The sequence below is a fragment of the Mycobacterium sp. 236(2023) genome (assembly GCF_029623955.1).
Classification (GTDB): domain Bacteria; phylum Actinomycetota; class Actinomycetes; order Mycobacteriales; family Mycobacteriaceae; genus Mycobacterium.
The window spans coordinates 286,600-343,367 of record NZ_JARSBP010000006.1 but is presented as its reverse complement, the minus strand read 5'-3'; the positions used below and the strand labels follow the sequence as shown (position 1 = coordinate 343,367).

Below are 56,768 nucleotides of genomic sequence, written 5' to 3'. Positions count from 1 at the left end.
CGTGCTCGGCGGCTGTTGTTGGCTGGCACCACAAGATCATCGACGGCGAGCGTGCGCGAATGTACGCACACGAGCGGCGTGTCGCGGAGCAGACACGCCCGCTCGCGGTGCGGGTCAGGCGGTGCGGGTCAGGCGGTGTCGAACTCGCGGGCCCGCAGCGACCGCTCCACCCCGGCGCGACCCTCAAGCACCAGCCGACGCAACGCCGGCGGCACCCCAGGATCGGACAGGAAGGTATCTGCCGCCTGGAGAGCGTCCTGGCTGATCTCCCACGACGGGTACAGCCCGATGACGACGGTCTGCGCGACCTCGCTCGAACGTCGTTCCCACACACCGGAGATCGAGGCGAAGTAGCGGTCCCGGAACGGCGCGAGCACCTCACCCTGTCCGGGCTGGACGAAGCCGCCGATGATCGCGCGGGCGGTGATGTTGGCCAGCGTGTCGTCCTCGACGACCTGCTCCCACGCGGCGTTCTTGACCCCCGCCTGCGGACGAGCCGCCGCCGCTGCCGCTGCCTGGCGCCGACCCGCCGCGGTGCGGTCGTTCTCCGCCTCGGCGTCGATGAACGGCGAGGCGGGGTCCTCGGCGTCGATGACGCCCGCGCGGGCGAGCGCGGTGACGATCCGCCAGCGCAGATCCGTGTCGATGACCAGACCGCTGAGGTTCACCGCGGCGGGCTCGTTGTCCAGCAACGTCGACAGCACCGCGACGTGGTTCGGCGAGAGCACCGACGTGCAGACCGCGTTGACGAATGCCAGCTGGTGATCCGACCCGGGCTGGGACTCGCGTGCGAGGTCGAGCAGTGCGTCGACGAATGCGGGCCAACCGTTTTCGGCCGCCCACTGCGGGTCGGCGTAAGACCCGAGAGCGGTCTGTGCCTGCAGCACCAGCCGTTGCGCGACACCGACTTCGGATTCGGCGTGCAAACCGCCGATGACCAGCGCGACGAAGTCGCGGGCGCGCAGTTCGGCGTCGCGCGTCATCTCCCATGCCGCCGACCACGCCAAGGTGCGGGGGAGTGGCTCGGCGATGTCGGCGATCCGGGTCAGCACCGTCTGCAGCGATTCGGGGTCCAGCCGCAACGAGCAGTAGGTCAGGTCGTCGTCGTTGACGAGGATGAACTTGCCTCGTGAAATACCCTGCAGTGCAGGAACTTCCGTGGTGGATCCGTCGACGTCGAGTTCCTCGCGATGGACGCGGACCAACTTGCCCGACCCGTCGTCGTCATAAACTCCGACAGCCAGCCGGTGCACGCGGGTCTCACCCTCGCCGGGCTTGGCGCCGCCCTGGTCGATCGCAAACCGCGTGAACTTGCCGTCGCCGTCGACATCGAAATCCGGCCGCAGCGTGTTCAGGCCCGTCGTCTTGAGCCACTGGCGGCCCCACCCGGACAGGTCGCGTCCCGACGACTTCTCCAGTGCGCCAAGCAGATCGCCGAAGGTGGCGTTGCCGAAGGCGTGGTCGCGAAAGTAGTCGCGCAGTCCGGCGAGAAACGCCTCCAAGCCGACGTAGGCGACCAACTGCTTGAGGACGCTCGCGCCCTTGGCGTAGGTGATGCCATCGAAGTTGACCTCCACGGCGTGCAGGTCGGGGATGTCGGCGGCGACCGGGTGCGTGGACGGCAGCTGGTCCTGCCGGTAGGCCCACGACTTCTCGACGTTGGCGAACGTCGTCCACGCCTGCGTGTACTCGGTGGCCTCGGCCTGGCACAGCACCGACGCGAATGTCGCGAAGGATTCGTTGAGCCACAGGTCATCCCACCACTGCATGGTGACCAGATCGCCGAACCACATGTGCGCCATCTCGTGCAGCACGGTCTCGGCGCGCCGCTCGTAGGACGCGCGAGTGACCTTCGACCGGAACACATAGTCTTCCAGGAACGTCACCGCGCCGGCGTTCTCCATCGCGCCTGCGTTGAACTCGGGAACGAACAACTGGTCGTACTTGCCGAACGCATACGGCGTGCCGAAGTTGTTGTGGTAGAAGCCGAATCCCTGCTTGGTCTCAGTGAACAGACGCTCCTCGTCCATATATTCGGCCAGCGACTTGCGGCAGAAAATGCCGAGCGGAATATCGCCGTGATCGTCGGAGTACACGTCATCCCAGCGGGCGTACGGACCCGCGATCAGTGCCACCAGGTACGTACTCATCCGCGGGGTGGCCTTGAAGGTGTGCCGCTTGGCGGGGCCGCCCTGTTCGAGGAGGCGGTAGAGGTGGCCCTCGACGACCCGCGGTGACAGCTTCAGTTCCTCGGCGATCTCGTTGACCGGCTTGCCGGCCTCCGACAGCGTGGCGATCCTGTTTTCGGGCTCGGCGATCGGCAGCCAGCCGTCCTCGACGCTGACCGTGGCGCCGTTGGAGATGACCTCCCAGTGCGCCGGCGCGGTTACCGTGATGTCGAATGCCGCTTTCAGATCGGGCTGATCGAAACAGGCGAACATCCGCTTGGCGTCGGCGGTTTCGAACTGCGAGTAGAGGTACACCTCGTCGTCGACGGGGTCGACGAACCGGTGCAGGCCCTCTCCGGTGTTGGAGTACAGGCAGTCGGCGTCGACGACCAGAATGTTGTGCGCCGCCAGACCCCGCAGCGCGATGCCGGTCGACTCGTCGTACCCGGATACGTCGATGTCGGTGCCGTTGAGCGTGGCACTGCGCACCGTGTCGGCGGCGAGGTCGATGTAGGTGTCGCCTCCGGCGAGGGCGTCGAATTCGACGGTCGTCACCGAACGGAACGTCCGTTCGCTGGGCTTGCCGTCGCCGTCGGTGAGATCGAGGGCGATGCGGTAGCTGTCGACGGTGATGAGAGCGGCGCGCTCGGCGGCCTGGTCGCGGGTCAGGTTAGGTAGTGCCACGCTGGTCAACACTAGCCCTGAACGGGAACACAGGGTGTGGGTGCATGGTTGTGCTGAACGGAAGTCCATTCCCAACGCGTCGAGAGGATCTGTAGATGGCCGAGAAGGATGTCGCCGGTTTCTGGTTTGACCCCCTGTGCCCGTGGTGCTGGATCACGTCGCGCTGGATCCTCGAGGTGGAGAAGGTGCGCGACATCGAGGTCGATTTCCGGGTGATGAGCCTTGCCGTGCTCAACGAGGGCCGCGACCTGCCCGATGAGTACAAGGAGATGATGAAGACGGCATGGGGTCCGGTGCGTGTCGCCATCGCCGCCGAGGAACTCAAGGGCCGCGAGGTGCTGGGGCCGCTGTACACGGCAATGGGGACGCGAATCCACAACCTGGGCTACCGCGAGTCGGACCCGAAGTTCGAGAAGGTCATCGCCGAATCTCTCGACGAGGTGGGGCTGCCTGCCGAACTCGCCGAGGCGGCGACCACCGACAAGTACGACGACGCATTGCGCAAGAGCCACCACGAAGGCATGGACGCGGTCGGCGAGGATGTCGGCACCCCGACGATCCACATCAACGGCGTGGCGTTCTTCGGGCCGGTGCTCTCGCGGATCCCGCGCGGCGAAGAAGCGGGGAAGCTGTGGGACGCGTCGGTGACGTTCGCGGCCTATCCGCACTTCTGGGAGCTCAAGCGCACCCGCACCGAGCGTCCCGAATTCGACTGACGCTCGGTCACGACCACACGCGGTTGGACCGCTCGGTGTCCAACCGGTAGTCGGTGACGCAGATGTCGAACAGTCGCACGCCGAGGTCACGTGCGCGGGAGACCGGATTTGACGGGTCGCGCACGATCTCGCCGCGACTGTTGCCGTTGCCGACCACCACGCCGACCAGATCCTGGCGTAGATACCTCGTGAGTTCCTGGAACTGGGCGACGACGCCGTGGGTGGCGCCCACGTAGTTCTCTTCGCACGAGATGAGAAGGCCGACCTTCTTGTTCATGATGCCGCCGACGACCAAATTCTGTTGTGGTGCGCTGTTGGCGGTGTAGCAGAACAGCCGGTCGAAAATGGATTTGAGTCGCCCTGGCATCCCGTAGAAGTACAGCGGCATCGCGAACACGATGCCGTCTGCGGTCAGCAAGTGGTCGAGCAGGAGTTCTTCGTAACGGTCGTCCAGCCCGCATCGGCCGTCGGCGAGACGGCACGTGCGGCAGTTGCCGAGCATCCGGTCGACGTACTCGTCGAGGAAAAGATGCTCGACGTCATGACCTGCTGAGCGTGCTCCGTCGCCCGCGGCGCGCGCCAGAACGTGGGAGTTTCCGTCTTCGCGCGGGCTGGCGCTCAGGATCAGGGTTTTCATTGTCGCGTGCAACCACCGGAACTGCGCGATTGTTTCCTGTTGGTTGCATCGGTTGCGGACAGGACGTGTCGGGGCGACGGTGAACTGATGACTGTGGCTGAAACGGCGACCGACGGTACGTACCGCGATCGGATCGTCGCGGTGGAACCCGGTGGCAACGAGTACATCGCCGAGGGGGACCGGCACGGACGTCCCAGTCAGCTGTTCTGGACGTGGACGTCACCCAACCTTGAGTTCGCCACGATCTTCGTCGGCATGCTGTCGGTGCTGGCGTTCGGGATGACGTTCTGGCAGGCCGTGCTGGGCATCGTGATCGGCACCGGGTTGGGTGCCGTCGCGCACTACTTTCTGTCGGCGCGGGGTCCGCGGTTCGGTGTGCCGCAGATGGTGTTGGCGCGCACGGCTTTCGGCTTCAAGGGCAACTCGGTTCCCGCCATACTGATGTGCATCACCGCAGGCGTCGGTTGGTTCGCGACCAACAGCGTCAGTGGTGCGTTCGCGTTGTCGACGCTGTTCGGATTCGGACCACTCGTCGGTCTTGTGATCATCGTGCTGGCCCAGACTGCTCTGGCGTTCTTCGGGCACAACCTGGTTCAGGCATTCGAGCGTTATTCGTTCCCGGTGCTGGCGGTCATCTTCGTGGCCGCGTCGGTGGCGATCTTCATGCACGCCGACATCGGCAACGCGGGCCCGGCGGCCGAAGGCGTCGGCGGACTCGGCGGCTTCCTGCTCACGGTGGGCACGTCGTTCGGCTACGCCGCGGGCTGGACGCCGTACGCCGCCGACTTCACCCGATACCTGCCGTCGTCGGTGTCGCCGCGCAGGACCGGATTCTTTGCGGCGGCAGGCTTGTTCACCGCCTGCGTGCTCTTGGAGGTCGTCGGAGCGGCGTCGGTGACGACGGGGGAGGCGTCCCTGGGCGACCCCACCGGATCCTTCACCGCCGAACTGGCATCGCCGTTGGCCAAAGCGACACTGCTGGCGATCGCGGTCGGCGCGATCGCCGCGAACGCAATCAACGTCTACTCCGGGGCGATGGCGTTCGTGACACTCGGCATCAAGCTGCCCGCACACGTCGCGCGTGCCCTCGTCACGGTGTTCTTCGGCGTCGCCGGGTTCCTGGTGGCGTGGTGGGCTCTGCCCGACGCGGCCCACAGCTACGAGGCGTTCCTGCTGATCATCGCGTACTGGGTCGGGCCGTGGCTCGGTGTGGTGTTCGCCGACCAGTACCTGCGCCGGGGCAGGCAGGTATCGCACCTGCTCTACGACCGGTCCTATGCGAACTGGGGCGGGCTGGCCGCGTTCGTGATCGGCCTGGTGGTGTCCGTCGGGCTGTTCGCCAATCAGGAGAAGCTCGTCGGGCTGGTGGCGGCGGCCGTTCCGCAACTCGGCGACATCACGTTCTTCGTCGGATTCCTGCTTGCCGGAGCCGCATACTTGGTGCTGTGCCGATCGAAGATCACCGCGGAAAAGGTATGACCTCACAGCAGATGCTCGACGTCGCTGTCGACGAAGCGCGAAAAGGCTTGGCGGAAGGCGGGATACCCATCGGTGCCGCACTGTTCTCGGCGGATGGGACGCTGCTCGGGAGCGGCCACAACCGGCGGGTGCAGCTCGACGACCCGTCGATCCACGCCGAGACCGACGCATTCCGTAACGCGGGCCGTCAGCGCGGCTACCGCTCGACGACGATGGTGACGACGCTGTCGCCGTGCTGGTATTGCAGCGGGCTGGTGCGCCAGTTCAACATCGGCGCGGTGGTGATCGGGGAGAGCCAGACCTTCACCGGCGGCCACGACTGGCTGGCCGATAACGGGGTTGAGGTCACGATTCTCGACGATGAGCGGTGCGTGACGTTGATGCGGGAGTTCATCGGGGCGAATCCTGATTTGTGGGCGGAGGACATCGGTGAGTGAGGCTGAGATATGAGTGTCATTGCCACGGTTGACCTTTCGCGGTGGCGTGCGGGAGGTTCGGCGGCCGACCAGGTAGCCGCCGAGGTCGACGCCGGGTTGCAGCGTGCAGGGTTCATCCTGGTGACCGGCCACGGCGTCGACCCGTCCTTGGCGGCCGCCGTCCGTTCCGCAGCGCGCGATTTCTTCGCGCTGCCCGACGATGTCAAAGCCGGCTACTCGGTGCCGGTCGGAGGGCACGGCTGGATCGGGCCGGGTGCGGAGGCGAATGCCTATGCCGAGGGCACCGAATCGCCACCGGACCTGAAGGAGAGTTTCAGCCTCGGCGCCGAGACCGCGACCGGCGACCCCGACGTGGATCGAATCTGGTTCGCGCCCAACGTCTGGCCGGGCGAAGTGCCGGCGTTGCAGGCGCTCGTCACCGAGTACACCGCGCAGATGCGGCGGGTGTCCGACGAACTGCTGGCGTTGTTCTCGCATGCGCTGCGGCTGACCGGCAATCCGTGGACGGACCTGGCGAGCGCCCCGACCTGGACGATGAACATCAACCACTATCCGCCTGTCAGCGTCGTCGGTGAACCGGAGCCCGGCCAGTTCCGCATCGGCCCGCACACGGACTTCGGCACCGTCACCGTCCTCGACCGCGAGCCCGGGGCAGGTGGACTGCAGGTGTACTCCGAGGCTGCGGGGTGGGAGGACGCGCCCTACGACCCGGATGCGTTGACCGTCAACATCGGCGACCTGCTGGAGTACTGGAGTGGTCGTCGTTGGCCGTCCGGCCGACACCGCGTGCTGCCGCCGCAGCCGCACGCCCCGGAGGAAGACCTGGTGTCGCTGATCTACTTCTACGAGGCCAACCACGACGCTCTGGTCACCCCGTTGGACCCCCCGATCGGCCAGGTCTCGGGGCTTGAGCCGGTGACGACCGCTGACTTCATCAAGGAACGGCTCGACGCGATAACCGTGGGCTGAGCCGGCAAGCGTGACGAGTATGGTTGCCGCCATGCGCGTCTACGTCGGGGCTGACCACGCCGGTTTCGAGTTCAAGCAGACCATCATCGACCACCTGAAGGCGACCGGGCACGAGCCGGTCGACTGCGGTGCGTACACGTACGACGCCGAGGACGACTACCCGGCGTTCTGCATCGCAGCCGCAGAGAAGACGGTCGCCGACCCCGGCAGCCTCGGCATCGTGCTGGGCGGTTCGGGCAACGGCGAGCAGATCGCCGCGAACAAGGTGCCCGGTGCGCGGTGCGCGCTGGCCTGGAGCACCGAGACGGCAACGCTGGCCCGCGAACACAACAATGCGCAGCTGATCGGCATCGGCGGCCGCATGCATTCGACCGAGGAGGTGCTCGCAATCGTCGACGCGTTCCTGACCGCGAATTGGTCGGAAGCTCCGCGCCATCAGCGCCGCATCGACATCCTCGCCGAGTACGAGAAGACGCACGTCGCGCCGTCCGTTCCTGGCGCCTGACCTCGGGATACCAACTCGTATACACTGCCGGATACACGGCGGTGAGAGGCGGCATGGGCGACACGGAAAGTCTGGTGGACCGCGTTTTCGTGGCGCTGCGCGACGATTTGATGTGGGGCCGGATCAAGCCCACCGAACGACTTGCCGAGATCACCCTTGCTGAGCGGTACCAGGTGTCCCGCACACCTGTGCGCGAGGCCCTGGCGCGGCTGCTCGCCGACGGTCTGATCGAGCGTCGGGAGCGGGGCCTCTACCCGTACCGGCCCCGCGTCGAGGATCTCGAAGACCTCTACGAGCTGCGAATCACCTTGGAATTGCGGGGGATTCAGCGTGCTGCCGAGGGGGGCGGCCGCCGCCACGACCCCGCCGTGTTGGAGCCGGAGCTGGAGCGGTGGCGTGAGTTCCGCAAGGCTCCGCCGGTGCCGGATGCGGGAATCGTGAAGGAAGACGAGCAGTTTCACGTTCAGCTGCTGACGTCGTCGGGGAACCAGGCGTTGGTGACGGCGCTGCAGGCGGTCAACGCGCGGATCCGGCCGATGCGGATGTTCGACTACCTCACCGAGGACCGAGTGGCGGCCACCATCGCCGAGCACATCGACATCGCCGAGCGCGTGCTCGACGGTGACCACGCGCGTGCGCAGGAGCTGCTGTACGCCCACATCGACGCGTCACGTGGCGTGGTCGTGGCCCGCGCCCGTGAGGCCATGGCGATGTTCGACGTCGTCATGGCCCTGCGCGACTAGACGCACCCGCGGAGGATCCGCAGAACGCCGACGGGATGCACTTGTATACGTCTCTGTATACGATGACGTGGTGACGGTATGGATCAGCAGGCGCGAGGATGCCGACGTCGCCGCCGAGCTTGCCGAAAGCCGCAGCGGCACAGGCTTGTTGGGCGGTGTGAAACTTGCTGTCAAGGACAACGTCGATGTCGCGGGCATGCCGACCACTGCGGCGTGTCCAGAGTTCGCCTATACCCCCGACGGTGACGCCGCCGCTGTCGCCGCGCTTCGCGCCCAGGGGGCCGTCGTCGTCGGTAAGACGAATCTCGACCAGTTCGCCACCGGTCTGGTCGGCACCCGATCCCCCTACGGTGTGGTGCGCGACAGCCGCAGACCCGACTACATCAGCGGCGGCTCGAGTTCCGGTTCGGCGGTCGCTGTCGCCACCGGGGACGCCGACATCGCCATCGGGACCGATACCGCCGGTTCCGGCCGTGTGCCTGCCGCATTGCAAGGCATCGTCGGAATCAAGCCCACGCTCGGGGTCATCAGCACCGACGGTGTGGTGCCGGCCTGCGAGTCCTATGACAGCGTCACCATTTTCGCGGCAAGTCTGCATCTGGCCGACCGGGCAATGGGCGTCCTCGCCGCCGGCGCCCCGGCCCGCCCGTGGCCCACCGACGTCAACCTCGCCGCACCGCCGTCGCCCGTCGTCGCGATCCCCGATGAACTGCCGCATCTGGACCGGCAATGGCGTGCCGCGTTCGACGAAGCAGTGCGGCTTCTGGAAGCAGTCGGCGTCCGGATCGTCACGGTCGGCTTCGCCCCGTTCCTGGCCGCGGCCAAACTGCTCTACGACGGCGCCCTCGTCAGCGAAAGGTACGCCGCGGTCGGCGAATTCATCGATTCACATCCCCACGCGTCCCTCGACCCGACCGTGCGCGACATCATCACCGCCGCACGGGACGTGCCCGCGCACCGACTGGTCCGTGACCGCGCCGAGGTGCAGCGCCTGCGTGACGTCGCGATGGCCTCACTGGTGGGTGCCGATGCCCTGTTGGTTCCGACGGCACCCATGCATCCGAGCATCGCCGAGGTGAGCGCGGACCCGACCGGGGTCAACTCGCGCATGGGCACCTACACGAACTTCTGCAACCTCTTCGACATGTGTGGTGTGTCGGTGCCCGCCGGAACCGCCGGTGACGCGCAGTTCGGCGTCACGGTGCTGGCCCGCGCTTTCCACGATGCGGTCGCCCTCGACATCGCGGCGCTGTTCGCCGAAGGCCCTGCGCCGCAAGCGACATGGCCGCTGGCCGCCGCTGAACACGTCGAGCTGGTGGTGTTCGGTGCACATCTGCGGGGCGGCCCGCTCGTCCATCAGCTCACCGATCGCGGGGCCCGCTTCGCGGGCGAGATCACCACGGCCTCGCGCTACCGGATGACGGCGCTGCCGACCTCGCCGCCCAAACCCGGAGTCACCCGGGTGACCGACGGCGCCGCGCTGACAGGGCACCGCTGGCTCCTGTCGCCCGCTGCCCTCGGCCAGTTCCTTGAGGAGCTGCCCGCCCCGATGCAACTCGGCAAGGTCGAATTCGCCGACGGCAGCTGGCGGACCGCGTTCGGGTGTGACACGACCGAGCCCGGCGACGACATCAGCAGTTACGGCAGCTGGACCACCGCACTAGCCGCGGGAGCCGTGCGACAGACTTAAGGGCATGCCCGAAGGACACACCGTTCACCGTCTCGCCCGGCGGCACCAGAAGATCTTCCGAGGCCAGCGCGTGGCGGTGAGCAGCCCGCAGGGTCGCTTCATCGACGGAGCCGATGCAGTCAATGCCCACGTCTTCGATCGGGCCAGCGCCTGGGGTAAACACCTCTTCCACCACTATTCGGGCGGACGCATCGTGCACGTCCATCTCGGGCTGTACGGCAAGTTCACCGAATTCGACGTGGACGCCGGGGTGCCGGAACCGGTCGGACAGGTACGCATGCGCATCGTCGGAACGCAGAAGGGCACGGACCTGCGGGGGCCGACGGCCTGCGAGGTCGTCGACGAGTCCGAAGTCTCGGCGATCCTGGCGCGGCTCGGCCCCGACCCGTTGCGCAAGGATGCCGACCCGTCCGCGGCGTGGGAACGGATCAGCAAGTCCCGCAGGGTGATCGGCGCGTTGCTCATGGACCAGAAGGTCATCGCCGGTATCGGCAACGTCTACCGTAACGAGCTGCTGTACCGCCACCGTCTCAACCCGCACCGGTCAGGCACGCAGATGCGCGAGGCCGAGTTCGGAGAAGCCTGGACCGACCTGGTGGAGTTGATGAAAGTCGGCGTTCGTCGAGGTCGGATCATCACCCTCCGCCCGGAGGACGACCACGGGATGCCGTCCTATGCGCCGCGGCGGCCCCGCACCTATGTGTATCGGCGAGCGGGGGATCCCTGCCGGATCTGCAATACGACCATCCGGACCGAGGTGATGGAGGGGCGCAACCTGTTCTGGTGCCCGACCTGCCAGAGTGTGTGAGGCCAGCCGCCGAGTCGAGGCTCGACACCTGCCGGGGTGTTCGACGGGACATCTGCTGAGTTAGCCGGGAGAATCTGCGCGTGGAACTGATCCTGGTCGTCGTCGGCGCGATCGTCGTCACGGCGATGGCGCACCGGCGCGGACTCGAGCCCGCCCTGATCATCGTCGTCGTCGGGATCGCAGTGTCGTTCCTGCCCGGATTCGAGGCGCCCGAACTTGATTCGCACATCCTGCTGTCAGTCGTACTCCCGCCGCTGCTCTACTCGGCGGCGCTGGACTTCTCATTCCCGACATTCCTGCGCAACATCAAACCGATCCTCGGTCTCGGTGTCGGCCTCGTCGTCGTCACCGCTTTCGCCGTGGCCGCCGTGTCGTCGTGGCTGGTGTTCGTCCCGCTGACCTTCGCGACGGCGCTGGTGCTCGGCGCGATCGTCGCGCCGCCCGACGCCGTCACCGCCGTCGCTGTCGGGCGCAAGCTCGGACTGCCCAAACGGGTCATGTCGATCCTGACCGGCGAGAGCCTGATCAACGATGCGGCCGCACTGGCCCTGTTCTCCGTGGCGGTCGCCCACGTTGCCGGAAGTCACACCTTCATCGAGAACCCGCTGCTCTTGTTCACCTACAGCGCGGTGCTCGGCCCGATCATCGGTGCCGCGCTCGGCTACATCACGCTGTGGATCCGCAGGCGGTTGGCCAATCCCGCCCTCGAGACGGTGCAGGGGTTGATGGTCCCGTTCGCGGCATTCATCCTCGCCGAGGAGGTCCACGCGTCCGGGGTTCTCGCCGTCGTCGTCGCGGGTTTCGTCGTCGGCAGCGGCACGGTGGACGCCGGCTACCAGACCCGGCTGCAGGAACGCTATGTCTGGAACTCGGTGGATGTCCTGCTCGAAGCGTTCGTCTTCGCCTACATCGGCATCCATCTGCGGTTCGTGCTCGAAGACTTGCGCGAGTCGTCCGGGTCGCTGGCCCAGGTGGCCGTGGCGTCCGGCGTCGTGCTGCTCATCGTCCTGGTGATCCGGCCGGTGTCGGTGCTGGTGATGTTCGGCCGGCGCAAGCTCGCCAGCCAGGTCGAGAAAAGGCTGAGCGTGCCCATTCCCGAAGGCGGCGGTCGCGGGGCGCTCGGCATACGCCGCAAAGACAAGCCGCCGGGGAAGTGGCGCTCACGCATCGACAACCGTGGGCTCACCTGGCAGGAGAGCGTCGTCGTGTCGTGGACCGGGATGCGCGGCGTCGTCACATTGGCCGCCGCGGCCGCCATTCCGACCGTCACGGCGACCGGCGAGCGATTCCCAGAGCGGGCGACGATCCAGGCGATCGCGTTCGTCGTCGCAGTCGCCACGCTGCTGCTGCAGGGTTGGACGCTGCCGCTGCTGATCCGGCGGATCAATCTGTCCGCCGACGAGGACCATGCCTACACCACCGCCGAGACGCTGAAGGCCGAGCGGGTGGTGCACGATGCCGCCGACGAAGTACTCGCCGTGTTCCGGTCGAACCCACCCGAGGGTCTGGATCCGCGCGTGCTCGCAGAGATCCGAGGCATCGTGGCCAGGCACTCCCAGGACGCCGACGAGATGCCCGACCCCGAAGCGCACACGCTGCGCGCCGAGGTTTTCGCGCAGCTCTACCGCGATGTGCTGGCCGCGCAGCGTGAGGCGCTCATCGGGGAGCGCGACGCCGGCCGGATCGACGACGAGGCGGTGCGCGCCATGTTGGAGCGGCTGGACCTGCAGGAGGCAGGCGTGTCCGCGCGACTGGAAAGCCGCTTCTAGAAGTCGAACCCGCCGAAGTCGCCGCCCCAGTCACCGCCACCGAAGTCGCCGCCGCCGGAATCCCAGCCGCCACCACCCCAGTCGCCGCCGCCTGCGTCACCGCCACCGTCGAAGCCACCGCCGCCGTCGAGGGCGCCTTGGTCCAGGCCGTCCTGGAACCCGTCGCCGTAGCCGTTCTCGAATGCCTGCGCGTCATACCCGACGCCGGCCATGCCGGAGAACATCGTGCTGAACAGCAACGCGGAACCGAGGCCCCACGCGCCGGCGACCAGCGCCGGCTTCCACCACGGTTCGGAATACCAGCCCGCGGGCACCGGACGACCGGCGACGCGTCCGCCCGGGTAGTAGTTCGGCGTGCGTTCCGACGGTGTCGGCGACGCCTCGATGTCGCGGCCCTCGAAGTTCACCCGCCGGTCCTCGGTGACGGTGCCCGCCGTCCGCTGGCCCGACAGCGATTCGAGCTCCGGGCCCGGGTCCATGCCCATCGCGGAGCGGGCGGCGCGCACGTAGTACAGGCCTTCCATGGCGCTTTCCTTGGCGAGCTCGGCCTGCTTTGCCGTCGTCGCCTGATCGATCTGCGAGGACGCCGCGGTGTAACGCTCCGACGCGTCGGCGAGGGCCTGCTTGGACGCGTCGTCGGTTCCCGACAGCGCGAACACCTGGCCGCCGAGCCGCTCGATGACACGGCGGGCATCGGCCTTGGCGTCGGCCAGTGAGGCCGCGTTGCGGTTACCCGAGGCCTTGGATGACGCGTACACCGCGATGCCGATCGCCGCGACGACCACCAGGATGAGGACGAGCAGAACGCCATTCATGGTTCACAGCGTACCGACAGAAACCGTGGATTCCCTGGGCGTCTGCCGGCGCCGACAATCCCTCAAGAATCTGACAAGGGCGTGCCGTCACTCTTTCCTCACCGCAGCCGACTGCGGCTCGACCGAGAGGAAAGACCGATGAACATCAGCCTCCGCCGCAGCATCGCAAGCATCGGCCTCGTCGGCTTCGCCGCCGTCGGCCTTTCGGGCGTCGCGCACGCCGAGTTGAGCGGAGACCCCGACGGCATGGCCGGCTGGACAGTCCAGCAGGCGTACAACGACTGCGCGCTCATGGCCGCCGCCGACGTCATCGGTCAGATGACGGGCGACGCCCCTGACGAGGACGACATCGTCGACTACGCCAAGTCCACGCCGAGTGTCTCGGAGCCCGGCAACATGATCTTCACGATGGGCGACCCGGACACCGACCCCAACGCCGGCACCGTCTTCCAGGATCTGCCCCGGGTGCTCGCGCACTACGGCGTCGACTCCACCTACGTCGACGGCGCCTCGCTGGGTGCCCTCGAGAACGCCCTCAACGACAACAGAGCAGTGATCGTGACGCTGAATGCCGAGATGATCTGGGGCACCGATGGCGATCAGACGGCATCCGATCATGCCGTCGTGGTCACCGGAGTGGATACCGACGCCGGTGTCGTCCACCTCAATGACAGCGGGCCGGACAACGGGGCCGACGAACAGGTCGGCATCGACACGTTCACTGCTGCGTGGCAGACGGGTGGCAACGAAATGGTCGTGGCTAGCTGACGCAATCGCGGTTGGTCGGCGGCAATCCGAAATGCCAACGTCCAATTTTGGAATTGCGGCAGAGTAAATATTTGCTGACTGGTATTAATGAGTCGCCAACACCTCCCGTTGTCACAAAAGTCGTGACGAACCGTCCCTACGCTGCACCGCATCAGGGTCGGCGGTGGTGTCGGCGCCGCAGTCGCGAGAACTTTGCTTGCGACGACAAACCTAGGGGGGTCAATGAACGGTGCCGCAAATGTCGGTCGGGTGGGCGCGCTCGCGGTGGCGCTGGGCGTCGGAGCGGCGATAGCAAGCGGCGCCGGGTCGGCCTGGGCCGACGAATCGTCGGCCACATCGACGTCGTCGAGCTCGGCCGATGCGGGCCCCGCGACCAAGGCCACCCGCGATGCGCCCAGTAAGAAGGACAGCGCAGGCACCGCCGATGACGATGCGGCGCAGGCCGATTCGGATGACGACGAGTCCGACGACGCCGACGAGGGCGACGACATCGACGACGCCGACCCCTCCGGTTCGGGCTCCGTGGCGGCGCCCGACGACGATGTCTTCGTCGAGGCGGAGGAGGCCAACGTCGATGTCGATGTCGACGTCGATGTCGACGAGGCCGACGCCGAGCCGGTGACCGCCCAGGTGGCCGTCGACATGGAGGTGGCGGCTGCGCCGCCACAGGCCGGCCCGACCGAGCCGGTCACCCCCGCGGGCCCGACAGGACTTACGGCACTGCTGCAGTGGTGGGGCCGACAGATCGAGAGCGTCTTCAAGAAGGGCGGCGGGTCCGCCGCCGCCGCTCCCGTTACCAGTAGAGCTTCCGCTGTCGCGGCGGCAGCGCTGACGCCGGAACAGGCACGGGAGCTGCTGCGTGACGCGGCCATCGTCGCGCGGATCCGGCAGTTGACCGGAGTCACCGAGGCTCAGATCAGAAGCGCGGCACAGGATCCGAACGTGATCGCAGCGATCGTCGCGGCGAGTGCGAATCCCGCCGGCCGGGACATGTTCGGCAACGGTGGCGACGGCAACTACTACCGAGTCAACGGCGAAGACGCCGGATGGCTGGCGGGTAACGGCGGCCGCGGCTACAACAGCGGAGCCATCGCAGGCAAGACAGGCGGCAACGGCGGCAACGGCGGAATCTTCGGCAACGGTGGCTACGGCGGAAATGGCGGCTACGGCGCGAACGGAGGCCGCGGCGGCAACGCGGTGTTCTACGGCAACGGCGGATTCGGTGGCCACGGCGGTCACGGCACCAACGGAGGCAACGGTGTGATCGGACCGAACGGTCGCTCCGGCAGCAACGGTGTGAACAGGTGGGTCGGAGCCGGCGGCAGTGTGCGGGGCGGCAACGGCGTCAACGGAACCAGCGCCACGAACGGGGGCGCAGGCGGGAATGGCATCGCGGCGGGCAGCGGAGGCCGCGGCGGCAACGGCGGGGTCAACTTCGGCGACGGTGGCAAGGGCGGCAACGGCGGAAACGGCGGTAGGGGCGGCAACGGTGGCGCGGGCGGCAACGCGGGCCACGCCGGCAACGGTGGCAATGCGACGGCGCGCGGTACGAACCGGAAACGCAACTACGCCTACGGCGGCGCCGGTGGTCACGGCGGTCAAGGCGGTCACGGTGGCCGGGGTGGCAATGGTGGCGCCGCCGGAAGCGGTGGCGCAGGCGGTAATTCGGGAGTCAACGGGACACCTGGCGCCGGCGGAACGGCGGGACTCGCCGGCGCCGCAGGCGTGGGCGGCAACGGTGGCGCCGCAGGCCGCGGCGGACGGGGCGGCAGCGCGGCCGGCGCGTGGCGCAATCGCGGTGGGGTAGCCGGAAAGAACGGCAACCGCGGCATCGCGGGTAACAGCGGCAGCCAAGGGGTCAGCGGCGTGTCGGGCGCCAACGGCACCAGGAGCCTGACGACACCGAGCGGGCTGTTCACCGTTGCGGTGAGTTAGTCCTCAGCGGGTCCGCTCTGTCGGGCCCGCAGTGGCTCGGTGATGTGACAAGCTTCCGGCATGCTCGTCCGTCTCGTCGCGGTGGTCGCGGCCGTACTGCTGCTGGGAACAGCTGGTGCGCCTGCGATCACCGCGCTTGCCGATGTCGAGCAGGCGAAGACGATGGGTGGCATCGTCGCGCTGTATCCGAGCGACGCCGACGCGCAGGCGCTGGCGGTGCCCGGCGGTGCGCCCGCCGCCGAACTGCACATCACGTTGGTGGACTACGGCCCGGATGTGCGCGGCCGCCCGGACGCCGAATTGCGGCACCAGATCGGCGATTTGACGGCGCGACGCCGGGGACCGGTGGCGGCGCAGGCGTTCGGGCATGCGGTGTTCAACCCCCACGATCCGCACCGCACGCCGTCGACCGTCTACCTCATCGGTGATTCGCCGGAGCTCGTTTCGGTTCGGCAGCAACTGCTTTCGATCTCCCAGAATCTCGACCAGTCGATCGTTGTGCGCGAGCCGTGGATCCCGCACGTCACGGCCGTCTACGGGACACTGGAGAAGGACTTAACCTTCACCGGCGGCGTCCATTTCGACCGAATCGGACTCAGCTGGGCGGGCACCACGACGTTCTGGCCGCTCTGAGTTCCTAGAGTGCAGTCGCGTCGCGCAGATCGTCGCTGAAATAGTGCGTTCTGCTCTTGCCTGACTTCTTCGCCTCGTACATCGCCAGATCCGCGTCGTTGAGGATGGTCGCGGCGTCGCGCTGCTCCGGCACATCCACGGTGGCAACGCCGACGCTGGCGCTCAGGCCCATCGTCTCGCCGCCGATCACCGTCTGTTCGGCCAGCGCGGCATGCATACGGTCGCTGAGCTTTTCGAGCTCATCGCGCGTAATCGGATCGATCAGCAGGGCGACGTATTCGTCGCCGCCGAGCCGTGCGACGACGTCGTCGGCGCGGACCGCCTCACGGAAACGGCGTGCCGCAGTCTTGATGGCGTCATCGCCTGCCTCGTGCCCCAGCGTGTCGTTGATGTACTTGAGCTTGTCGAGGTCCATGAACAGGACCACGGCCAGTGCCCCGCCCGACGTCAGTGCGTCGTCGATACGGGCGAGCACATAGGCGCGGTTCGGTAGCCCGGTGAGGGCGTCGTGGGTGGCCTGGTGGGCGAGACGTTCCCCGGCCGCGCGCTGACTGGCGATCTCGTCGACGTGGCGAACCTGCACGAAGGTCACGAGAAAGGCTGTGCAGCAGAGCAACCCGTAGAGCGCCATCAGGAATGCGGTCTCGTCCCAACCGATCTGCTCGCCGATCACCGGGTCTTCCACCACCGTCAGGGAGAATGCGGCCGCACTGACCGCGAGCACGATCGCCGCGCGCTTCCACGACACTTCGAGTGCCACCATCAGCGGCAGCATTCCGATGACGAGAAGCGGTACGTAGCCTCCGGTGGTCAGCAGCTGGAATCCGGACAGCGCGATGATGTCGGCGATCGCGACGAAGAACTGCCATGGCGAGCCCGTGACGGAGCGTCCGAAACGGGAGAACGCGACGATCGTCGTGCCGATCGTCGTCGCCGCGTAGACGGCGATCCAGAGACCCTGCTCGAACCATTCGCCTCGCGCGGTTCCGACGAGCATCGCAGCGACCATGAGTAGCACCACGCCCACGCGAAGCACCGCGGCGATCCGCAGCGACCGCAGTTGGCGCGCCTGGCGTACCCGGTCCAATTCTGGCGATTCCATCCCGGCCGACTCCACCTCTCGGGTCGTGGTGAGCCGTGCGGCCCAAGCAGATTGAATCAGAGATGGCGCGTCATGCAGGGTTTTCCGGCGGCCGAGTCGCCGGTCACTGCGCAGCGGTGCGGGACATCTTCACCCGCGCCGCCGCGACCACCGCGAAAGTGCTCAGCACCACCATGATTGCCGGAGGCCACACCTCGGAGCCGTGCCGCGCGATGATGCCGAAGACGAAGGCGACGCCGATCGAGACGATGCTCGCGGCGATCTGGGTGAAACTGAGGATCGCGACCTTCTCACCGTCGGCGGCTTCGCGCTCGACCCAGTCGTGCGACGCGGGGAACACCGCCTGGCTGGCGATGGCGGTGAACAGCATCGCCAATCCGATGGTCCACACCATCGGCAGAAGATGGAACGCCACCGACAACAGCGTCAGCGCTGCCGCGCACACGCCGAAAAGCGCGCTGCACAACAGCATTCCGCGGACATCGAACCGTTTCCGGACATGTGACCAGAGCGCGATGCCCGCGAGAAGGCCGAGCCCGACGAACATCAGGATTGTGTCCAGCGCACCGTTGTCGGGGCCCAGCGATGCCGAGCCGTAGATGCCGTAGAACACGGCGCCCAGGATGATCGGCGTGAACGCGATCTGCGTCGCCAGATAGCGGCGCAACCATTCGGTGGTTCGAAGTCGTGCCACCCCGTCCCTCAGGAGCTCGCGCGTCGGCGTCCGGTGGGATGGCGCCACGTCGCGCTGAGGGCGCAGGACGAAACAGCACAACGCGGACGCGATCATCGCGCAGGCGCCGACCCACAGCAGCTCCACGTTGTCGATGCCGGGGGAGTCGTCGGACAGGAAGCCGGCTGAATACGCGGAGATCAGCGTGACGACCAGGGCGCCGTAGCCGGATTGCCGCAGCAGCAGTTGGCTGTGGCGTTCGGGAGGCAGTAGCGCTGACGTGGATAGCGACACGATGACCCGCGAGCACCCCGACAGGACGCCGATGAGCGCACACGTCAGCAGCAGGGGATAGGCCGAGAGATGAAGGGGGAGGAACGAGATGGCGCTGGCGTTCGCGACGATCAGCAGCCCCTGCAGCAGCACGCTGCCGAACAACAGCGCGATGATGACGGTGTGCCATCGCGAGACCTGCGCGATGAACACGTTCCCGTAGAGCGCGCCGATCGTGTAGATCGGGACGACGAGCGCAACGACGACGCCCGGCGCGTCCAATTCCGCGGCGATGAACGGGATGACCGAGGTGACGCTGGTGAGTTGGACCGCGACGGTATAGAGAACTCCCTGCGACAGCAGCACCGGGAAGTTGCGCGCCATGATCTGCAGACAGTAGTGGTGCGCTCACCTGGTGAAGATGCAATGCGTGCCTGTCCCGGGCGGCTGGTCGACGACAACGGATCCGTTGACGGTGATCCGGCAGCCCTGCGTTCCCGACTTGGCGACAGAGATGACCTGGAGCAGGTAGGCGTCCGGCCCGACCTCTGTTGTCCGAGACCACGGAACCGTGGTGTTCTCGGGCGCGACGCCGACATCTGGGTCGGTGTTGATGCTGTAGACGGTGCCGGTGCCGGTGATCTCAAAGACCACGGTGACCGATCCGGCCGAGCCGTAGGGCAGCGGTTCGGCCAGAGCCGATGCGGGCATGCCGGCGGCGCATGCCGCGATCGCCATCGGCAGAGCAGCGAGTTTCCAGGCGGTGGTTGCCATGTCAGTTCCCTTCGAACGTCGGTTCCAGCGGCTGGTCCCCCCAGCTGCGATCAACGTAGGAATTCGAGACACGACGCGAACGCGTAGTCGCCTACCTGTGTTTGACGACGCAAACGGTTGCCCGCCGACGTAGCCGAGTGACCGTCGGGCGACCGCGAAAAGGGCCACGAACAGTTGTTCGTGGCCCTCGCGCTGGTCCTGGTGGAGCGGGCGACGGGAATCGAACCCGCGTAGCTAGTTTGGAAGACTAGGGCTCTACCATTGAGCTACGCCCGCGTGCTGCACTCGTGAGAGTACCGGCAGACTGTACCGGGCCCACCTAACTCAAATCCAATTGATGGTTCGGTATGGCCAGGCCGTAGGATCGCCGGTGGTCCAATGCTGCGCGCCCGCGTGACGCAGCGACGACCGGGGTGTAGCGCAGCTTGGTAGCGCATCCGCTTTGGGAGCGGAAGGCCGCAGGTTCAAATCCTGTCACCCCGACCAGCAACACCCACCCACACAGTAAGCGCAATAAGAGGAGCACCAATCGTGAAGAGCACCGTCGAGAAGTTGAGCCCCACCCGGGTTCGCATCAACGTGGAGGTGCCCTTCGCGGAGCTCGAACCCGACATCGACAAGGCGTTCAAGCAGCTGGCCAAGCAGATCCGGCTTCCCGGCTTCCGCCCCGGCAAGGCGCCCCGCAAGCTGCTCGAGGCCCGCGTCGGCCGTGCCTCGGTCCTCGAACAGGTCGTCAACGACGCGCTGCCCGCCCGCTACAGCGAGGCCATCACGTCGGAGTCGCTGCAGCCGATCGGCCAGCCCGAGATCGAGGTCACCAAGCTCGAAGACAACGAGGAGCTGGTGTTCACCGCCGAGGTCGACATCCGCCCCGAGATCGAACTGCCCGACCTGGCGGCACTGAAGATCGTCGTCGATCCGATCAGCATCACCGACGAGGACGTCACCGCCGAAATCGAGGCGCTGCAGAAGCGCTTCGGCACCCTCACCGGCGCGGGCCGCGCCGCCGAGGACGGCGACTTCGTCTCGATCGACCTGTCGGCCACCGTCGACGGCAAGGACGTCCCCGAGGCCAAGACCGAGGGCCTGTCCCACGAGATCGGGTCCGGTCAGCTCATTGAGGGCCTCGACGAAGCGATCATCGGCCTCTCCGACGACGAGTCCAAGACCTTCACCACCACGCTGGTCGCCGGCGAGCATGCCGGCCAGGAAGCCGAGGTGACCGTCACCGTCAAGTCCGTCAAGGTGCGTGAGCTGCCCGAGCTCGACGACGACTTCGCGCAACTGGCAAGCGAATTCGACACCATCGACGAACTGAAGACCGATCTGCGCGAGAAGGTCACGCGCGTCAAGACCGTGCAGCAGGCCGAGGCGATCCGTGACAAGGCGATCGAGGTTCTACTCGAACAGACCGACATCCCGCTGCCCGAGGCCGTCGTGCAGGCACAGGTCGACGACACGCTGCACAACGCGATCCACGGCCTCGACCACGACGAGGACAAGTTCGCCGAGCAGCTGACCGAGCAGGGCAGCAGCCGCGAGGAGTTCGACGCCGACAACCGCACCAACGCGGAGAAGGCGATCAAGACCCAGCTGCTGATGGACGCCATCGCCGACAAGCTCGACATCCAGGTCGGCCAGAACGACCTCACCGAGCGCCTCGTCCTGATGTCGCGTCAGTACGGCCTCGAGCCGCAGCAGCTGCTCCAGATGCTGCAGCAGAACAATCAGCTGCCCGCGATGTTCGCCGACGTGCGCCGCGGCCTAACCGTCGCGGCCGTCGTTTTCGGTGCGACCGTCACCGACACCGACGGCGCCGAGATCGACACCGCGGAGTTCTTCGGACCGTCCGGCGACGCTGCGGCAGCGGCCGCCGCCGAGATCGCTGGTGACGACGCCGATGACGCCGTGGAAGCCGCCGAGGAAGAAGCCTCGTCCGACGCCGGTTCCGACGAGACGGCCGACGACACCAAGTGACGCTCTGAGCGAACTCGCGCCGTCTGGGGACTCCCCGGCGGCGCGGGTTCGTTAGTGTCATTCGTAAGACCGGTCACCGCGTCGGAAGTAAAACAAGAAAGCAGGTATCCAGTCGTGACTGACATGCGTGGCGCCTCTTCGGGCCTCAACCTTGTCGACTCGGTATATGAGCGGTTGCTGGCCGAGCGGATCATTTTCCTGGGCTCCCAGGTCGACGACGACATCGCCAATCGGCTGTGCGCTCAGATCCTGCTGCTCTCGGCCGAGGATCCCACCAAGGACATCCACCTCTACATCAACTCGCCCGGCGGCTCGATCAGCGCCGGCATGGCGATCTACGACACGATGGTGCTCGCCCCGTGCGACGTGGCGACGTACGCGATGGGCATGGCCGCCTCGATGGGTGAGTTCCTGCTCGCTGCCGGCACCAAGGGTAAGCGTCACGCTCTGCCGCACGCGCGCATCCTGATGCACCAGCCCCTCGGTGGAATCACCGGCGGCGCAGCCGACATCGCCATCCAGGCCGAGCAGTTCGCGGTCATCAAGAAGGAGATGTTCCGCCTCAACGCGGAGTTCACCGGGCAGACCATCGAGCGCATCGAAGCCGACTCGGATCGCGACCGTTGGTTCACCGCTCAGGAAGCCCTCGAGTACGGCTTCGTCGACCACATCATCACCAGCGTCAACTTCAACGGCGACGGACCGGGAGCAGGACTCGACAAATGACCGACAACATCCATCCCTCGCTCGACCCCCGGTTGCAGCCCCAGGCGCGGTACATCCTTCCGTCGTTCATCGAGCACTCGAGCTTCGGCGTCAAGGAATCCAACCCGTACAACAAGCTGTTCGAAGAGCGCATCATCTTCCTCGGCGTGCAGGTCGACGACGCCTCCGCGAACGACATCATGGCCCAGTTGCTGGTCCTCGAATCGCTGGATCCCGACCGCGACATCACGATGTACATCAACTCGCCCGGCGGCTCGTTCACGTCGCTGATGGCGATCTACGACACGATGCAGTACGTGCGCGCCGACATCCAGACGGTGTGCCTGGGCCAGGCGGCCTCGGCCGCGGCTGTGCTGCTGGCCGCGGGCACGCCCGGTAAGCGTCTCGCGCTGCCGAACGCCCGCGTGCTGATCCACCAGCCCGCGCTCGGCGGCGTCATCCAGGGCCAGTTCTCGGACCTGGAGATCCAGGCCGCCGAAATCGAGCGCATGCGGTCCCTGATGGAGGAGACCCTCGCTCGCCACACCGGCAAGGATCCGGCGGTCATCCGCAAGGACACCGATCGCGACAAGATCCTCACCGCCGAGGCGGCCAAGGAGTACGGGATCATCGACACGGTGCTCGAATACCGCAAGCTGTCGGCGCAGAAGGCCTGACCTTCACCCGTTGCTGTAGATCCTCGTCGGCGTGACGAGGACGGCGGTGCGACGCTGTTCACGCATCGTCCGGTCGTACTCCGCCCAGTCGTCGTGGGTTCCGCCCGCGGCGGTGAAGACGTCTCGCAGCAGGCGCGCCAACTCGTCATCCGAGGACAGCCACGCCGCTGCGTCGTCGGGCCCGGCGAGTTCAGCCCGGCCCTCGACGGTGGCCCACTGCCACCCCTGCCGGAACGTGACCGCGATCTGCGGTCGCGCCCGTAAGTTGGCCAGCTTCACCTTGCCGTAGGTGACGAAGCCGAGCACCTGATCAGCGGTGTCCGGATGAGGTAGCGGGCCGGCATTGATCAGCGACGACTGGTTCGTCAGATCCGAGCGGAGCGTCGACACGACCGCCAAGCCGTTGTCGGTGCGTGCCAGGGCGAAGGCGTCGTCGAGTGTCGGCATGTTCGCAGACTACGGCGGACTCGGACGCGAAGACGTCTGGATTCGCGGGCAAATGCCGCGAAAAGCGACCGCCACGACGTTTGCCCGTGTCAGGCTGATATTCCACGGAGTCGTCCGTTTGCGGAGCGACCGTGGAGGAGCAAGGGGGTTCGCCATGGCGGTACGAAAGTTGGCCGCGGCCGCGTTGATCGCTGCCGCCGCCGGAACGGTGATGCAGGCGGGGGTGGCCCAGGCCCAGGATCCGGTGTGCCCGTACGGGACGTATTGGAATCCGGCCCTCGTGCGGTGCCTGCCGTGGGGCGTGAACCCGGTCGTCGGGCCCGCCGGCCCGGTCGGCGTCGGCGGCGTCGCAGGACCTGTCGGCCCCGGTCCTGTCGGCCCCGGCGGTGTCGTCGGCCCGGTCGGTCCCGGACCCGTCGGTCCCGGCGGACCCGGTCCGCGCTGACGGGCCGCCGTTTTCTCGGGCAGCGAAACCCTCACGGGACTGCCCGATATCTCGCCGTCACGGCCATGCGCCGCAACTGCTGTCGTGTCCGACCAGCACGGGAGGGGCGCGTCCGCGCGGGCCGCACCACGGTCGGAATCCGTGGTCACGACGCCGACCGGACACTCGCCGGTTACTTCTCTGTCAGACAGGTACTCTCGGTCGGGTAACAGCGGCGACACGCCAGAGACACGGTGGCGCGTTCCGCGGCTGCCGGGGGCGAAACAGGCGATATGTTGTCGCAACTACACCTGAATACCACCGACGCTATTCGGCTTTATCGGTCGCACAGCGACGGAAACTGCGGGTAGCGTCGGGGCTACACACTTAAGGTCCCGGTGGCCCGCACCGAACGGCCGATATCGACAGCAACAGGAAGTGGGACCCCAGCACCATGGCACGCATTGGAGATGGCGGCGACCTGCTGAAGTGCTCGTTCTGCGGTAAGAGCCAGAAGCAGGTGAAGAAGCTCATCGCGGGGCCCGGCGTCTACATCTGCGACGAGTGCATCGACCTGTGCAACGAGATCATCGAGGAGGAACTCGCCGACGCTGACGACGTCAAGCTCGACGAGCTGCCCAAACCCGCGGAGATCCGTGACTTCCTCGAGGGTTACGTCATCGGCCAGGACACCGCAAAGCGCACGCTGGCGGTGGCGGTCTACAACCACTACAAGCGCATCCAGGCGCAGGAGAAGTCCCGCGACTCGCGTGCCGAGCCCGTCGAGCTGGCCAAGTCGAACATCTTGATGCTCGGCCCGACCGGATGCGGCAAGACCTATCTGGCGCAGACGCTGGCCAAGATGCTCAACGTGCCGTTCGCCATCGCCGATGCCACCGCGCTGACCGAGGCCGGCTACGTCGGCGAAGACGTCGAGAACATTCTGCTCAAGCTGATCCAGGCCGCCGACTACGACGTGAAGCGCGCCGAGACCGGCATCATCTACATCGACGAGGTCGACAAGATCGCCCGCAAGAGCGAGAACCCGTCGATCACGCGCGATGTCTCCGGCGAGGGCGTGCAGCAGGCGCTGCTGAAGATCCTGGAAGGCACGCAGGCCTCGGTTCCTCCGCAGGGCGGCCGCAAGCATCCGCATCAGGAGTTCATCCAGATCGACACGACGAACGTGCTGTTCATCGTCGCCGGTGCGTTCGCCGGGCTGGAGAAGATCGTCTCCGATCGCGTCGGCAAGCGTGGTCTCGGATTCGGTGCCGAGGTGCATTCCAAGGCCGACATCGACACCCAGGATCATTTCGCCGAGGTCATGCCCGAGGACCTGATCAAGTTCGGTCTGATCCCCGAGTTCATCGGCCGTCTGCCGGTCGTCGCCTCGGTGACCAACCTGGACAAGGAATCCCTCGTGCAGATCCTGTCCAAGCCGAAGAACGCGTTGGTCAAGCAGTACACGCGCCTGTTCGAGATGGACGGTGTCGAGCTGGAGTTCGCCGAGGAGGCGCTCGACGCTATCGCCGATCAGGCCATCCATCGCGGCACCGGGGCCCGCGGGCTGCGCGCCATCATGGAAGAGGTCCTGCTGCCGGTGATGTACGACATCCCGAGCCGCGACGACGTCGCCAAGGTGGTCGTCACCAAGGAGACCGTGCAGGACAACGTGCTGCCGACCATCGTGCCGCGCAAGCCGTCGCGGACCGAGCGCCGGGATAAGAGCGCTTAACGCTTACTAGGTACGCACTGAGGGCTGGTCAGTCGAGTCGGACTGACAGCCCTCTCTGCGTTTCCGGCCGATGAGATCCTGTTCGTCGGGCAGCCAGGCGTCGCACACCGCGCTGGTCAGACCCCACAGCAGAAATGCGCCGACGGCGATGAACTGGAGTTCGTTGATCATGGTTCGAGCTTTCTGCCCGGAGGGCGGCCGGTCATGCGTAGTGGACTACGTGATTGCGTGGGTGCGTTCGCAGATGACCTCGTCGACGAGCGCGGCGATCTCGGCGACGCCGTCGCGGCGTGCGAAGGCCGCCTCCAGTCGGCGGGCGTTTCGCAGATAGCGGTCGTCGGTGCAGACCCGGTCGACCGCTGATTTCACGGCTGCCGACGTGGGGGTGCCGGTCTTGAGGTTGATGCCCGCGCCTGACCAGGCGACGCGCGCCGCCACCTCCGGTTAGTCCTCGGTGCTGCCGGCCACCACGATCGGCACCCCGCAGGAGAGCGCGCGCTGGACGCCGCCATAGCCCCCGTTGGTGACCATCACGTCGACCTTCGGCAGCAGCCGGTCGTGCGGGATATGTTCGGCCACATACGTGTTCGCGGGGATAGGAACCCGAAGTGCGGCCGGGTCGCGGCCGCCGGTGCTGATGACGACCGTGACGTCGGTGTCGGCGAGCGCGGTGATCGTTGGCTCGATGAGACGTGTGAGGTCGCGGTTGTCGACGGTGCCTTGCGTGACGTGGACGACGGGGCGGCCCGAGTCGAGCACGGGCCACCAGGGCGGAGGGACGAACCCGTCTGAGGGACGCGGTCGGACGGCGCCGACGAACCGCACCCCGCTGGGTAGGTCGCTGCGGGGATACTCGAAACTGGGCACTGTCGGCACGATCAGCCGATCTGCCAACGCCCCGAGGTCGAGCAACGGGACGGGCAGCGCTTTGGCGCCCATTCGTGTCAACATCCGGTCGGCTGCGTGTTGTGCGTTGCGCAGCAACACTTTCTGCGACAGCAGGGTCAGCCCTCGATACGCGGTCCGGCACGCCAAAGTTCTGGGCGGCGGCAATGCCATCCCCATCGGGGCGGTGTCGCGGCTGGACAACAGCAGGGGAGTGGGTGTGAAGGACAGCAGCGGCGGAACGCCGCGCCAGTCACCGAGGATCAAGGGCAGCACCCCGAAGAACCCGTAGTCGACGATCATCGCGTCGTAGTGCTGGTCGGCGAGCGCGTTGCGCATCTCGGCCGCTTGATGGGGCATCGGCCGAAGGAAGAGCCGGATGATGGCCTGGCTCAACGCGTCGATGCCGGAGCGGGACGAGCGCGCGTCGGCGTCGAACGGCCCGTCGTCGAAGTCGGCGGTCGGGGGCAGTACGTGCGGCTGCGCCCCGACCTCCCCGATCGCACCGAGGTGCGCAGGCCCGGTCATCACGGTGACGCGATCACCCCGGTTCACGAGATCTTCGGCCACCGCGAGGAGCGGTTCGATATGGCCGACCGGTGACAGTGCGGCGATCAGGATGGCGGCCATCGGGGTGTCCCTCAGACGGTTTGGAGGCGGTCTGTGTTCTCGGCGATGACTTCGTCGACGACGGCGGCGATTCCGCTGGCGCTGTCCCATGCCTCGTACTCGTTCTGTAGTCGGCGGGCGTTGGAGCGGTAGGCGTCGTCGTCGAGAACCTGGCGTACGGCGCGGCGCACGTCGTCGACGGTGGGTGTCCCCGTCCGCAAATTGACTCCCGCTCCGAAGTATTCGACGCGGGCTGCGACCTCGGGCTTGTCCTCGGTCTGCCCGGCCACCACCATCGGGACGCCGTCGGAGAGTGCGCGCTGTACGGCGCCGTAGCCGCCGTTGGTCACCATCACGTCGACCATCGGCAGCAGCACGTCGTGCGGAAGGTACTCGGCGACAAAGACGTTGGCGGGCAACGGGGTCCGGATCTGGGATACCGGCCGGCCGCCGGTGGTGACCACGACGGTGACGTCCTCGTCCGCCAGTGCCTCGATCGTGGGCTCCACCAGGCGGGTCAGGTCGGCGTTGTCCACGGTGCCCTGGGTGACGTGCACGACGGGCCGGTCGTCGTTGAGTTGGGACCACCACGAGGGTGCGATGAAGTTGTCGCTCGGCAGCGGATTCACCGCCCCGACGAACCGGACGTGGGCCGGCAGATCACTGCGGTGGTACTCGAATTGGGGAATCGTCGGGACGATGACGCGGTCGGCGAGCGCCGCGAACTCCAGCACGAACACGGGGAGTTTCGGCAAGCCCATCGTTTCGAGCATGCGGTCGGCGGCACGGTGTGCGGGACGCAACAGCACCTTCTGGGTGGCGAGCTGCAGGATGCGGTTGCGCAGCCGGCCGATCGGGCCGGGCATCGGCGTGATGCCCGGCCCGCCCGGTGCGGTGTCGCAACTCGACAGGAACAGCGGCGTCGTCGAGTAGGTCAGGATCGGCGGCCGTTTCGCCGACGGGTCGAGCAGCAGCGGCAGCGTGCCGAGGAACAGCGCGTCGGTGATGACGGCGTCATAGTCGTTGTCAGCCAACAGTTCCTGAAGCGCGCTGAACTGGTGCGGCAGTGGCCGGATGAAGATGTGCTCGATGTCGAAGTTGAGCCGCGGGATTCCTGAGGTTTCTGCCCGGCCGGGAAGGTCGGCATCCAAGTTGGAGTCGTCGTAGTCCGCGCCGTAAGGCAGCGGGCGAGGCTCGGCGCCGACGGCCCGGATCTTGTCGGCGTGGCGGGCGCTGGTGAGGACGGTGACACGGTCGCCGCGGGCGACGAGTGTGCGGGCGACGTTCAGCAGCGGCGCGATGTGTCCGACGGGTGGGCAGGAGGCGATGAGGATCTCTGGCATGGCGTCGATAGTCGCCGCCGAGCCGGTGGGGATGCTTGGAGCTTCGGTGGAGATTGCGTGGAGATCGCAGGTAGAGGGGTTGTGCTGTGCGCTCAGTGGACGCCCGGTGGCTCCGTCAACACGACGTGGCAACATCGGTCGCCTCCGCCGTGCTTGGCCCGGTACATCTGCCGGTCGGCCACGGCGACAAGGAAGTTCACGAACGTCAGGGACTCTGTCGTCTGGGCGCCGGCCGAATTCACATGGGCGGTGCCGATACTGGCGGTCACTGTCGGCGAGATGGCGGCCCGGATTCGTTCGGCCAGTGCCTCAGCGCCGCGCGCGTCCACATCGTCGATGACGAGAAACTCTTCGCCCCCGACGCGGGCCACGGCGGCCGACGGTCTGACGGCGCCGAGCAGGGCCCGACCGACGTTGACGAGGACGGCGTCGCCCGCCGCATGACCGGCTGAGTCGTTGATCGTCTTGAAGTTGTCCAAGTCCACCATCACCGCCGTGAGCCCGCGATCACCGAGGTACGATGTGGCCGTGAAGGTCTCGGCCATCCTCCGATCGAGACCACGCCGATTCAGCAGGCCGGTCAGGGGGTCGACATCGGCGTTCAGGACATCAAAACCGACGAACTGCAGGAGCGCCTGCAAACAGATCGGGATCGACGCGACAGCCACCACGAGAACCACGGATTTGCACGCGGCCAACAACGCGTCCTCGGCAGCAAGCCGCACCGACAGGACGGCGATCGTGATGAGCGCGGTCCCCAGATTGAGCACCATGAGGCGGGCGGAGTGGAAGAAGGCGATATAGCCACCTACGGCGGCGAATGAGGCGCAGCCCGTCAGACCCGCCAACGGTTGCGCGTCGGCTAGGCATGCCGCGCTGACGCTGGCCATCGCGGCGACGGTGAAAAACTGCGACTGCCGCTTCGACGGCCACCGGCGACGCATCCACAAGACGACGAGCGCCCCGCACACCGCGGCGACTGCTGCCAGGGCCGATCTGGCGACGACGGATGTCGTGGAATTCGGGCTGACGGCGAGTACGGCAGGCACCGTCGCGAGCGCCGCCACGGTCACGAGGATGACGACGCGGGTGACCCGCTGAAGCCCCCGACTATGGAGATAGCTCACCAGCCAGTCGTAGCTGTCGGGGTTTGCCCACCAGCTCCGCACAATCCAGGCGTTCACCCCGTCCTCCACCAGGTCAGCAAATTTTGACGGAGGATATCGGACACCGGTTATCTATCTCGCGAGGTTGCCCTATTTGTCAGTTTCTGCAGTTTCAAGCTAAGGCTAGGCAAACCCAAGAGCGAGTGCTTAGTTCGTGACGCGGTCGGGCCGGGTGTAGACGTTCATGGAGTCGCCGCGCAGGAAGGCGACCAGGGTGAGTCCGGACTGGCTGGCCAGGTCGACCGCCAGCGACGACGGCGCAGAGACCGCGGCGAGAATCGGGATTCCCGCCATCACAGCCTTCTGGGTGAGTTCGAACGACGCCCGTCCGCTGACGAGAAGTACTGTGCCGGCCAACGGGATGCGGTTCTGCTCCAGCGCCCACCCGACCACCTTGTCGACGGCGTTGTGCCTGCCGATGTCCTCGCGCACCACGAGAGTTTGGCCGTCGGTGTCGAACAGCGCCGCGCCGTGCAGTCCGCCGGTCGCTGCGAATACCTTCTGCTCGCTGCGCAGCTTGCCCGGCAGTGCCGACAACGTCTCGGCGGCGATGGTGGCCGGGTCGTCACCGGGGCCGTGCTTGCTGATCAGCCGGACGGCCTCCAGGGAGGCCTTCCCGCATACTCCGCACGACGATGTCGCGTAGAAGTTGCGCGTCAGGTCGACGTCCGGCGGGGGCACGTCCGGCCCGAGTGTGACGTCGAGAACGTTGTAAGAGTTGACCCCGTCCTTGTTCGCGCCGCGGCAGTAGCGCACCGACAGGATGTCGTCGCGGCGGCCGACGATGCCCTCGGTGAGCAGAAAGCCTTGTGCCAGTTCGATATCCGAGCCAGGCGTGCGCATGGTGACGGTCAGGGGAGCGCCGTTGACCCGGATCTCCAGGGGTTCTTCGACGACCAGTGTCTCGGGCCGCGCCACGGCGTCGTCGGCTGTGACGTGCTGCGCCCGGCGGCGGGCGGTGACCCGTCCCATTACGCCCGCTCCAGTCGGATGACCACTGCCTTCGACACCGGGGTGTTCGACTTCGTCGCGGTGTGGTCCAGTGGGACGAGAGGATTGGTCTCCGGGTAGTACGCGGCGGCATTGCCTGCCGGGGTCGAGTAGGCGACGACCTTGAAATCCTTGGCGCGCCGCTCCTGCAGATGGCCGGTCGCATCGGTGAACTCGGACACGAGATCCACACGGTCACCGTCGGCGAGCCCGAACCCCGCTAGGTCATCCGGGTTGACGAACACGACCCGTCGTCCGCCCTTGACGCCGCGGTAGCGATCGTCGAGTCCGTAGATGGTGGTGTTGTACTGGTCGTGGCTGCGCATCGTCTGCAGCACGAGTCGGTCTTCGGGCACCGGCACCCATTCGACGGGGTACGCCGCGAAGTTGGCTTTTCCTGTCGCGGTGTGGAATTCGCGCGAATCGCGGGGCGGGTGCGGCAGCTGGAATCCGTCCGGAGCACGGACCTTGCGGTTGTAGTCGTCGCAGCCCGGTACGACGGCGGCGATCGCGTCACGGATGGTGTCGTAGTCGGTGGTGAACGTCTCCCACGGCACCGGGTGTTCCGGACCGAGGACGGCACGGGCCAGCTGCGAGATGATCGCGACCTCGCTGCGCACCTGCTCGCCGGGCGGGTGCAGGCTGCCGCGGGACAGATGCACCATCGACATCGAATCCTCCACGGACACCATCTGTTTCCTGCCGGCCTGGAGGTCGCGGTCGGTGCGGCCCAGTGACGGCAGGATCAGCGCGGTCCGGCCGTGCACGAGGTGGCTTCGGTTGAGTTTCGTCGACACCTGAACGGTCAGCGAGCAGTTGCGCAATGCCGCTTCGGTGACGGGGGTGTCGGGGGTGGCCGAGGCGAAGTTGCCGCCCATCGCCATGAACACCGTGGCTTTGCCGTCGCGCATCGCGCGGATCGCGTCGACGGTGTCGAAGCCGTGCTCGCGGGGACTGGTGATGCCGAATCTGGTGTCCAGGTTGGCCAAAAAGCGCTCGGGCATCCTCTCCCAGATCCCCATGGTCCGGTCGCCCTGCACGTTGGAGTGGCCCCGCACCGGACACAGACCTGCGCCCGGCTTGCCGATCATGCCGCGCATCAGCAGCACGTTGCAGATCTCTGCGATCGAGGGCACGGCATGCTTCTGCTGCGTCAGCCCCATCGCCCAGCACACGACGATGCGCTTCGACGTGGCCACTGCGGAGGCCACGCGGTCGAGCTGGGCGCGGTCGATGCCGGTCGCCTCCAGAACTGTGGCGAGATCGACGGCGCGGGTGCGTGTTTCGTAGTCGGCGAATCCCGCGGTGTGCCTGTCGACGAAGTCGCGGTCCACGACGCTGCCCGGTGCCTTGTCGTCGGCCTCCAACAGCAACCGGCCCAGGCCGGCGAACAGCGCCATGTCACCGCCGATGCGGCTCTGGACGAATTCGTCGGCGATCGGGACGCCGTCGCCGACCACGCCGTGGACCTTCTGCGGATCCTTGAACCGGATCAGCCCGGCCTCGGGCAGCGGATTGATCGCGATGATCTTGGCGCCGTTGGCTTTTGCCTTCTCCAGGATCGACAGCATCCGCGGATGATTGGTGCCGGGATTCTGCCCGGCGATGAGGATCAGGTCGGACTCGACCAGATCTTCGACGGTGACCGATCCCTTGCCGATGCCGATCGCGTCGGTCAGGGCGGTGCCCGACGACTCGTGGCACATGTTGGAGCAGTCCGGCAGGTTGTTCGTGCCGAAGCTGCGGACCAGCAGCTGGTACAGGAAGGCGGCCTCGTTGCTGGTCCGTCCCGAGGTGTAGAACACTGCCTCGTGCGGGCTCTGTAGCGCGTTCAGTTCGTCGGCGATCAGCCGGTAGGCGTCGTCCCAACCGATGGGTCGGTAGCGGTCGTCACCCGGGCGGAGCACCATCGGCTCGGTCAGCCGGCCCTGCTGGGACAGCCAGTACTCGGGGTGCGACTCGAGCTCGGCGATGGTGTGGCGGGCGAAGAAGTCGGCTGTGACGACCCGTTTGGTGGCCTCCTCGGCGACCGCTTTGGCGCCGTTTTCGCAGAATTCGGCGACTTTGCGGCCGCCGTGTTCCTCGGGCCACGCACACCCTGGGCAGTCGAAGCCGTGGCGCTGATTGAGCCGCGACAGCGTGGCCGCCGTGCGTACGGGGCCCATCTGCGCCACGGCACGCTTGAGGCTCACCATCACGGCCTTCACGCCGGCGGCCTCTTGTTTGGCGCCGGTCACCGCGACGTCGCGCTCGTCGTAGGTCGCATCGACGTCTCGGGCGTCCTGGGCCCTGCTCATCTCACCAATCTAGACGAGGCCGACCCGACCTCAACCCCATGTGGACGGCTCGCCTATTTGGTATTCCACATGCAGTGATAGACGCTGGCTATCGAAAAGGGTGAGACATGGCGAACGATCTGCTGCTGCAACATCTGGACTACCTGCTGGCACTGGCCGCGGAGCGTCATTTCGGCCGGGCCGCGGCCCGCTGCCACGTGAGTCAGCCGACGCTGTCGGTGGCGATCCGCCGGCTCGAACGTGATCTCGGCATCGTCATCGTGCAGCGCGGGCACCGCTTCGAGGGGTTCACCGAGGAGGGCCGCCGCGTCGTGACCTGGGCGCAGCGGATCATCGCCGAGCGGGATGAGATGTTCGCCGACCTGGAACGCATGCAGGGCCGGCTGACGGCGACCGCGCGCCTCGGGGCCATCCCGACCGCCGTGCCCGCCAGCCCGTTCATCACCGCGGAGTTCCTGAGGCGTAATCCGGCGGCTTCGGTGCGGATCGAGGCGTTGTCGTCGCGCGAAATCGCCCGTCGATTGGCCGATTTCGAGATCGACGCCGGATTGACCTACCTCGACGACGAACCGCACCCGGACACGCGCGCCGTCGAGCTCTACCGGGAGCAGTACGTCCTGCTGGCTCCGGCCGACCATCCGCTGATGGCGACGGGGGAGGTCACCTGGTCCGACGCGGCGACGATGGATCTGTGTGCCTTGACCACGACGATGCGCAACCGTCGCATCCTCGACGCGAACATGGCCGCCGAAGGCGTGCGGTACCGCCCGGTGGTGGAGGCGGACTCCGTCGATGCGCTCTACGCGCACCTGACGCATTCGCGGCGCGCGACCATCGCGTCGACGGCCTGGCTGCCGCAACTCGGGGTGCCGAACAGTTTCGCCGCGCGGCCGATGGTCCAGCACGGTCAGCGTCCGCCGATCGGGCTGGTCGTCCTCGATCGCGCTCCAGCATCCATCGTGGCGGCAGCCCTCGTGGCCGTCGCTGCCGACCTGGACCTCGGTAGCCAGATCAACACCGCGGGTGTCAAAACGACCCATCCGGGGTGACCCTCGCACCGCGAGCGCGCGTGTCTGTACCGCGCCGCGCCGCAGTTGGTGGCATTCAAGGCACCCTCGCGGCCGATCGAGCGCGCGCTTCCGCACACAACAGCCCGAGAAGCGCACATTGGTAACTAGCGCCTTCTGCCGTTGACGCGTGCGTAACAAGTTCGGAATCGACCCTTCCTAGTGTTGGCCGGTCAACGGTCCGTGAAAGCAGTTCCGGACATACATGCAGTGATAGGAAGTCCATTGAGCGGTAATGCGGTGCGTCTGCAGGCGATCAACAACGTCGAGGGCTACGTGCCACCGGCGATCAGCTTCGACCCGACCGAGGCGCCCGGCGAGATCTTCGGCTCCAACGTCTTCACCAAGGCTGAGATGCAGCTGCGCCTGCCCAAGTCGGTCTACAAGTCCGTCGTCGCGACCATCGAGAAGGGCGTCACGCTGGATCCGGCCGTCGCCGACTCCGTCGCCTCGGCGATGAAGGACTGGGCGCTGTCCAAAGGCGCCACCCATTACGCGCACGTCTTCTACCCGATGACCGGCCTGACCGCCGAGAAGCACGACAGCTTCCTGGAGCCGGTCTCCGACGGCCAGACGCTCGCCGAGTTCGCCGGCAAGACCCTGATTCAGGGCGAGCCCGACGCCTCCAGCTTCCCGTCCGGCGGCCTGCGCAGCACCTTCGAAGCACGCGGCTACACCGGCTGGGACGTCACCAGCCCCGCGTACATCCTGGAGAACCCCAACGGCAACACCCTCTGCATCCCCACGGTGTTCGTCTCGATGACCGGTGAGGCGCTGGACTACAAGACGCCGCTGCTGCGCAGCCAGCAGGCCATGGGCGCACAGGCCGAGCGCATCCTGAAGCTGTTCGGGCACAAGAACTTCGACAACATCGTGTCGTTCTGCGGTCCGGAGCAGGAGTACTTCCTCGTCGACCGGCATTTCTTCCTGGCTCGCCCGGATCTGATCAACGCCGGCCGCACGCTGTTCGGCGCCAAGCCACCGAAGGGTCAGGAGTTCGACGACCACTATTTCGGTGCGGTGCCCGAGCGCGTGCTCGGCTTCATGATGGACACCGAGCGCGAGCTGTTCAAGCTCGGCATCCCCGCCAAGACGCGGCACAACGAGGTCGCACCCGGCCAGTTCGAGATCGCCCCGATGTTCGAGCGGGCCAACATCGCCGCCGACCATCAGCAGCTGCTGATGACCATCTTCCGCACCATCGCCAAGAAGCACGGCATGGAGTGCCTGTTCCACGAGAAGCCGTTCGCCGGTGTCAACGGATCGGGCAAGCACGTCAACTTCTCGATGGGCAACGCCCAGTTCGGCAGCCTGCTCGTGCCAGGTGACACCCCGCACGAGAACGCCCAGTTCCTGGTGTTCTGCGCCGCCGTCATCCGCGCGGTGCACAAGTTCAGCGGGCTGCTCCGCGTTTCGGTGGCCTCGGCCACCAACGACCACCGCCTGGGCGCCAACGAGGCGCCGCCGGCCATCATCTCGATCTTCCTCGGCGACCAGCTCGCCGACGTGTTCGAGCAGATCGCCAAGGGTGCTGCCACGTCGTCGAAGGGCAAAGGCACCATGATGATCGGTGTCGACACCCTGCCGCACCTGCCGACGGATCCGGGGGACCGCAACCGCACCAGCCCGTTCGCGTTCACCGGCAACCGTTTCGAGTTCCGCGCGCCGGGTTCCGGGCAGACCATCAACGTGCCGATGATCATCCTGAACACGATCATGGCCGACTCGCTGGACTACATGGCGAGCGCGTTGGAGAAGGCCGTCGCTGACGGCGCCGATTTCGATGCGGCCGTCCAGACGTTGCTCACCGAGATCATCACCGATCACGGCGCGGTCGTGTTCAACGGCGACGGCTACTCGGAGAACTGGCAGATCGAGGCAGCCGAGCGTGGCCTGCTGAATCTGAAAACCACGCTGGACGCGATTCCGGAGCTCATCAAGCCGGAAGCTATCGAGGTGTTCGAGAAGTACGGCGTGTTCAACGAGCGGGAGTTGCACAGCCGCTACGAGGTTCGCCTCGAGCAGTACGCGCTCACCATCGCCGTCGAGGCCAAGCTGGCGTTGGAACTCGGAACGACGGTCATCCTGCCGGCGGCGGTTCGCTACCAGACCGAGCTGGCGCAGAACGTCGCCACGCTGAAGGCGGCCGGCGTCGAGGCGGACACTACTCTGCTGCAGTCGGTTTCGGCGCCGATCGGTGAGTTGACCGCGGCCCTGGGCACGCTCAAGGCTGCGCTGTCGGATCATTCGGCGGAGTCGGCGCTCGACGAGGCCACCCACGCGCAGAAGGCGTTGCTGCCGGCGATGGATGCTGTGCGTGTCGCCGCGGATGCGTTGGAAGCTGTTGTTGCCGATGACCTTTGGCCGCTGCCGACTTACCAGGAGATGCTGTACATCCTTTGATCCTGCTCCGCGAGCGTGACGTTCGTACTCAGCCCGGGTCGACGATCTGCACGACGCCTGCGGTGACGCCGGCGATGAACAGCCGTCCGGTGGTCGTGTCGACGCCGACGGTGTACGGATTCTGCACTGTCGGTATCCGCGCAATCTCGCGTGGCATCGCCTCGGACATGTCGTAACCCACCACCTCGTTGGTTCCCGAGGATGCCACCCAGAGGCGGTCCCGTGTCGCGTCGTAGGCGATGCCGTACGGGCCGCCCGGCTGGTCGATCTCGGCGAGTTGGCTTGGTGTCGTGTCGAAGACGCGCACGGTGTCGCCGCGGGTGTCGGCGGCGACGAGTCGGCCGTGCTTGTCGGCGACGAGATGGGTCGGACCGTCACCGGCTGGCGTCGAGCCGACGATGGTGAGGTTCGCGATGTCGTAGACCGTCAGGTCGTTCTTACGCACGTCGAGCAGACCCATCCGGTCACCGACGGGTGCCAGGCCGGCGGGCTGCACGCTGTCGGTGAACACCTTGACGATGTCGTCGCCGCGCAGCACCGTCACGGTCCCGCCGTGTTCGTTGGCCACGAACACCGTGCCGTCGGCTGCCTCCGAGGCATCATGCGGAACAGTGCCGGTGACGATCTGTCGTCGAGCCTGTCCAGAGGGCAGGTCCACGCGCACAAGCGCGTTCGCGCTCTCGACAGGTACGAGCACCGGACCGCCGGGCGCGGCGAGTTGGAGATGACGCACCACCCCGGGCAGCGGAGTGCGGCCGACGATCTCGCCGGTGTCGGCACTGAGCAGGACGAGTTCGTTCGGATTGCGCTTGGCGACGGCCACTGTTCGGGTGACCGCGTCGACGACGATTCCTTCGGGAGCGGCGCCGACCGAGACCTGTCTGCCGGCAGGGGGTGAGGCAGGGGTCGGCGCAGATTGTGGCTCCGCCGGCGGGGGAAGACCGTCTGCGTCTGGTCTGCTGCCCTCGGTGGGGACACCGGGCGGCAACAGGCCCGAGGTCGTTGCGGCTGCGGATTCGGAGGCAGGCGCCGACTGGATGGGGGGATTTCCGCACGCGCCGACCAGCAACACCGTCGATGCAAGGGCGGCCATAATTCGCATGGTCAACGACTACCCAAGCGTGCAGCGCTGCACGCCGAGGAGACGAACCCGTAAGAACTGCCGATCTCAGCTCGCGGGGGATTGGGTTGGCCGTAGCTGGGCAACCTGCCTTGTGATCTCTGGCAAGAGCGGCTGATTCGTGGCTGCGCTGACCCTGTTGCTCGTGCTCGCGGCGGCCACCGTACTGCTTGCGCCGCTGGCCGAGCGCATCAATCTGCCCTACCCCGTGGTGATGCTGATCTTCGGATTGGCGATGGCGTTTGTCCCCGGCCTGACTGTGTCTTCGCTGAACCCCGAGTTGATCCTGCCTCTCGTACTGCCGCCGCTGTTGTTCGCAGCCGCCCGGCGCACGTCGTGGCGGCAGTTCCTGGACAATCGTAGGGCGATTGCGTTGCTGGCGGTCGCGCTCGTGGGGGTGACGGCGTTTGTCGTCGGCTTCGTGTTGCAATCGGTGGTTCCGGGACTACCGCTGATGGCCGCCGTGGCGCTGGGCGCAGCGGTCGCGCCCCCGGATCCGGTGGCGGCTACCGCGGTGGCGCACAAGCTGCGGCTGCCGCGGCGCCTGCGCACCATTCTGGAAGGCGAGGGGCTGTCCAACGACGCCACTTCGCTGGTCCTCTACGAGGTCGCCGTCGCTTCGACAATGGCCGGCGCATTCGCACCTCTCCGTGCCGGGGCGGCCCTTGCCGCGGCGATCGCGATCGGTGTGGCTATGGGTTTGGTGCTCGCGGTCGTCACCCGCTGGCTTCTCGTAAGGCTCCCGGCGCACCCCGCCGGGAGTGCTCTCGTTCTGGTCATGCCTTTCGCAGCCTATGTAGCCGCCGACGCGGCGCACGGCAGCGGTGTGCTGGCGGTGGTGACGATCGCGCTGGCCCTCAGCCGTTACGCCGACCACGAGTCGGCCCAGACCCGGCTGGTGTCGGGGACAACGTGGGAGATCATCGAATTACTGGTCACCGGAGCCGCATTCGCGTTCGTCGGATTGGAGCTGCGGGCCGTCGCCCAACAGGTCGACGGTCCGCTCGGCATCCTCATCCAGCAGGCTCTGCTGATCACCGTCATTGTCGTCGTGGTCCGGTTCGTCTGGATCTTTCCTGTTGCGGCACTGGATGAACGGCTGCTGCAGAGAAAGCGCTCCATCGCCGAGCCGGTGGGCTGGCGTGAGATGACCGTCGCTTCATGGGCAGGGATGCGTGGCGTCGTCACACTTGCAGCGGTGTTGGCGCTGCCCCCCGATTTCCCCGAGCGTGAACGTCTGATCTTCATCGCGTTCGTCGTCATCATCGGCACCATGCTTGCCCAGGGTCTGACCCTGCCGCTGCTCGTCCGAGCGTTGCGGGTGAGGGCATCGGGCGACGACCGGGACGCCGAGGAACAAGAGCTCCTGCAGCGGGGGAGTGCAGCCGGTTTCAGCCGCCTCGAAGAAATCCGCGAGCGGGGCGACGTGGACCCTGAGGTGATCGACGAGGCGCGTGAGAACGCCGAACGGATGTGGCACTCATTGGGCGCTCGAAAGACGCAAGAGGAAGGCGCTGTCCACGCGCATGATGCGGGCACTCTCAACGCGCTCAAGGAGGAAATGCTCGAAGCTGCGCGCGACGCTGTCGTCGAGCACCGGAGTCAGTCAGGGACCGATCCGCTCGTCGTCGACGCGGTGTTGCGACGTCTCGATGCCCGCGGTACCACCGACGGCTAGCCCAGGATCTTGCGCGCGGTGTCCGCGGCCTGCTGAAGCGCCTGCCGAACGGGCAACTGCCGGAGATCTTCTGAGAGAATCTCGACACCCCAAGGCCCATCGAAACCCTTCGCGCGCAGAAGTCCGATCAGGCCGGTTAGGTCGAACGCGCCCTCGCCGCAGAGCAGTCGCCGTTCGACGGTGTCCTCGAACAGAGTGCCAACCACTTCCGGCGCCGCGTCGTCGAGCTCGACCCCGAAGATCATTCCGTCGGGCAGCGTCGCGTCCAGTTCGGACAGTGAGGTACCGGCGCGGAACACATGCCACGCATCGACGAGCAATCCGACGCCGAGATGGTCTGCGGCCGTGACGAGTTCGGCACCCATCGGGACCGTTGCGATCCGGGAGAACGGCATGGTCTCGATCGCGATCCGGGTGCCAAGCCGGGCGGCTTCGTCGGCAAGCTCACGCAGCGGTGCGACCAGCGGCGCCAGGTCCGTGAGCGGGGGCCCGTTCTCCGACCCGATCTTGATGAACACAGGGTTGAGCACCCTTGCGGCCTCGAACAGCAGGCCTCGGACGTCATAGGTGTGCCCGGGCCGGCCGGGCGGTATCCACCAGCGTTCGAGCAGCTCGATCTCGATGTGGGACAGCCCGTGGTCGGCTGCCATGTCGCGTAGCGCCGCAAACCCGATCGAATCACGCACTGCCAGAAGGTCGTCGGCGATCAAGCCGAATCCGACATAGCCGGCCTCGACGATCGCCTGAAGGCGCTCGGCGACCGGGACGGGACTGGTCGCGGGCGACAGCATCGGCGACGTGTCGCCGGCGCTGGTCCATGCGGTCGCGACGAGTTGTGTGTTCACGGGTTGCTTTCGTGGCCGGCGAACGTGCATGAAATGCCACCGCGAGCGGCGCGTCTACGTGCAGACGCGCGCGCTCGCGGTGCAACGGTCAAACGGACTGGCTAGCCGTTCTGCGGGAAGCCGAGGTTGATGCCGCCGTGGCTGGGATCGAGCCAGCGCTGGGTGATGGCCTTCTGGCGGGTGAAGAACTGCACGCCGTCCATACCGTGGGCGTGGCTGTCACCGAATAGCGAGGCCTTCCAGCCGCCGAAGCTGAAGTAGGCCATCGGCACCGGGATGGGGACGTTGATGCCGACCATGCCGACCTCAACCTCGTTCTGGAACCGCCGGGCCGCGCCGCCGTCGTTGGTGAAGATGGCGGTGCCGTTGCCGTAGGGGTTGGAGTTGATCAGTTCCAGTGCCTGGTCGTAGGTTTCGACACGGACCACCGACAGCACTGGGCCGAAGATCTCGTCGGTGTAGACGGTCATCTCGGGGGTGACATTGTCGAGCAGGGTCGGGCCCAGCCAGAAGCCTTCAGCTCCGCCGTTGGCCTTGACAGTGCGTCCGTCGACGACGACCTTGGCGCCCGCGGACTCGCCGGCGTCGATGTAGGAGGCGACCTTGTCGCGGTGCACCTTCGTCACCAGCGGGCCCATGTCGGAATCCTTGGTGCCGTCACCGATCTTCAATGGCGTTGTGCGCTCGGCGATCTTGGCGACCAGATCGTCGGCGATCGGTCCGACGGCCACACAGGCGCTGATCGCCATGCAGCGTTCCCCGGCGGAGCCGAAGCCGGCGTTGACCATCGCGTCGGCGGCCAGGTCCAGGTCGGCGTCGGGGAGGATGACGGCGTGGTTCTTGGCTCCGCCCAGTGCCTGGACGCGCTTGCCCGCGGCGGTGCCTGTGCTGTAGACGTACTGCGCGATCGGGGTCGACCCCACGAACGAGACGGACTTGATCTTGGGGTTGGTCAGCAACTCGTCGACCGCCGTCTTGTCACCCTGCAGCACGTTGAACACGCCGTCGGGCAGACCGGCTTCCTTCCACAGGTTTGCCAGCCACAGCGCGGCGGTGGGGTCCTTCTCCGAGGGCTTGAGCACGACGGTGTTGCCGCAGGCGATGGCGATGGGGAAGAACCACATCGGCACCATGGCGGGGAAGTTGAAGGGGCTGATGATGCCGACCGGCCCGAGGGGCTGGCGGATGGAGTAGACGTCGACCTTGGTCGAGGCGTTCTCGGTGAATCCGCCCTTGAGCAGATGCGGTATGCCGCAGGCGAATTCGACGACTTCCTGGCCGCGCGAGACTTCACCGAGGGCGTCGGAGACGACCTTGCCGTGTTCGCTGGTGATGATCTCGGCGAGCTCGCCCTTGCGCTCGTTGAGCAGCTCGCGGAACGCGAAGAGCACCTGGGTGCGCTTGGCCAGCGAGGTGTCGCGCCATGCCGGGAACGCCGCGGCGGCCGCGTCGATGACCTTCTGCGCGTCGGCGACCGAGGCCAGCGCGACCTCGCCGGTGACCACGCCGGTGGCCGGGTTGGTCACCGGAGCCGTCGCACCCGAACTGCCGTCGAAGACAGCGTTGTTGACCCAATGGGAGATGGTGTTCGTCATTCTCTTTCTACTTTCTTGTTTCGGGCTGGGATGTTCAGATGCGGTCTGCGAGCTGCACGTCGACGGGCAGACCGGTGTGGAGTGATTCGACACCTGCGGCGCAGACGGCCGCGGCGGCGTAGCCGTCCCACGCGGTGGGGCCGTCGACGTTGGTGCCGGCTCTGACGGCGTCGACCCACCGCTGGATCTCGGTGTCGTAGGCCCGGCCGAATCGCTCCCGGAAGCCGGGCGTGATGGTGCCACCCCAGTGACCGGGAGCTGATTTGCGGATCAGGCCGACGTCCAAGCCGATCATCGCGCTGCCACGCTCGCCGACCACCTCGGTGCGGACTTCGTAGGCGACGCCGGTGGTGACGAACAGCTCGACATCGACGTGCTTCCCGGAGACGGTCCGCAGGATTGCGATCTGTGGGTCGATGACCCCAACGGGTGCACCGGGATTGGAGAACGGCTTCACGATCTGCACGCTGGCGATCTCTTCGCCGAACAGGTAGCGGGTGACGTCGACCTCGTGGACGAGCGAGTCCTTGACGATCAGCGAGCTGTCGAAATATGACGGGACGCTGGGATTGCGGTGCACACAGTGCATCACCAGCGGAACCCCGAGTTCACCGCCGTCCAGCAGTGCCTTCAACCGCATGTACTCGTCGTCGAACCGGCGCATGAAACCGACCTGGATCAGCTGCCTGCCGAGCTCGGCTTCCCGCCGGACGATCTCCAACGACGTCGCAACGTCTGTCGTCAGGGGCTTTTCGCACATGACGGGCTTACCGTGCTCCAGGCACGCCAGCAGCTGCTTCTCGTGCGTGGTGCCCGGCGTGGCGAGGACGACCGCGTCGACGTCCGCGTCGGCGATGGCGTCGAGTGGGTCGGCGATGGCGCGGCAACCGTCGATCGCCGAGGCGATCTGTTCGGCCTTCTCGGCGACGTAGTCGTTGACGACGGTGACGCGGGCGCCCGAGATCCGGGACTCGATGCGGGCGACGTGATCGGCGCCCATGACACCGACGCCGAGGACGGCGATTCGTAGGTCGGACATTGAGTGTTCCTCAGCGATCGGACGGATTGATCAGTGGCCGTTGGACTTTCTTCCAGTCCGCGTACCGCTCGTAGGCCTGCTGCGTCGACTCCAGCGTCGATACCTCGCTGACGGGCACATCCCACCAGGAGTGGCTGTCCGGAGCGAAGATCATCGGGTCGGTCTCGACATAGATGACGGTGGTGCGGTCGGCCGCCTTGGCGACCTTGACCGCGTCGGTGAACTCGGCGGCGGTGCTCACCTTGATCACGTCGGCGCCGAGGCTGGCAGCGTTGGCCGCGAGGTCCACGGGCAGGTGGCCGCCGTCGAGCCGGCCGCCTTCGCCGCGATACTGGTAGGACGTCCCGAATCGCTGGGAGCCCAACGACTCCGAGAGCCCGCCGATGGAGGCGAAGCCGTGATTCTGCACCAGCACAGGGATGACCTTGACGCCCTCCTGCACCGCTGTTGCGATCTCGGTCGCCATCATCAGATAGGAGCCGTCGCCGACCATGATGAACACGTCCCGATCGGGCGCGGCCATCCGCACGCCGATGCCGCCGGCGATCTCGTAGCCCATGCACGAGAAGCCGTACTCGACGTGGTAACCCTTGCGGTCGCGCATCCGCCACAGCTTGTGCAGGTCGCCGGGCATCGAGCCGGCCGCGCACACGACGATGTCGCGGGGATCGGAGAGGGTGTTGACGAGTCCGATCACCTGGTTCTGGTTCAGCGCCACCCCGTCCTCGGTGCGGTACACCTCGGTGACGGTGTCGTTCCACTCGGTCATGAGGTCGCCCACGCGCGTTGAGTATTCGTTGCTGACGGAATAGTCGCCGAGCAGCTCGGTCAGCGCTTCGAGGGCTTCCCGGGCGTCGGAGACGACGCTGATGCCGCCCTGCTTGACCGAGTCGAGCGAGGCCACGTTGATGTTGACGAAGCGAACGTCGGGGTTGTTGAACGCCGTGCGCGACGCGGACGTGAAATCGCTGTAGCGTGTGCCGATCCCGATGATGACGTCGGCGTCGCTGGCCAATGCGTTGGCCGCGGTGGTGCCGGTGGAGCCGACGGCGCCGACGGAACGCGGATCATCGTGCAGCAGTGAACCTTTGCCGGCCTGGCTCTCGCACACGGGGATTCCGGTCGCGGAGACGAACCGCGCGAGGGCATCGTTGGCACCCGAGTAGATGACCCCGCCCCCGGCGACGATCAGCGGCTTCGTGGCCGACCGGATGACCTCGGCCGCGCGGGCGATCACCGAGCGCTCCGGCAGCGGGCGGGCGATGTGCCAGGTGCGTTCGGCGAACAGCGACACCGGCCAGTCGAACGATTCGGCCTGCACGTCCTGAGGCAGCGCGATCGTCGCCGCGCCCGTCTCGACGGGGTCGGTCAGCACCCGCATCGCGCCCAGCAGTGCGGCGGGCAGCTGCTCGGGGCGCCACACCCGGTCGAAGTAGCGTGACAGGGGCTTGAACGCGTCGTTGACGGTGACATCGCCGGACGACGGGAGCTCCAGTTCCTGCAGTACCGGTGAGCTCACCCGCGTCGCGAAAGTGTCAGAGGGAAGCAGCAATACGGGAAGCCGGTTGATGGTCGCCAGCGCGGCGCCGGTCAGCATGTTCGTCGCGCCGGGGCCGACGCTGGCTGTGACGGCCCACGCCTGGGTGCGGTCCTGCTGACGTGCGTAGGCGACCGCGGTGTGCACCATGGCCTGCTCGTTGCGGCCCAGCACGTACTTCAGGCCCGGCTCGGTTTTCGATTCGACCGCTTCGATCTCGGATTGCAGCAGGGCCTGCCCGATGCCTGCCACGTTGCCGTGGCCGAAGATGCCGAAGCAGCCGGCGAAGAACTTGTGCCGATCGCCGTCGTGCTCGACGTACTGGTTGGCCAGAAAGCGGACGGTCGCCTGGGCGACCGTGAGTCGCACGGTCGGTTCGTCGTCGACGAGCTTGTCGGTGGACTTCGGCGCGGTGGAAACCACGATCATTCTCCTTGAACGGGCGCAGTGAACGGCAGGCGAGGGTCGATCTCCTGGTGCTCCCAGCTGCCGCGCAGCCAGGTGTGATTGGGATCGTCGCAGATGAGCCAAGCACGGGTGGGGCCGGAGCCGGCCATCACGTTCAGGTAGTACATGTGGTGGCCTGGGGTGGCGATGGACGGTCCGTGGTAACCGTGCGGAACCAGCACCACATCACCGGTGCGCACCTCTTCGAGCACCTCGATCGGGCGCTCCGGGGTGCCGTACACCCGGTGGTAGCCGAAACCCGGTGTCCCGGCGGGGGAGTCGTCGACCTCGAAGTAGTAGATCTCCTCGAGCTGCGTTTCGACGTCGGTGTTCTCGTCGTGCTTGTGGGCCGGGTAGCTGGACCAGTTACCACCGGGCGTTATGACCTCGCACGCGATCAGCGAATCGGCCTCGAACGCCGTCGCGGTGCCGAAGTTGTGCACCTGGCGGCTGCAGTTGCCCGCTCCGCGCAATTCGACGGAGACGTCGGCCGCGGCGACGCGGCGGTTGGGGAACGAGTTCGTCGCCCGCGCACCGCAGATCGCGATGCGCCCCCGTCCTGTCAGCACGTAGGCCTGACCGATCCCCAGGTACACCATGTCGGCGGGCCCGTCGAACACCGAAGCGCGGTAGGACAATTCGAAAGTCCGTCCGTCGCACTCGATCACCGCGGCCCCGGACAGCGGCAGGATCATCACCTCGGTGTCACCAGTGGTCAACGACACCGAACCCTGGTCGCCGAGATCGACGACGTGCAAGGATGATTCGGCCCAGCCCGCGTCTTCCGGCGTGATCGCGACGGTGAACGGCGCGGCCGCGCTATTGGCGGGGATATACAGTTTCGAGTTCATTATCGGACCATCGCTACCGCGGTCGCGACGGCCGAGCTGACGTCGTCGTCGGGGGGGTACAGCAGTGTGCGGCCGACGATCAGGCCGCGCACCGACGGAAGGGCGAGTGCTTTCTCCCAGCTGGCGAACGCCTCTTCGGGATCCGTGGGGTCACCGCCCAGCAGCAGGGTCGGCATCGTCGTGGCCTCCATCACCCGATCCATCTCGTCGACAACGGGGAGCTTCATCCACGTATACGCCGACGTACTGCCGAGGCCCTGACCGATGTGGATCGACTTGATCACCGCGTCGGGCGACAGGTCGTTCTTGACCTTGCCGTTGACCCGCGAGGACATGAACGGTTCGAGCATCGCGATCAGTCCGCGGGCGGCGAGCTCGTCGACGGCCTGCGCACAGGCCGCCATCGTCGCCACCGTACCCGGATCGCCGAGGTCGATGCGGCACAACATCTTTCCGCCGTTCATCTTCGCCGCCGCGGTGGACGCCGCGGTGGCGCAGGTCATCCGGTCGTCGAGCTCGAAAGCCGACCCGGCGAGTCCGCCGCGGTTGAACGACGAGAAGACGACCTTGTCGTCGAGTGCTCCGAGCAGCACGAGGTCGTCGAGGATGTCCGACGTGGCCAGGACGCCGTCCACTCCGGGGTCGGCGAGGGCGGCGCGAAGCCGGTCAAGCAGATCGGTGCGGCTGTTCATCGCGGTCGGCCGCGATCCGACGGCGAGGGCGCCGCGGGCGGGGTGATCGGCGGCCACGATCATCAGTCTTCCGTTGCCGCGCGACGTCGGCCGGGTCTTGCGGTGCTCCCAGGCGCGCTGCACGGCGGCTGGGTCAGTCGCGCGGACCTCGGTGATCTCGGCGTAGTCCCGGCACAGGGGTGTCTTAGACATTGACGGCCTCCACAGCGGTCTGTTCGGCCAGTTCGGCAACCTCGCCGGCCGTCGGCATGGCGGTAGAGCATTCGAGCCGCCCGGCCACGATGGCCCCTGCGGCGTTGGCGTAACGCAGCGTCTTCTCCAGCGACCAGCCGTTGAGCAGGCCGTGGCACAGGCTTCCGCCGAAGGCGTCGCCGGCGCCGAGGCCGTTGACGACGTCGACCTCGTTGGGCGGCACCGTCACCGACGAGTGGCGGGTCTTGCCGAGCACGCCCCGGGGACCCTGCTTCACGATCGCTAGCTCGACACCCATGTCCAGCAGCGCGTCGGCCGCCTTGTGCGGGTTGGACTCGCCGACGGCGATCTCGCACTCCTCACGGTTGCCGACGGCGACGGTGACATGCGCCAGCGCCTTCTGCACCTGCTCGGTGGCCGCTGCGGGCGTGGCCCAGAACATCGGCCGGTAGTCCAGGTCCAGGACGGTCAGCGGCTGCCGCGAACGTGCGTCCCACGCAGCGAAATGCGCACTGCGGCTTGGCTCTTCGGAAAGTCCTGTGACCGTCGACCAGTAAAGCCGCGCCGAACGGACCGCGTCCGCGTCGATCTCGTCGGCGCTGATCTGCAGGTCCGGGGCGCTGGGCTTGCGATAGAAGTAGAGCGGGAAATCATCCGGCGGGAAGATCTCGCAGAACGTCACCGGGGTCGGGAACTCGCCGTGGGTGGCGACGAAACGGTTGTCGACGTCGAGGCGGGCGAGTTCGGCGCGGACGTAGCGGCCGAACGGGTCGTCGCCGACGCCGGAGATGAGCGCCGAGCGGTTCCCGAGCCGTGCGGCCGCGACCGCGACGTTGGCGGCGCTGCCGCCCAGGAACTTCCCGAACGTCTGTACGTCTTCGAGGCCGACGCCGACCTGAAGGGGGTACACGTCGACGCCGCTGCGCCCGATGGCGAGTACGTCATATGGCTGATTGGTCATAGAAAGTCACTCCGACGGATAGGTGTGGGTGGCTGACTAAGACTGTGCCTCTCGTCACGGTGTGATGTCAAGACTTTGTCCTGACATTCTATCTTTATCTCAATCGGTGTTAACATTCAGCTACCGTTGACAGGCCCCAACCCGAGATCGGAGCCGACGTGCCCTTGACAGTGGAGCTCGACCGGTCAAGCCCGGTTCCGCTCTATTACCAGCTGGCCCAGGCGATCGAGGCCGCGATACGCGATGGCGAACTCTCGCCGGGTGACCGATTCGAGAACGAGCTCGCGCTGGCTAAGCGGTTGACGCTGTCGCGCCCCACCACGCGGCGTGCCATCCAGGAACTCGTCGACAAGGGTCTGCTCGTGCGCAAGCGGGGTGTCGGCACACAGGTCGTGCAGAATCCTGTGCATCGCCGCGTCGAGTTGACGAGCCTGTTCGACGATCTCGCCCGCGCCGGCCAAGAGCCGACGACGCGGCTGCTCAAGTTCCAGGTGGGCCCGCCGGATGAAGAGGTTGCCCGCGAACTGAACCTCGCCGACGATCGCGAGGTCGCCGCCATTCACCGATTGCGTTGCGCCAACGGCGAACCGCTGGCCTTGATGATCAACTACCTCCCCGCGGACATCGCGCCCGACGCCGAGGAGTTGGAGAACAACGGCCTGTACCAGTCGCTGCGCGCCCGCGGGGTCCACATCCGGCTGGCCCGGCAGCGCATCGGCGCGCGCAGCGCCACCCGCGCCGAGGCCCAACTGCTCGACGAGAAGCCGAACGCGCCGTTACTGACCATGGCGCGCACGGCATTCGACGATTCCGGTGCCGCCGTCGAGTACGGCAACCACTGCTACCGCGCGTCGCGCTACTACTTCGACACCACGCTCGTCGACCGCTGACCTCAGCAGCGGATCGGCACGCCGAACAGGCCCATGCCGCATTCGAATGCAGCACCCGGCGGCATTCCCGGCCCGTCCCAGACGTTGCCGTTCGGTTCGATTTCCCAGCCGGTCGGCTGGTAGGTGACAGGGTCGTAGCCGGGCGGGACCTTGACCCCGACGTTGCCCATGCCGCCCTTCGTGTACTGCCAGGTGTGGCACACGTTCATGTCCAAGACGTAGTTGGCTCCAGGGCCCGACGGGGAATGCATGGGCTGCCCCGGGCACCACACATGCGGCTCCGAGGGAAGGGCAGCGGCGGTGCCCGCCGCGGCAAGGCCCGCTGCCGCGAGACCGGCCGACAGAACCGCGCCGGCAAGGATCTTCGTGCTGTTCATGGTGACGTCCTTCGCTCTCTGCGCCGAAACGGAATTCCAGCAGGCCCGCTCTCGCACAACCCCTGCTGGAATTCCGTTTCGGCGATCACGAGTCAGCTGAAGGCGGCGCGGAAACGCTCCAGCGCGGCCTCACTTCCCTGCGGACCCTCGCCGGAGGCCCAGGCCTCCATACCGATCGTGCCGGTGTAGCCGATGTCGCGAAGTGCCGCGGCGACCGCGGGGTAGTTGATCTCACCGGTGCCCGGCTCGCAGCGGCCCGGCACATCGGCCACCTGGATCTCGCCGATCGCGTCGCCGCACCGCCGTACCAGTTCGATCAGGTTCCCCTCGCCGATCTGCGCGTGATAGAGGTCGAGCATCATCTTCACGTTCGGATGCCCCACGCCCTCGATCAGGGCGAGCGTGTCCTTCGCGCGGGCCAGCGGCACACCGGGATGGTCGACGATCGTGTTGAGGTTCTCGACGCAGAACGTCACGCCTGCCGCGGCGCCGAGCTCGCCGAGGCGTTCGAGCGTCCGGGAGGCCGTCAGCCACATCTGACCGGTGCTGCGCTGCCGAGGACGGGCCGCCTGGCCGTCGACGAGTTCGGCGGTGTGCAGGTTCAGGCGGGTGACCCCCAGGATCTCCGCGGCCTTGATGCTCAGCTCGGCGGTGCGAACCACTTCGTCGCAGGTGTCCGGGTCGATGAGATCGCCGTGCAGATAGCCCGTCATCGACGTGAACGTCGCGCCCGTGGTCGCCAGCGCCTCCAGATCCTTGTCGTGCCAGCTCCAGATCTCGGCCGCGAAGCCGAGCTCGTCGATGCGCTTCACCCGATCCAGGATCGGCAGATCGCGGAACACCATCTCCGAGCAGACGGCCAACTGGAAACTCATCGCAGCGCCCCGTCGAGAACGACGGGTGCCTGACGCTCGACGGATGCGCGTGCGGCGAGGGCGATTTCCAGGGCGACGCGGGCGTCGACCCCGGTGACCGACGGCTCGACGCCGGCCCGCACGGACTCGGCGAAATGAGCGAACTGTGCGACGTACGCGTCGTGGAACAGCTCGACATTGGATGTCCCGGCGCGGTCGGGCTCGAGGCCGGCCTGCAGGATGCCGTTGGCGCCGAACACCTCACCGCGGACGTCATAGCCGTAGACGGCCTGGAAGCTGGCCTCGGCGACGGCGAACGCGCCGTTGTCGAACCGGATCTGCACGACCGACGTGTCGAGGAAGCCTTGGCCGGCGAACTGGGGATGGATCAGCGCGTCGGCCTGGGCGTACACCTCGGTGACGCGGGCGCCGGGGTTGAGCCAGCACAACGTGTCGAAGTCGTGGATGAGGGTCTCGTTGAAGATCGTCCACGGCTTGACGCGCGCCGCCACCTCAGCAGAGATGCCCGGATCCCGGGTGAGCGACCGGAGCAGCTGCGGAGTTCCGATGTCCCCGTTGGCGATGCGGCTGTGCATTGCAGCGAAGTCGGCGGCGAAACGCCTGTTGAATCCGACCTGCAACGCGACCCCGGCACCTCGGGCGGCGGCGATGGCGCGGTCGGCATCGTCGAGGGTCAGCGACATCGGCTTCTCACAGAACACGTGCTTACCTGCCTGCGCGGCGGCGACGACGAGGTCGGTGTGGGTTGCGGCGGGGGAGGAGATGGCGACCGCCTCGACGGCGGGGTCGGCGATCAGCTCGAGCGGGTCCTGATAACTGCGCGGAGCGGAAAGGCGTTCTGCGGCACCGGGAACCGGGTCGGCAACGGCGACAAGCCGGGTGTTGGGCAGGCGGTTGGCCAGCGTCTCGGCGTGGAAGCTGCCGATCCACCCCGCGCCGATGAGCCCGAACGACAACGGATTGGGCATGTGTGTCTCCGAATCTGACATGAATTACTAGAACGTTCTAGTACGGTAGGGCCTTGCGGAGACTTTCGTCAACGACTCCTCTGGAACGTTCTAGGGTGAACAGCGTGCATCGCAGACCGACGTTGGAGGACGTGGCCCAGCGGGCCGGCGTCTCGCGCGCGCTCGTGTCCATCGTGATGCGCGACGCGCCCGGCGCGAGTGAGCACACGCGCCAGCGGGTCAGGCAGGCTGCCGAGGACATCGGATACCGTCCCGACCCTCGGGCGCGGCGGTTGCGGCAGCACCGCACCAACCTCATCGGGCTGACCTTCGCTGCGGGCCAGGAATTCCACGCCGACCTCGTCGACGGCGTCTACGTCGCCGCCGACGCGCTCGGTTACGACGTCGTGCTCAGCGCCGTCACCCCGCATCGCGACGAGCCGCGCGCGGTGCGCACGTTGGTCGACGATCGCTGCGAGGGTCTGGTGCTGATCGGACCCCAGATGCGGGCAGGCCGGCTCGCCGATCTGGCCGCACGGATGCCCGCTGTCGTGGTGGCCCGCCGGGTGCGCGGTGTGGACGCCGTCCGCAGCGACGATGTCGCCGGTGCGACGATCGGCATGGAACACCTGCTGTCGCTGGGGCATCGCCGGATTCTCTATCTCGACGGGTGCGGTGCGCCCGGCGCGGCCGAGCGGAAGCGCGGCTACCGCGGTGCTGTCACGGGCGCGCAGATATCCGAGTGGGTGCGGCCGGGCGGGCTCACCGAACGCGACGGCGCCGCGGCCGCCACCGCGATGCTCGAGTCGGGTGATCTCCCCGATGCCGTCTTCGCGTTCAACGACCGGTGCGCGCTCGGCGTCATGGATGTTTTGATCCGGGCGGGAATCTCTGTTCCGCAACAGATTTCGGTCCTCGGATTCGATGACAGCCCGCTGGCCGGGTTGGCCCACATCCAGCTGACCACGATCCGACAGGACTCCGCGGGACTCGCTGAGGCGGCAGTGAAGCGATTGACCGCCCGACTCGATGGGGGTGGATCCGCCGACGAATCCGCAGTCGACATCGTGCGTGAGCCCACGTTGGTGGTCCGAGGTTCGACCGCCACTCTGACGGCGTGATCTGCGGATATCCGGACAGACAAATGACTTGCAGTCCTAATGTCAGGACAAAGTCTTGACTTTCGGGTGTGAGGCGTATTACATCACCAGTGAGGCGTGTCGCCCGGCACCACCCCGGGAGGGCGATGAGGGCGTTCGCGGCAGTCTCGACGACAAGGAGAAGTAATGACGTTCAAGCGGCTCGCGGCGTTCGCCGGAGCGGGCATTCTGGCCCTGGGAATCGTGTCGTGCTCGTCGACCGGCGGCGCACCCGAGCAGTCCGGTGAAGGTGGCGGCGGCGGGACCGTCGACACACCCCGGATGACGATCGCGATGATCACCCACGAGGTTCCCGGCGACTCGTTCTGGGACCTGATTCGTAAGGGCGCCGAAGCGGCGGCGAAGAAGGACAACATCGAGCTGCGGTACTCCAACGACCCCGAGGCGCCGAACCAGGCGAACCTCGTGCAGTCGGCGGTCGACAGCGATGTCGACGGCATCGCCCTCACGTTGGCCAAGCCCGACGCCATGCAGGCCGCCGTCAAGGCCGCAGAAGCCAAGGGAATCCCCGTCGTCGCCTTCAACGCCGGTATGGACGCGTGGAAGCCGATGGGCGTCAAGGAGTACTTCGGTCAGGACGGCCGCATCGCGGGCCAGGGCGTCGGCGACCGGCTGCGCGCCGAAGGCGCCACGAAGTCGATCTGCATCATTCAGGAGCAGGGCCACGTCGATCTCGAAGCGCGCTGCGCCGGCGTCAAGGACACCTTCCCGGCCACCGAGGTGCTCAATGTCAACGGCAAGGACATGCCGTCGGTGGAGTCCACCATCACCGCCAAGCTGCAGCAGGATCCGAGCATCGACTACATCGTCGCCCTCGGCGCCCCGTTCGCGCTGACCGCCGTGCAGTCGGCCAAGAATGCCGGCAGCACCGCCAAGATCGGCACCTTCGACACCAATGCCGCTCTCGTCGAGGCGATTCAGGCCGGCGATGTGCAGTGGGCCGTCGATCAGCAGCCCTATCTCCAGGGCTACCTCGCCGTCGACTCGCTGTGGCTGTACCTGAGCAACGGCAACGTCATCGGTGGCGGCCAGCCCACACTGACCGGGCCTGCGTTCATCGACAAGTCGAACATCGACGCCGTCGCCGAGTATGCGAAGGGCGGCACCCGATAGTGACTACCCAGGAAGCTCTCGAAGTCGCCAACCACAAGGTGGTGCGCGACGAACGGGTCAAGGAACGGAACCGGCTGCAGCGCATCCTGATCCGCCCCGAGATGGGCGCGGGTATCGGTGCCATCGGAATCTTCGTCTTCTTCTTGATCGTCGCGGAACCGTTCCGTGAGGCGTCGTCACTCGCCACGGTTCTGTACGCCAGCTCCACGATCGGCATTATGGCCTGCGGTGTCGCGGTGCTCATGATCGGCGGTGAGTTCGACCTCTCCGCCGGTGTCGCGGTGACGTTCAGCTCGCTGGCCGCGTCCATGCTCGCCTACAACCTGCATCTCAATCTGTGGGTGGGGGCACTGCTTTCACTGGTCCTGGCGCTGACGGTCGGGTTCTTCAACGGCTTCCTGGTCATGAAGACGAAGATCCCCAGCTTCTTGATCACGCTCAGCACGTTCTTCATGCTCGCCGGTATCAACCTCGCGGTGACCAAGTTGGTCGCTGGTCAGGTCGCCACGCAGAGTGTGTCCGACATGGCCGGCTGGGACTCCGCGCAGAAGGTGTTCGCGTCGTCGTTCACCCTCTTCGGTGTCAGCATCCGCATCACGGTGGTGTGGTGGCTGGTGTTCACCGCGATCGCCACCTGGGTGCTGTTCAAGACCAAGATCGGCAACTGGATCTTCGCCGTGGGCGGTGACGCGGACAGCGCTCGCGCCGTGGGTGTTCCGGTCACCAAGGTCAAGATCGGGCTGTTCATGTTCGTCGGGTTCTGCGGCTGGTTCGTCGGCATGCACCTGCTGTTCGCGTTCAACACCGTGCAGTCGGGCCAGGGCATCGGCAACGAGTTCTTCTACATCATCGCCGCGGTCATCGGCGGCTGCCTGCTCACCGGCGGCTACGGCACCGCAGTCGGCGCGGCCATCGGTGCGTTCATCTTCGGCATGACGAACCAGGGCATCGTCTACGCCGGCTGGGACCCGGACTGGTTCAAGTTCTTCCTGGGCGCGATGCTGCTGTTCGCGGTGATCGCCAACAACGCCTTCCGCAACTACGCAGCGAAGAAGTGATCGCATGACCATCTCTGTCGAAAAGCCAAGCAGCGACTCGCAGTCCGGTGGCAAGGTGCCGTTGGTCGAGTTGCGCGACGTCGGCAAGTCCTACGGAAACATCACCGCGCTGGCGGGAATCAACCTGCGGGTCCACGCGGGTGAGGTGACCGGCATCCTCGGTGACAACGGCGCGGGCAAGTCCACGCTGATCAAGATCATCGCGGGTCTGCACCAGCAGACCGAGGGTGACGTCCTCGTCGACGGTGAGTCCGTCAAGTTCGGTTCGCCGGCCGAGGCGCTCGGCAAGGGCATTGCGACGGTGTACCAGAACCTCGCCGTCGTGCCGCTGATGCCGGTGTGGCGCAACTTCTTCCTCGGCCAGGAGCTCCGCAAGAAGTCGTTCCCGTTCTCGTTGGACGCCAACGCAATGCGTGCCACGACGCTGACAGAACTGGCGAAGATGGGCATCGACCTGCCTGATGTCGACGCACCGATCGGGTCGCTGTCGGGCGGTCAGCGTCAGTGCGTCGCGATTGCGCGGGCGGTGTTCTTCGGGGCGCGGGTGCTGATCCTCGACGAGCCGACCGCGGCCCTGGGCGTGAAGCAGTCCGGTGTGGTGCTCAAGTACATCACCGCGGCCAAGGAGGCCGGGTTCGGCGTCGTGTTCATCACGCACAACCCGCACCACGCGCACCTGGTCGGTGACCACTTCGTCCTGCTCAACCGCGGCAGGCAGAAGCTGGACTGCTCGTACGACGAGATCACCCTCGAGCACCTCACCCAGCAGATGGCCGGAGGCGACGAGCTCGAAGCGCTGTCGCACGAACTGCGCGCCGCCAAGAACTAGGCCGGCCGCATACAGCCCGCGCCGAACTGGGATTCCCGGTTGTGATCAGGAGCGAGATCGCAACCGGGAATCCCAGTTCGGCGTTCGGCTATTTGGTGAACAGTTCGATGAACTGCACCTGGATCTCGCCGACGACACCACCGAGCACGGCACCCACCGCGATCATCAGCGGCTCGTCGTCCTTGAACACCGGCCGCAGAATCGACTCGTACTCCTCGTTGGTCAACTGACTCATCTTGTCGATGATCGTGTTCTCGAGGTCGATCACCCGGGTGGCGTAGTTCTGCGCCTCCTCCAGAGTCTCCGGAAGTCGCTCCAGAGTCAGCTCGACCACCCGATCCTTGAGCGCTCGATAGCGTTTCGTGCCGATGGTCAGCGCCACGATCGGGCCGGCGATGCCCGTCTGCTTGTCCATCACCGACTCGATCTCCCTGGCGACCAACGCGAACAACTTGTCGGAGCCGGGCCCCTTGATGATCGCGTCGAACAGGATCTCGGGCGCGAACAGGTCGTCGGCGAGGATCTTCGCGTAATCGCGGGTGATCTTGTCGCGCTCGGCATGGAGCAGGCCCTGGAACGCGAACAACCCGAAGAACTTTCGCGGCTGCACGGGCCGGAACAACATGTTCAGCGCGATGTAGTCGCTGATGAAGCCGACCGCGAAACCGAATGCCGGCATGATCCACGGATTCTTGAACAGTGCCCACGCCACCATCTGGATGAGTCCGATGACGAGCCCGAAGTAGATTCCGCTGCGACGCACGAACGCCATGGCGTCGGTGGTGACGCTGCGCATCAGCTTGACGAGCTTGTCCTTGTTGCGCACCAACGTGGTCACCGCCATGAACTGGACGTCCAGGTAGCGGTTGAGGTCGGACTTGACCTCGTTGAGCATGTTCTCGGTGATCGTCGGGACCTGCGCGGCGATACGCGCCTGCACCGCTTGGCGTCCCGCCTCGGGGAGCGCATCCCACAGGCCGGGGCGGATCTGTTCGGCGACATCGCGGGATATGGCGTCGACGGCCTGGCTGAGAGGATCGCGGAGCGCCTCGATGGCCTCGTCGACATCGATGCGGTCGAGCAGCTCCTCGGGCTTGAGCAGATTGGACGTCAGCAACTCGATGGTCTTCGAGCCCACTTTGCCCGCCCGGCGGGGGACGATGCCCTGCCACCCGAACGGGCCGATGCCCTTGAACTCGGTTGGCCGGTACAGCATCTCGAGGGCAACGATCTTTGTGCTCCACCCGACGAAGGCGGCGACGATCGGCATCGACAGATACACCCACCAGTAGTCGCTGAAATCCGCGGTGATCTCCGCCCAGCTGGAGATCGCGACCGAGGTGGTTGTCATCCCTTCGCGTCGCCCTCGGTGGCGGCCTGCCAGAGCGCTTTGCCCAACGGCGAGAGGGACAACGTGAACTTCTCGACCTTCGCCGGCACCGGACCGCGCGTGGCACTCTTGATCGCCGCCAGGACGGCCGTCTCGGCAAGGAGCACCTCGTACTCGGTGCCGAGATCGGGATCCTCCGGTCCGATCTCGACCAGCCCGAGCGAACGCAGGTGGCTGACATACTGCGAGACCATATGGGGGAGGGCCACATTGGCGGTGCGACCGATAAGCGACGCGTTCTCCAGCACGGCCCGCCCCGGAGTCCTCGACTGCATCCAGCCGAACACGCTGACGACGGGAGACGACGAACCGTCCGACAGGGCGCCCAGGATCCGTGCCTCGTCCGCGACGAGCTGATCGAGCAGATGGTGGTAGAGCTCGGCCTGGCTGCCGCTGGTGTTCTGGTCGAGCGCGCGGCCGAGTAGCTGCGTCATCTTTCCGCTGAGTGACGCCGGGTCAGGTCCCTGCGCCTCCGGTTCTGCGCCCGTGTCGTCCTGCTCGGCCGCCTTGGCGCCGTCCTTGTCGTCGAGTGCGTCGAGGCCTTGACGCAGAGCGCCCACGACCTGCTTCTCGGTCCAGCTGTAAGCGTTCAGGCCCGCCCGCGCGGCGCCGATGGCGTGATTGATCAGCCCGCGCGGGTCGTACGGGTTCGGCATAGGAAAGAAGTTAACGGTTGTTTCGCCAACGAGATGGCAAACCTTGGCCAATCTCACATCGCGAACGCCCCGGTACGGGTCGGATTGGCGGGTGCCGCCGCCGGGTACGCGGCCCCGCATGACTATTTCCACCGTGAAAACAGAAGAAGCGGGACCGAAGGCCGTCAGCCGCAGCGTGCAGGTGTCCGCACCGGCCGCGACGTTGTTCGACCT

General features: G+C 66.7%; 52 protein-coding genes, 2 tRNA genes and 1 pseudogene (2 of these 55 only partly in view). 27 read left to right on the top strand and 28 right to left on the bottom strand.

Translation table 11 applies throughout. From position 1 onward, the window contains the following. On the bottom strand, positions 1-29 hold the beginning of the coding sequence (locus P9A17_RS24580; RefSeq protein WP_278041356.1) for an HNH endonuclease. The gene continues 364 nt to the left of window position 1, outside the view; only the first 29 of its 393 coding nucleotides appear in the window; its start codon is at positions 27-29; the stop codon falls past the left edge of the window. A 99-nt stretch (positions 30-128) separates the two neighbouring features. Continuing rightward, on the bottom strand, positions 129-2,852 hold the full coding sequence (gene pepN / locus P9A17_RS24575; RefSeq protein WP_278041355.1) for an aminopeptidase N: 2,724 nt from the start codon (positions 2,850-2,852) through the stop codon (positions 129-131). Between the two features lie 95 nt (positions 2,853-2,947). Here pepN and P9A17_RS24570 point away from each other — a divergent pair, with 95 nt between their 5' ends. Continuing rightward, positions 2,948-3,568 (top strand): DsbA family protein, encoded by a 621-nt coding sequence (locus tag P9A17_RS24570; RefSeq protein ID WP_278041354.1) that lies wholly within the window; start codon positions 2,948-2,950, stop codon positions 3,566-3,568. Positions 3,569-3,575: 7 nt separating this feature from the next. Here the strand turns inward: P9A17_RS24570 and P9A17_RS24565 are convergent, their stop codons facing one another. Further along, positions 3,576-4,205, bottom strand: a complete 630-nt coding sequence (locus P9A17_RS24565; RefSeq protein ID WP_278041353.1) for an NAD(P)H-dependent oxidoreductase — start codon at positions 4,203-4,205, stop codon at positions 3,576-3,578. Between the two features lie 87 nt (positions 4,206-4,292). Between P9A17_RS24565 and P9A17_RS24560 the strand changes: the two genes are divergently transcribed. From P9A17_RS24560 to P9A17_RS24525, 8 genes are all read left to right on the top strand, one after another. Further along, positions 4,293-5,684, top strand: coding sequence for a cytosine permease (locus P9A17_RS24560; protein WP_278041352.1), 1,392 nt, complete (start codon positions 4,293-4,295; stop codon positions 5,682-5,684). Continuing rightward, a complete protein-coding gene (locus P9A17_RS24555; RefSeq protein WP_278041351.1) occupies positions 5,681-6,121 on the top strand; it encodes a nucleoside deaminase in 441 nt (146 codons plus the stop codon). The genes P9A17_RS24560 and P9A17_RS24555 overlap by 4 nt, the downstream gene beginning before the upstream one ends. 9 nt (positions 6,122-6,130) lie before the next feature. After that, positions 6,131-7,090 carry a 2-oxoglutarate and iron-dependent oxygenase domain-containing protein gene (locus P9A17_RS24550; protein ID WP_278041350.1) on the top strand — a complete coding sequence of 320 codons (960 nt, stop codon included), beginning with the start codon at positions 6,131-6,133 and terminating at the stop codon, positions 7,088-7,090. A gap of 31 nt (positions 7,091-7,121) precedes the next feature. After that, positions 7,122-7,595 (top strand): ribose-5-phosphate isomerase, encoded by a 474-nt coding sequence (locus P9A17_RS24545; RefSeq protein WP_278041349.1) that lies wholly within the window; start codon positions 7,122-7,124, stop codon positions 7,593-7,595. Positions 7,596-7,648: 53 nt separating this feature from the next. Then, on the top strand, positions 7,649-8,338 hold the full coding sequence (locus P9A17_RS24540) for a GntR family transcriptional regulator (protein WP_278041348.1): 690 nt from the start codon (positions 7,649-7,651) through the stop codon (positions 8,336-8,338). Continuing rightward, positions 8,229-10,028 (top strand): allophanate hydrolase, encoded by a 1,800-nt coding sequence (gene atzF, locus P9A17_RS24535; RefSeq protein ID WP_347403856.1) that lies wholly within the window; start codon positions 8,229-8,231, stop codon positions 10,026-10,028. The genes P9A17_RS24540 and atzF overlap by 110 nt, the downstream gene beginning before the upstream one ends. A gap of 4 nt (positions 10,029-10,032) precedes the next feature. After that, complete coding sequence (locus P9A17_RS24530) at positions 10,033-10,836, top strand: DNA-formamidopyrimidine glycosylase family protein (RefSeq protein WP_278041346.1); 804 nt, start codon at positions 10,033-10,035, stop codon at positions 10,834-10,836. An 80-nt stretch (positions 10,837-10,916) separates the two neighbouring features. Further along, a complete protein-coding gene (locus tag P9A17_RS24525; RefSeq protein ID WP_278041345.1) occupies positions 10,917-12,605 on the top strand; it encodes a sodium:proton antiporter in 1,689 nt (562 codons plus the stop codon). Here the strand turns inward: P9A17_RS24525 and P9A17_RS24520 are convergent. After that, entirely contained in the window at positions 12,602-13,420 is an 819-nt protein-coding gene (locus P9A17_RS24520) for a DUF1542 domain-containing protein (RefSeq protein ID WP_278041344.1), read from the bottom strand. The two genes, P9A17_RS24525 and P9A17_RS24520, sit on opposite strands and share 4 nt — an antisense overlap. 138 nt (positions 13,421-13,558) lie before the next feature. Here P9A17_RS24520 and P9A17_RS24515 point away from each other — a divergent pair, with 138 nt between their 5' ends. The 3 genes from P9A17_RS24515 to P9A17_RS24505 all read left to right on the top strand — a co-directional run bounded on the left by P9A17_RS24515 (position 13,559) and on the right by P9A17_RS24505 (position 16,756). Beyond that, positions 13,559-14,188, top strand: a complete 630-nt coding sequence (locus tag P9A17_RS24515; RefSeq protein ID WP_278041343.1) for a C39 family peptidase — start codon at positions 13,559-13,561, stop codon at positions 14,186-14,188. 222 nt (positions 14,189-14,410) lie between these two features. Next, a complete protein-coding gene (locus P9A17_RS24510; RefSeq protein WP_278041342.1) occupies positions 14,411-16,123 on the top strand; it encodes a PGRS repeat-containing protein in 1,713 nt (570 codons plus the stop codon). A gap of 60 nt (positions 16,124-16,183) precedes the next feature. Beyond that, positions 16,184-16,756 (top strand): 2'-5' RNA ligase family protein, encoded by a 573-nt coding sequence (locus P9A17_RS24505; RefSeq protein ID WP_278041341.1) that lies wholly within the window; start codon positions 16,184-16,186, stop codon positions 16,754-16,756. Between the two features lie 4 nt (positions 16,757-16,760). On the opposite strand, the gene P9A17_RS24500 is transcribed toward P9A17_RS24505, so the two are convergent. The 4 genes from P9A17_RS24500 to P9A17_RS24485 all read right to left on the bottom strand — a co-directional run bounded on the left by P9A17_RS24500 (position 16,761) and on the right by P9A17_RS24485 (position 19,854). Next, positions 16,761-17,858 (bottom strand): GGDEF domain-containing protein, encoded by a 1,098-nt coding sequence (locus tag P9A17_RS24500; RefSeq protein WP_278041340.1) that lies wholly within the window; start codon positions 17,856-17,858, stop codon positions 16,761-16,763. A gap of 103 nt (positions 17,859-17,961) precedes the next feature. After that, positions 17,962-19,188 (bottom strand): MFS transporter, encoded by a 1,227-nt coding sequence (locus P9A17_RS24495; protein WP_278041339.1) that lies wholly within the window; start codon positions 19,186-19,188, stop codon positions 17,962-17,964. A gap of 24 nt (positions 19,189-19,212) precedes the next feature. Beyond that, a complete protein-coding gene (locus tag P9A17_RS24490) occupies positions 19,213-19,578 on the bottom strand; it encodes an MmpS family transport accessory protein (protein WP_278041338.1) in 366 nt (121 codons plus the stop codon). Positions 19,579-19,780: 202 nt separating this feature from the next. After that, positions 19,781-19,854 (bottom strand) — tRNA-Gly (locus P9A17_RS24485). A 133-nt stretch (positions 19,855-19,987) separates the two neighbouring features. On the opposite strand from P9A17_RS24485, the gene P9A17_RS24480 reads away from it, so the two are divergent. The 4 genes from P9A17_RS24480 (at position 19,988) to P9A17_RS24465 (ending at position 22,937) form a co-directional block, all read left to right on the top strand. Further along, positions 19,988-20,064 (top strand) — tRNA-Pro (locus P9A17_RS24480). A 45-nt stretch (positions 20,065-20,109) separates the two neighbouring features. Further along, complete coding sequence (gene tig, locus P9A17_RS24475) at positions 20,110-21,555, top strand: trigger factor (protein WP_278041337.1); 1,446 nt, start codon at positions 20,110-20,112, stop codon at positions 21,553-21,555. Between the two features lie 54 nt (positions 21,556-21,609). Continuing rightward, entirely contained in the window at positions 21,610-22,281 is a 672-nt protein-coding gene (locus P9A17_RS24470; protein WP_278041336.1) for an ATP-dependent Clp protease proteolytic subunit, read from the top strand. Further along, positions 22,278-22,937, top strand: a complete 660-nt coding sequence (locus P9A17_RS24465) for an ATP-dependent Clp protease proteolytic subunit (RefSeq protein WP_278041335.1) — start codon at positions 22,278-22,280, stop codon at positions 22,935-22,937. The genes P9A17_RS24470 and P9A17_RS24465 overlap by 4 nt, the downstream gene beginning before the upstream one ends. Positions 22,938-22,940: 3 nt before the next feature. Here P9A17_RS24465 and P9A17_RS24460 read toward each other — a convergent pair whose 3' ends face one another. Beyond that, positions 22,941-23,384 (bottom strand): TIGR03618 family F420-dependent PPOX class oxidoreductase, encoded by a 444-nt coding sequence (locus tag P9A17_RS24460; protein ID WP_278041334.1) that lies wholly within the window; start codon positions 23,382-23,384, stop codon positions 22,941-22,943. Between the two features lie 154 nt (positions 23,385-23,538). On the opposite strand from P9A17_RS24460, the gene P9A17_RS24455 reads away from it, so the two are divergent. Both P9A17_RS24455 and clpX read left to right on the top strand, forming a co-directional pair. Continuing rightward, positions 23,539-23,829, top strand: a complete 291-nt coding sequence (locus P9A17_RS24455) for a hypothetical protein (protein ID WP_278041333.1) — start codon at positions 23,539-23,541, stop codon at positions 23,827-23,829. A 433-nt stretch (positions 23,830-24,262) separates the two neighbouring features. Next, positions 24,263-25,543, top strand: coding sequence for an ATP-dependent Clp protease ATP-binding subunit ClpX (gene clpX / locus P9A17_RS24450; RefSeq protein ID WP_278041332.1), 1,281 nt, complete (start codon positions 24,263-24,265; stop codon positions 25,541-25,543). 6 nt (positions 25,544-25,549) lie between these two features. Here the strand turns inward: clpX and P9A17_RS24445 are convergent, their stop codons facing one another. From P9A17_RS24445 to P9A17_RS24420, 6 genes and pseudogenes are all read right to left on the bottom strand, one after another. Beyond that, positions 25,550-25,714 carry a hypothetical protein gene (locus tag P9A17_RS24445; RefSeq protein ID WP_278041331.1) on the bottom strand — a complete coding sequence of 55 codons (165 nt, stop codon included), beginning with the start codon at positions 25,712-25,714 and terminating at the stop codon, positions 25,550-25,552. Positions 25,715-25,759: 45 nt separating this feature from the next. Continuing rightward, a pseudogene (locus P9A17_RS24440) lies at positions 25,760-27,058 on the bottom strand (nucleotide disphospho-sugar-binding domain-containing protein). 11 nt (positions 27,059-27,069) lie between these two features. After that, positions 27,070-28,380 carry a nucleotide disphospho-sugar-binding domain-containing protein gene (locus tag P9A17_RS24435; protein WP_278041330.1) on the bottom strand — a complete coding sequence of 437 codons (1,311 nt, stop codon included), beginning with the start codon at positions 28,378-28,380 and terminating at the stop codon, positions 27,070-27,072. 92 nt (positions 28,381-28,472) lie between these two features. Next, positions 28,473-29,564 carry a GGDEF domain-containing protein gene (locus P9A17_RS24430; RefSeq protein WP_278041329.1) on the bottom strand — a complete coding sequence of 364 codons (1,092 nt, stop codon included), beginning with the start codon at positions 29,562-29,564 and terminating at the stop codon, positions 28,473-28,475. Between the two features lie 129 nt (positions 29,565-29,693). After that, complete coding sequence (gene fdhD / locus P9A17_RS24425; protein ID WP_278041328.1) at positions 29,694-30,518, bottom strand: formate dehydrogenase accessory sulfurtransferase FdhD; 825 nt, start codon at positions 30,516-30,518, stop codon at positions 29,694-29,696. Then, positions 30,518-32,833 carry an FdhF/YdeP family oxidoreductase gene (locus P9A17_RS24420; protein ID WP_278041327.1) on the bottom strand — a complete coding sequence of 772 codons (2,316 nt, stop codon included), beginning with the start codon at positions 32,831-32,833 and terminating at the stop codon, positions 30,518-30,520. The genes fdhD and P9A17_RS24420 overlap by 1 nt, the downstream gene beginning before the upstream one ends. 107 nt (positions 32,834-32,940) lie before the next feature. Here P9A17_RS24420 and P9A17_RS24415 point away from each other — a divergent pair, with 107 nt between their 5' ends. Continuing rightward, positions 32,941-33,882: a LysR family transcriptional regulator gene (locus P9A17_RS24415; protein WP_278041326.1), complete on the top strand. Its 942-nt coding sequence runs from the start codon at positions 32,941-32,943 to the stop codon at positions 33,880-33,882. Between the two features lie 243 nt (positions 33,883-34,125). Next, a complete protein-coding gene (locus tag P9A17_RS24410; RefSeq protein ID WP_278041325.1) occupies positions 34,126-36,303 on the top strand; it encodes a glutamine synthetase III in 2,178 nt (725 codons plus the stop codon). Between the two features lie 28 nt (positions 36,304-36,331). Here P9A17_RS24410 and P9A17_RS24405 read toward each other — a convergent pair whose 3' ends face one another. Beyond that, positions 36,332-37,396, bottom strand: a complete 1,065-nt coding sequence (locus P9A17_RS24405; RefSeq protein ID WP_278041324.1) for a YncE family protein — start codon at positions 37,394-37,396, stop codon at positions 36,332-36,334. 148 nt (positions 37,397-37,544) lie between these two features. Between P9A17_RS24405 and P9A17_RS24400 the strand changes: the two genes are divergently transcribed. Beyond that, on the top strand, positions 37,545-39,101 hold the full coding sequence (locus P9A17_RS24400) for a Na+/H+ antiporter (RefSeq protein ID WP_278041323.1): 1,557 nt from the start codon (positions 37,545-37,547) through the stop codon (positions 39,099-39,101). On the opposite strand, the gene P9A17_RS24395 is transcribed toward P9A17_RS24400, so the two are convergent. The 7 genes from P9A17_RS24395 to iolC form a co-directional block, all read right to left on the bottom strand. Beyond that, positions 39,098-39,946: a sugar phosphate isomerase/epimerase gene (locus tag P9A17_RS24395; protein ID WP_278041322.1), complete on the bottom strand. Its 849-nt coding sequence runs from the start codon at positions 39,944-39,946 to the stop codon at positions 39,098-39,100. The two genes, P9A17_RS24400 and P9A17_RS24395, sit on opposite strands and share 4 nt — an antisense overlap. Before the next feature lie 101 nt (positions 39,947-40,047). Beyond that, the gene (locus P9A17_RS24390) at positions 40,048-41,541 is read right to left on the bottom strand and encodes a CoA-acylating methylmalonate-semialdehyde dehydrogenase (RefSeq protein ID WP_278041321.1); all 1,494 of its coding nucleotides are present in this window, start codon (positions 41,539-41,541) and stop codon (positions 40,048-40,050) included. 34 nt (positions 41,542-41,575) lie between these two features. Next, entirely contained in the window at positions 41,576-42,580 is a 1,005-nt protein-coding gene (locus tag P9A17_RS24385) for a Gfo/Idh/MocA family oxidoreductase (RefSeq protein WP_278041320.1), read from the bottom strand. Between the two features lie 10 nt (positions 42,581-42,590). Then, positions 42,591-44,540 (bottom strand): 3D-(3,5/4)-trihydroxycyclohexane-1,2-dione acylhydrolase (decyclizing), encoded by a 1,950-nt coding sequence (gene iolD / locus P9A17_RS24380; RefSeq protein WP_278041319.1) that lies wholly within the window; start codon positions 44,538-44,540, stop codon positions 42,591-42,593. 2 nt (positions 44,541-44,542) lie between these two features. Beyond that, complete coding sequence (gene iolB, locus P9A17_RS24375; RefSeq protein ID WP_278041318.1) at positions 44,543-45,415, bottom strand: 5-deoxy-glucuronate isomerase; 873 nt, start codon at positions 45,413-45,415, stop codon at positions 44,543-44,545. Next, on the bottom strand, positions 45,415-46,299 hold the full coding sequence (locus P9A17_RS24370; RefSeq protein ID WP_278041317.1) for an aldolase: 885 nt from the start codon (positions 46,297-46,299) through the stop codon (positions 45,415-45,417). Before P9A17_RS24370 ends, iolB begins: the two co-directional genes overlap by 1 nt. Next, positions 46,292-47,260, bottom strand: coding sequence for a 5-dehydro-2-deoxygluconokinase (iolC, locus tag P9A17_RS24365; RefSeq protein ID WP_278041316.1), 969 nt, complete (start codon positions 47,258-47,260; stop codon positions 46,292-46,294). The genes P9A17_RS24370 and iolC overlap by 8 nt, the downstream gene beginning before the upstream one ends. Positions 47,261-47,418: 158 nt before the next feature. Here iolC and P9A17_RS24360 point away from each other — a divergent pair, with 158 nt between their 5' ends. Beyond that, positions 47,419-48,150 carry a GntR family transcriptional regulator gene (locus P9A17_RS24360; RefSeq protein WP_278041315.1) on the top strand — a complete coding sequence of 244 codons (732 nt, stop codon included), beginning with the start codon at positions 47,419-47,421 and terminating at the stop codon, positions 48,148-48,150. A gap of 2 nt (positions 48,151-48,152) precedes the next feature. Here the strand turns inward: P9A17_RS24360 and P9A17_RS24355 are convergent, their stop codons facing one another. The 3 genes from P9A17_RS24355 to P9A17_RS24345 all read right to left on the bottom strand — a co-directional run bounded on the left by P9A17_RS24355 (position 48,153) and on the right by P9A17_RS24345 (position 50,370). Then, positions 48,153-48,527, bottom strand: coding sequence for a hypothetical protein (locus tag P9A17_RS24355; protein ID WP_278041314.1), 375 nt, complete (start codon positions 48,525-48,527; stop codon positions 48,153-48,155). Positions 48,528-48,619: 92 nt separating this feature from the next. Beyond that, positions 48,620-49,402 carry a TIM barrel protein gene (locus P9A17_RS24350; protein WP_278041313.1) on the bottom strand — a complete coding sequence of 261 codons (783 nt, stop codon included), beginning with the start codon at positions 49,400-49,402 and terminating at the stop codon, positions 48,620-48,622. Continuing rightward, positions 49,399-50,370, bottom strand: a complete 972-nt coding sequence (locus tag P9A17_RS24345; protein WP_278041312.1) for a Gfo/Idh/MocA family oxidoreductase — start codon at positions 50,368-50,370, stop codon at positions 49,399-49,401. The genes P9A17_RS24350 and P9A17_RS24345 overlap by 4 nt, the downstream gene beginning before the upstream one ends. A 104-nt stretch (positions 50,371-50,474) precedes the next feature. Here P9A17_RS24345 and P9A17_RS24340 point away from each other — a divergent pair, with 104 nt between their 5' ends. The 4 genes from P9A17_RS24340 to P9A17_RS24325 all read left to right on the top strand — a co-directional run bounded on the left by P9A17_RS24340 (position 50,475) and on the right by P9A17_RS24325 (position 54,509). Next, entirely contained in the window at positions 50,475-51,470 is a 996-nt protein-coding gene (locus P9A17_RS24340; RefSeq protein ID WP_278041311.1) for a LacI family DNA-binding transcriptional regulator, read from the top strand. A 165-nt stretch (positions 51,471-51,635) separates the two neighbouring features. Then, positions 51,636-52,622 carry a substrate-binding domain-containing protein gene (locus tag P9A17_RS24335; protein WP_278041310.1) on the top strand — a complete coding sequence of 329 codons (987 nt, stop codon included), beginning with the start codon at positions 51,636-51,638 and terminating at the stop codon, positions 52,620-52,622. Continuing rightward, the gene (locus tag P9A17_RS24330) at positions 52,622-53,680 is read left to right on the top strand and encodes an ABC transporter permease (protein WP_278041309.1); all 1,059 of its coding nucleotides are present in this window, start codon (positions 52,622-52,624) and stop codon (positions 53,678-53,680) included. Before P9A17_RS24335 ends, P9A17_RS24330 begins: the two co-directional genes overlap by 1 nt. A 4-nt stretch (positions 53,681-53,684) precedes the next feature. Further along, a complete protein-coding gene (locus tag P9A17_RS24325) occupies positions 53,685-54,509 on the top strand; it encodes an ATP-binding cassette domain-containing protein (RefSeq protein ID WP_278041308.1) in 825 nt (274 codons plus the stop codon). Between the two features lie 88 nt (positions 54,510-54,597). On the opposite strand, the gene P9A17_RS24320 is transcribed toward P9A17_RS24325, so the two are convergent. Then, positions 54,598-55,860, bottom strand: coding sequence for a DUF445 domain-containing protein (locus P9A17_RS24320; protein ID WP_278041307.1), 1,263 nt, complete (start codon positions 55,858-55,860; stop codon positions 54,598-54,600). Continuing rightward, on the bottom strand, positions 55,857-56,555 hold the full coding sequence (locus P9A17_RS24315) for an Abi-alpha family protein (protein WP_278041306.1): 699 nt from the start codon (positions 56,553-56,555) through the stop codon (positions 55,857-55,859). Before P9A17_RS24315 ends, P9A17_RS24320 begins: the two co-directional genes overlap by 4 nt. 118 nt (positions 56,556-56,673) lie before the next feature. Here P9A17_RS24315 and P9A17_RS24310 point away from each other — a divergent pair, with 118 nt between their 5' ends. Then, positions 56,674-56,768, top strand: the 5' end (the start) of a protein-coding gene (locus P9A17_RS24310; RefSeq protein ID WP_278041305.1) for an SRPBCC family protein. Its footprint extends 379 nt past the window's final position; the window shows 95 of its 474 coding nt (coding positions 1-95); the start codon lies at positions 56,674-56,676; its stop codon lies off the right edge, out of view.

Bases quoted from the DNA above. Each gene is read 5' to 3' on its own strand.
- P9A17_RS24570 (WP_278041354.1), top strand. From the start codon at position 2,948: ATGGCCGAGAAGGATGTCGCCGGTTTCTGGTTTGACCCCCTGTGCCCG.
- P9A17_RS24565 (WP_278041353.1), bottom strand. From the start codon at position 4,205: ATGAAAACCCTGATCCTGAGCGCCAGCCCGCGCGAAGACGGAAACTCC.
- P9A17_RS24560 (WP_278041352.1), top strand. From the start codon at position 4,293: ATGACTGTGGCTGAAACGGCGACCGACGGTACGTACCGCGATCGGATC.
- P9A17_RS24555 (WP_278041351.1), top strand. From the start codon at position 5,681: ATGACCTCACAGCAGATGCTCGACGTCGCTGTCGACGAAGCGCGAAAA.
- P9A17_RS24550 (WP_278041350.1), top strand. From the start codon at position 6,131: ATGAGTGTCATTGCCACGGTTGACCTTTCGCGGTGGCGTGCGGGAGGT.
- P9A17_RS24545 (WP_278041349.1), top strand. From the start codon at position 7,122: ATGCGCGTCTACGTCGGGGCTGACCACGCCGGTTTCGAGTTCAAGCAG.
- P9A17_RS24540 (WP_278041348.1), top strand. From the start codon at position 7,649: ATGGGCGACACGGAAAGTCTGGTGGACCGCGTTTTCGTGGCGCTGCGC.
- P9A17_RS24530 (WP_278041346.1), top strand. From the start codon at position 10,033: ATGCCCGAAGGACACACCGTTCACCGTCTCGCCCGGCGGCACCAGAAG.
- P9A17_RS24520 (WP_278041344.1), bottom strand. From the start codon at position 13,420: ATGAATGGCGTTCTGCTCGTCCTCATCCTGGTGGTCGTCGCGGCGATC.
- P9A17_RS24515 (WP_278041343.1), top strand. From the start codon at position 13,559: ATGAACATCAGCCTCCGCCGCAGCATCGCAAGCATCGGCCTCGTCGGC.
- P9A17_RS24510 (WP_278041342.1), top strand. From the start codon at position 14,411: ATGAACGGTGCCGCAAATGTCGGTCGGGTGGGCGCGCTCGCGGTGGCG.
- P9A17_RS24505 (WP_278041341.1), top strand. From the start codon at position 16,184: ATGCTCGTCCGTCTCGTCGCGGTGGTCGCGGCCGTACTGCTGCTGGGA.
- P9A17_RS24500 (WP_278041340.1), bottom strand. From the start codon at position 17,858: ATGGAATCGCCAGAATTGGACCGGGTACGCCAGGCGCGCCAACTGCGG.
- P9A17_RS24495 (WP_278041339.1), bottom strand. From the start codon at position 19,188: ATGGCGCGCAACTTCCCGGTGCTGCTGTCGCAGGGAGTTCTCTATACC.
- P9A17_RS24490 (WP_278041338.1), bottom strand. From the start codon at position 19,578: ATGGCAACCACCGCCTGGAAACTCGCTGCTCTGCCGATGGCGATCGCG.
- P9A17_RS24465 (WP_278041335.1), top strand. From the start codon at position 22,278: ATGACCGACAACATCCATCCCTCGCTCGACCCCCGGTTGCAGCCCCAG.
- P9A17_RS24460 (WP_278041334.1), bottom strand. From the start codon at position 23,384: ATGCCGACACTCGACGACGCCTTCGCCCTGGCACGCACCGACAACGGC.
- P9A17_RS24455 (WP_278041333.1), top strand. From the start codon at position 23,539: ATGGCGGTACGAAAGTTGGCCGCGGCCGCGTTGATCGCTGCCGCCGCC.
- clpX (WP_278041332.1), top strand. From the start codon at position 24,263: ATGGCACGCATTGGAGATGGCGGCGACCTGCTGAAGTGCTCGTTCTGC.
- P9A17_RS24445 (WP_278041331.1), bottom strand. From the start codon at position 25,714: ATGATCAACGAACTCCAGTTCATCGCCGTCGGCGCATTTCTGCTGTGG.
- P9A17_RS24435 (WP_278041330.1), bottom strand. From the start codon at position 28,380: ATGCCAGAGATCCTCATCGCCTCCTGCCCACCCGTCGGACACATCGCG.
- fdhD (WP_278041328.1), bottom strand. From the start codon at position 30,518: ATGGGACGGGTCACCGCCCGCCGCCGGGCGCAGCACGTCACAGCCGAC.
- P9A17_RS24420 (WP_278041327.1), bottom strand. From the start codon at position 32,833: ATGAGCAGGGCCCAGGACGCCCGAGACGTCGATGCGACCTACGACGAG.
- P9A17_RS24415 (WP_278041326.1), top strand. From the start codon at position 32,941: ATGGCGAACGATCTGCTGCTGCAACATCTGGACTACCTGCTGGCACTG.
- P9A17_RS24405 (WP_278041324.1), bottom strand. From the start codon at position 37,396: ATGGCCGCCCTTGCATCGACGGTGTTGCTGGTCGGCGCGTGCGGAAAT.
- P9A17_RS24390 (WP_278041321.1), bottom strand. From the start codon at position 41,541: ATGACGAACACCATCTCCCATTGGGTCAACAACGCTGTCTTCGACGGC.
- P9A17_RS24385 (WP_278041320.1), bottom strand. From the start codon at position 42,580: ATGTCCGACCTACGAATCGCCGTCCTCGGCGTCGGTGTCATGGGCGCC.
- iolB (WP_278041318.1), bottom strand. From the start codon at position 45,415: ATGAACTCGAAACTGTATATCCCCGCCAATAGCGCGGCCGCGCCGTTC.
- P9A17_RS24370 (WP_278041317.1), bottom strand. From the start codon at position 46,299: ATGTCTAAGACACCCCTGTGCCGGGACTACGCCGAGATCACCGAGGTC.
- iolC (WP_278041316.1), bottom strand. From the start codon at position 47,260: ATGACCAATCAGCCATATGACGTACTCGCCATCGGGCGCAGCGGCGTC.
- P9A17_RS24355 (WP_278041314.1), bottom strand. From the start codon at position 48,527: ATGAACAGCACGAAGATCCTTGCCGGCGCGGTTCTGTCGGCCGGTCTC.
- P9A17_RS24350 (WP_278041313.1), bottom strand. From the start codon at position 49,402: ATGAGTTTCCAGTTGGCCGTCTGCTCGGAGATGGTGTTCCGCGATCTG.
- P9A17_RS24345 (WP_278041312.1), bottom strand. From the start codon at position 50,370: ATGCCCAATCCGTTGTCGTTCGGGCTCATCGGCGCGGGGTGGATCGGC.
- P9A17_RS24335 (WP_278041310.1), top strand. From the start codon at position 51,636: ATGACGTTCAAGCGGCTCGCGGCGTTCGCCGGAGCGGGCATTCTGGCC.
- P9A17_RS24325 (WP_278041308.1), top strand. From the start codon at position 53,685: ATGACCATCTCTGTCGAAAAGCCAAGCAGCGACTCGCAGTCCGGTGGC.
- P9A17_RS24320 (WP_278041307.1), bottom strand. From the start codon at position 55,860: ATGACAACCACCTCGGTCGCGATCTCCAGCTGGGCGGAGATCACCGCG.
- P9A17_RS24315 (WP_278041306.1), bottom strand. From the start codon at position 56,555: ATGCCGAACCCGTACGACCCGCGCGGGCTGATCAATCACGCCATCGGC.